General features: G+C 57.2%; 49 protein-coding genes and 2 pseudogenes (2 of these 51 only partly in view). 29 read left to right on the forward strand and 22 right to left on the reverse strand.

What is annotated here, in order from left to right; translation table 11 throughout:
- Positions 1-1,196, reverse strand: partial view of a glucose-6-phosphate isomerase gene (locus H6F46_RS05925; protein WP_190353914.1) — the 5' portion only. 409 nt of this gene lie to the left of the window's left edge; 1,196 of the gene's 1,605 nt are visible here — the first part of the coding sequence; its start codon is at positions 1,194-1,196; the stop codon falls past the left edge of the window.
- Between the two features lie 202 nt (positions 1,197-1,398).
- Between H6F46_RS05925 and H6F46_RS05930 the strand changes: the two genes are divergently transcribed.
- The 6 genes from H6F46_RS05930 to fldA all read left to right on the forward strand — a co-directional run bounded on the left by H6F46_RS05930 (position 1,399) and on the right by fldA (position 8,927).
- Positions 1,399-2,571, forward strand: a complete 1,173-nt coding sequence (locus H6F46_RS05930; protein ID WP_190353915.1) for a GUN4 domain-containing protein — start codon at positions 1,399-1,401, stop codon at positions 2,569-2,571.
- Positions 2,572-2,700: 129 nt separating this feature from the next.
- The gene (locus tag H6F46_RS05935; RefSeq protein WP_190353979.1) at positions 2,701-3,831 is read left to right on the forward strand and encodes a branched-chain amino acid ABC transporter permease; all 1,131 of its coding nucleotides are present in this window, start codon (positions 2,701-2,703) and stop codon (positions 3,829-3,831) included.
- 107 nt (positions 3,832-3,938) lie between these two features.
- Positions 3,939-5,117: a DUF58 domain-containing protein gene (locus H6F46_RS05940; RefSeq protein ID WP_190353916.1), complete on the forward strand. Its 1,179-nt coding sequence runs from the start codon at positions 3,939-3,941 to the stop codon at positions 5,115-5,117.
- Between the two features lie 337 nt (positions 5,118-5,454).
- The gene (locus H6F46_RS05945) at positions 5,455-6,525 is read left to right on the forward strand and encodes a chlorophyll a/b binding light-harvesting protein (RefSeq protein ID WP_190353917.1); all 1,071 of its coding nucleotides are present in this window, start codon (positions 5,455-5,457) and stop codon (positions 6,523-6,525) included.
- The gene (locus tag H6F46_RS05950) at positions 6,522-8,027 is read left to right on the forward strand and encodes a chlorophyll a/b binding light-harvesting protein (protein ID WP_190353918.1); all 1,506 of its coding nucleotides are present in this window, start codon (positions 6,522-6,524) and stop codon (positions 8,025-8,027) included. The genes H6F46_RS05945 and H6F46_RS05950 overlap by 4 nt, the downstream gene beginning before the upstream one ends.
- A gap of 387 nt (positions 8,028-8,414) precedes the next feature.
- Positions 8,415-8,927: a flavodoxin FldA gene (gene fldA, locus H6F46_RS05955; RefSeq protein ID WP_190353919.1), complete on the forward strand. Its 513-nt coding sequence runs from the start codon at positions 8,415-8,417 to the stop codon at positions 8,925-8,927.
- A gap of 51 nt (positions 8,928-8,978) precedes the next feature.
- On the opposite strand, the gene H6F46_RS05960 is transcribed toward fldA, so the two are convergent.
- The 3 genes from H6F46_RS05960 to mrdA (H6F46_RS05970) all read right to left on the reverse strand — a co-directional run bounded on the left by H6F46_RS05960 (position 8,979) and on the right by mrdA (H6F46_RS05970) (position 12,795).
- The gene (locus H6F46_RS05960) at positions 8,979-9,728 is read right to left on the reverse strand and encodes a glycerophosphodiester phosphodiesterase family protein (protein WP_190353920.1); all 750 of its coding nucleotides are present in this window, start codon (positions 9,726-9,728) and stop codon (positions 8,979-8,981) included.
- 73 nt (positions 9,729-9,801) lie between these two features.
- A complete protein-coding gene (lipA, locus tag H6F46_RS05965; protein ID WP_190353921.1) occupies positions 9,802-10,728 on the reverse strand; it encodes a lipoyl synthase in 927 nt (308 codons plus the stop codon).
- Positions 10,729-10,938: 210 nt separating this feature from the next.
- A complete protein-coding gene (gene mrdA / locus H6F46_RS05970; protein ID WP_190353922.1) occupies positions 10,939-12,795 on the reverse strand; it encodes a penicillin-binding protein 2 in 1,857 nt (618 codons plus the stop codon).
- A 339-nt stretch (positions 12,796-13,134) separates the two neighbouring features.
- On the opposite strand from mrdA (H6F46_RS05970), the gene H6F46_RS05975 reads away from it, so the two are divergent.
- The gene (locus H6F46_RS05975) at positions 13,135-13,272 is read left to right on the forward strand and encodes a hypothetical protein (protein ID WP_158234438.1); all 138 of its coding nucleotides are present in this window, start codon (positions 13,135-13,137) and stop codon (positions 13,270-13,272) included.
- Between the two features lie 342 nt (positions 13,273-13,614).
- Here H6F46_RS05975 and mrdA (H6F46_RS05980) read toward each other — a convergent pair whose 3' ends face one another.
- Entirely contained in the window at positions 13,615-15,414 is a 1,800-nt protein-coding gene (mrdA, locus tag H6F46_RS05980; protein ID WP_099533359.1) for a penicillin-binding protein 2, read from the reverse strand.
- A gap of 802 nt (positions 15,415-16,216) precedes the next feature.
- On the opposite strand from mrdA (H6F46_RS05980), the gene H6F46_RS05985 reads away from it, so the two are divergent.
- The gene (locus H6F46_RS05985) at positions 16,217-16,555 is read left to right on the forward strand and encodes a P-II family nitrogen regulator (protein ID WP_099533361.1); all 339 of its coding nucleotides are present in this window, start codon (positions 16,217-16,219) and stop codon (positions 16,553-16,555) included.
- A 220-nt stretch (positions 16,556-16,775) separates the two neighbouring features.
- Here the strand turns inward: H6F46_RS05985 and H6F46_RS19065 are convergent, their stop codons facing one another.
- Together H6F46_RS19065 and ispD are read right to left on the reverse strand one after the other, a co-directional pair.
- Positions 16,776-17,063 carry a peptidoglycan-binding protein gene (locus H6F46_RS19065; RefSeq protein WP_199291406.1) on the reverse strand — a complete coding sequence of 96 codons (288 nt, stop codon included), beginning with the start codon at positions 17,061-17,063 and terminating at the stop codon, positions 16,776-16,778.
- Between the two features lie 124 nt (positions 17,064-17,187).
- Entirely contained in the window at positions 17,188-17,871 is a 684-nt protein-coding gene (gene ispD / locus H6F46_RS05995) for a 2-C-methyl-D-erythritol 4-phosphate cytidylyltransferase (RefSeq protein WP_190353923.1), read from the reverse strand.
- A gap of 304 nt (positions 17,872-18,175) precedes the next feature.
- Here ispD and H6F46_RS06000 point away from each other — a divergent pair, with 304 nt between their 5' ends.
- On the forward strand, positions 18,176-19,135 hold the full coding sequence (locus H6F46_RS06000; RefSeq protein ID WP_190353980.1) for a glycosyltransferase family 9 protein: 960 nt from the start codon (positions 18,176-18,178) through the stop codon (positions 19,133-19,135).
- Positions 19,128-19,712 (forward strand): HAD-IIIA family hydrolase, encoded by a 585-nt coding sequence (locus tag H6F46_RS06005; protein WP_190353924.1) that lies wholly within the window; start codon positions 19,128-19,130, stop codon positions 19,710-19,712. The genes H6F46_RS06000 and H6F46_RS06005 overlap by 8 nt, the downstream gene beginning before the upstream one ends.
- 82 nt (positions 19,713-19,794) lie before the next feature.
- Here H6F46_RS06005 and H6F46_RS06010 read toward each other — a convergent pair whose 3' ends face one another.
- The gene (locus tag H6F46_RS06010; protein ID WP_190353925.1) at positions 19,795-21,285 is read right to left on the reverse strand and encodes a folate/biopterin family MFS transporter; all 1,491 of its coding nucleotides are present in this window, start codon (positions 21,283-21,285) and stop codon (positions 19,795-19,797) included.
- A gap of 227 nt (positions 21,286-21,512) precedes the next feature.
- On the opposite strand from H6F46_RS06010, the gene H6F46_RS06015 reads away from it, so the two are divergent.
- The 3 genes from H6F46_RS06015 (at position 21,513) to H6F46_RS06025 (ending at position 26,490) form a co-directional block, all read left to right on the forward strand.
- Positions 21,513-24,104, forward strand: a complete 2,592-nt coding sequence (locus tag H6F46_RS06015) for a sensor histidine kinase (protein WP_190353926.1) — start codon at positions 21,513-21,515, stop codon at positions 24,102-24,104.
- Positions 24,105-24,214: 110 nt separating this feature from the next.
- Positions 24,215-25,852 carry a PQQ-binding-like beta-propeller repeat protein gene (locus H6F46_RS06020; RefSeq protein WP_190353927.1) on the forward strand — a complete coding sequence of 546 codons (1,638 nt, stop codon included), beginning with the start codon at positions 24,215-24,217 and terminating at the stop codon, positions 25,850-25,852.
- 290 nt (positions 25,853-26,142) lie between these two features.
- Positions 26,143-26,490: a hypothetical protein gene (locus tag H6F46_RS06025; protein ID WP_190353928.1), complete on the forward strand. Its 348-nt coding sequence runs from the start codon at positions 26,143-26,145 to the stop codon at positions 26,488-26,490.
- Positions 26,491-26,676: 186 nt separating this feature from the next.
- Here the strand turns inward: H6F46_RS06025 and H6F46_RS06030 are convergent, their stop codons facing one another.
- Both H6F46_RS06030 and H6F46_RS06035 read right to left on the reverse strand, forming a co-directional pair.
- Positions 26,677-27,759, reverse strand: coding sequence for an ATP-dependent 6-phosphofructokinase (locus H6F46_RS06030; RefSeq protein WP_190353929.1), 1,083 nt, complete (start codon positions 27,757-27,759; stop codon positions 26,677-26,679).
- A 159-nt stretch (positions 27,760-27,918) separates the two neighbouring features.
- Positions 27,919-30,006 (reverse strand): flavin-dependent dehydrogenase, encoded by a 2,088-nt coding sequence (locus tag H6F46_RS06035; RefSeq protein WP_190353930.1) that lies wholly within the window; start codon positions 30,004-30,006, stop codon positions 27,919-27,921.
- An 854-nt stretch (positions 30,007-30,860) separates the two neighbouring features.
- Between H6F46_RS06035 and H6F46_RS06040 the strand changes: the two genes are divergently transcribed.
- Positions 30,861-31,106 (forward strand): hypothetical protein, encoded by a 246-nt coding sequence (locus H6F46_RS06040; protein ID WP_190353982.1) that lies wholly within the window; start codon positions 30,861-30,863, stop codon positions 31,104-31,106.
- Between the two features lie 134 nt (positions 31,107-31,240).
- Here the strand turns inward: H6F46_RS06040 and H6F46_RS06045 are convergent, their stop codons facing one another.
- Complete coding sequence (locus H6F46_RS06045; protein ID WP_190353931.1) at positions 31,241-32,488, reverse strand: pentapeptide repeat-containing protein; 1,248 nt, start codon at positions 32,486-32,488, stop codon at positions 31,241-31,243.
- A 110-nt stretch (positions 32,489-32,598) separates the two neighbouring features.
- Between H6F46_RS06045 and H6F46_RS06050 the strand changes: the two genes are divergently transcribed.
- From H6F46_RS06050 to hypB, 10 genes and pseudogenes are all read left to right on the forward strand, one after another.
- Positions 32,599-33,120: a photosystem I assembly protein Ycf3 gene (locus H6F46_RS06050; RefSeq protein WP_099533372.1), complete on the forward strand. Its 522-nt coding sequence runs from the start codon at positions 32,599-32,601 to the stop codon at positions 33,118-33,120.
- Between the two features lie 458 nt (positions 33,121-33,578).
- Positions 33,579-33,869 carry an Asp-tRNA(Asn)/Glu-tRNA(Gln) amidotransferase subunit GatC gene (gatC, locus tag H6F46_RS06055; protein ID WP_099533373.1) on the forward strand — a complete coding sequence of 97 codons (291 nt, stop codon included), beginning with the start codon at positions 33,579-33,581 and terminating at the stop codon, positions 33,867-33,869.
- Positions 33,870-33,965: 96 nt separating this feature from the next.
- The gene (locus tag H6F46_RS06060) at positions 33,966-35,093 is read left to right on the forward strand and encodes an aldo/keto reductase (protein ID WP_190353932.1); all 1,128 of its coding nucleotides are present in this window, start codon (positions 33,966-33,968) and stop codon (positions 35,091-35,093) included.
- Between the two features lie 931 nt (positions 35,094-36,024).
- A pseudogene (locus H6F46_RS19780) lies at positions 36,025-36,252 on the forward strand (acylphosphatase); the annotation flags it as partial.
- A gap of 540 nt (positions 36,253-36,792) precedes the next feature.
- The gene (gene hypF / locus H6F46_RS06065; RefSeq protein ID WP_370567092.1) at positions 36,793-39,675 is read left to right on the forward strand and encodes a carbamoyltransferase HypF; all 2,883 of its coding nucleotides are present in this window, start codon (positions 36,793-36,795) and stop codon (positions 39,673-39,675) included.
- A 126-nt stretch (positions 39,676-39,801) separates the two neighbouring features.
- Positions 39,802-40,047 (forward strand): HypC/HybG/HupF family hydrogenase formation chaperone, encoded by a 246-nt coding sequence (locus H6F46_RS06070; protein ID WP_190353934.1) that lies wholly within the window; start codon positions 39,802-39,804, stop codon positions 40,045-40,047.
- Between the two features lie 183 nt (positions 40,048-40,230).
- Positions 40,231-41,409 (forward strand): hydrogenase formation protein HypD, encoded by a 1,179-nt coding sequence (gene hypD / locus H6F46_RS06075; RefSeq protein ID WP_099533377.1) that lies wholly within the window; start codon positions 40,231-40,233, stop codon positions 41,407-41,409.
- Between the two features lie 47 nt (positions 41,410-41,456).
- Positions 41,457-42,572, forward strand: a complete 1,116-nt coding sequence (hypE, locus tag H6F46_RS06080; RefSeq protein ID WP_190353935.1) for a hydrogenase expression/formation protein HypE — start codon at positions 41,457-41,459, stop codon at positions 42,570-42,572.
- Between the two features lie 135 nt (positions 42,573-42,707).
- Positions 42,708-43,049, forward strand: coding sequence for a hydrogenase maturation nickel metallochaperone HypA (locus H6F46_RS06085; protein WP_099533379.1), 342 nt, complete (start codon positions 42,708-42,710; stop codon positions 43,047-43,049).
- The gene (gene hypB / locus H6F46_RS06090) at positions 43,040-44,053 is read left to right on the forward strand and encodes a hydrogenase nickel incorporation protein HypB (protein ID WP_190353936.1); all 1,014 of its coding nucleotides are present in this window, start codon (positions 43,040-43,042) and stop codon (positions 44,051-44,053) included. The genes H6F46_RS06085 and hypB overlap by 10 nt, the downstream gene beginning before the upstream one ends.
- Here hypB and lipB read toward each other — a convergent pair.
- The gene (lipB, locus tag H6F46_RS06095; protein ID WP_190353937.1) at positions 44,050-44,778 is read right to left on the reverse strand and encodes a lipoyl(octanoyl) transferase LipB; all 729 of its coding nucleotides are present in this window, start codon (positions 44,776-44,778) and stop codon (positions 44,050-44,052) included. The two genes, hypB and lipB, sit on opposite strands and share 4 nt — an antisense overlap.
- Positions 44,779-44,983: 205 nt before the next feature.
- Here lipB and hpf point away from each other — a divergent pair, with 205 nt between their 5' ends.
- Positions 44,984-45,583 carry a ribosome hibernation-promoting factor, HPF/YfiA family gene (hpf, locus tag H6F46_RS06100; RefSeq protein ID WP_099533382.1) on the forward strand — a complete coding sequence of 200 codons (600 nt, stop codon included), beginning with the start codon at positions 44,984-44,986 and terminating at the stop codon, positions 45,581-45,583.
- A 272-nt stretch (positions 45,584-45,855) separates the two neighbouring features.
- Here hpf and H6F46_RS06105 read toward each other — a convergent pair whose 3' ends face one another.
- Positions 45,856-46,470, reverse strand: coding sequence for a DUF3122 domain-containing protein (locus H6F46_RS06105; RefSeq protein ID WP_190353938.1), 615 nt, complete (start codon positions 46,468-46,470; stop codon positions 45,856-45,858).
- A 361-nt stretch (positions 46,471-46,831) separates the two neighbouring features.
- On the opposite strand from H6F46_RS06105, the gene H6F46_RS06110 reads away from it, so the two are divergent.
- Complete coding sequence (locus tag H6F46_RS06110; RefSeq protein ID WP_099533384.1) at positions 46,832-47,431, forward strand: LexA family transcriptional regulator; 600 nt, start codon at positions 46,832-46,834, stop codon at positions 47,429-47,431.
- 28 nt (positions 47,432-47,459) lie between these two features.
- Here H6F46_RS06110 and H6F46_RS06115 read toward each other — a convergent pair whose 3' ends face one another.
- The 3 genes from H6F46_RS06115 to chlG form a co-directional block, all read right to left on the reverse strand.
- Positions 47,460-48,101 (reverse strand): molybdenum cofactor guanylyltransferase, encoded by a 642-nt coding sequence (locus H6F46_RS06115; protein ID WP_190353939.1) that lies wholly within the window; start codon positions 48,099-48,101, stop codon positions 47,460-47,462.
- A gap of 75 nt (positions 48,102-48,176) precedes the next feature.
- On the reverse strand, positions 48,177-48,437 hold the full coding sequence (locus H6F46_RS06120) for a chlororespiratory reduction protein 7 (protein ID WP_099533386.1): 261 nt from the start codon (positions 48,435-48,437) through the stop codon (positions 48,177-48,179).
- 148 nt (positions 48,438-48,585) lie between these two features.
- Positions 48,586-49,587, reverse strand: coding sequence for a chlorophyll synthase ChlG (gene chlG, locus H6F46_RS06125; protein ID WP_190353940.1), 1,002 nt, complete (start codon positions 49,585-49,587; stop codon positions 48,586-48,588).
- A 236-nt stretch (positions 49,588-49,823) separates the two neighbouring features.
- Here chlG and H6F46_RS06130 point away from each other — a divergent pair, with 236 nt between their 5' ends.
- Positions 49,824-50,252 carry a hypothetical protein gene (locus tag H6F46_RS06130; protein WP_190353941.1) on the forward strand — a complete coding sequence of 143 codons (429 nt, stop codon included), beginning with the start codon at positions 49,824-49,826 and terminating at the stop codon, positions 50,250-50,252.
- 567 nt (positions 50,253-50,819) lie between these two features.
- On the opposite strand, the gene H6F46_RS06135 is transcribed toward H6F46_RS06130, so the two are convergent.
- The 5 genes from H6F46_RS06135 to H6F46_RS06155 all read right to left on the reverse strand — a co-directional run bounded on the left by H6F46_RS06135 (position 50,820) and on the right by H6F46_RS06155 (position 54,290).
- Positions 50,820-51,401 (reverse strand): Uma2 family endonuclease, encoded by a 582-nt coding sequence (locus tag H6F46_RS06135; protein ID WP_190353942.1) that lies wholly within the window; start codon positions 51,399-51,401, stop codon positions 50,820-50,822.
- A gap of 67 nt (positions 51,402-51,468) precedes the next feature.
- Positions 51,469-52,575 carry an ArsA family ATPase gene (locus H6F46_RS06140; RefSeq protein ID WP_190353943.1) on the reverse strand — a complete coding sequence of 369 codons (1,107 nt, stop codon included), beginning with the start codon at positions 52,573-52,575 and terminating at the stop codon, positions 51,469-51,471.
- A gap of 61 nt (positions 52,576-52,636) precedes the next feature.
- Positions 52,637-53,110 carry a hypothetical protein gene (locus H6F46_RS06145; protein ID WP_190353944.1) on the reverse strand — a complete coding sequence of 158 codons (474 nt, stop codon included), beginning with the start codon at positions 53,108-53,110 and terminating at the stop codon, positions 52,637-52,639.
- 329 nt (positions 53,111-53,439) lie between these two features.
- Positions 53,440-53,643 (reverse strand): DUF2862 domain-containing protein, encoded by a 204-nt coding sequence (locus tag H6F46_RS06150; RefSeq protein WP_099533394.1) that lies wholly within the window; start codon positions 53,641-53,643, stop codon positions 53,440-53,442.
- A gap of 107 nt (positions 53,644-53,750) precedes the next feature.
- Complete coding sequence (locus H6F46_RS06155) at positions 53,751-54,290, reverse strand: phosphate-starvation-inducible PsiE family protein (protein ID WP_190353945.1); 540 nt, start codon at positions 54,288-54,290, stop codon at positions 53,751-53,753.
- Between the two features lie 186 nt (positions 54,291-54,476).
- On the opposite strand from H6F46_RS06155, the gene hisF reads away from it, so the two are divergent.
- The gene (gene hisF, locus H6F46_RS06160; RefSeq protein WP_099533396.1) at positions 54,477-55,277 is read left to right on the forward strand and encodes an imidazole glycerol phosphate synthase subunit HisF; all 801 of its coding nucleotides are present in this window, start codon (positions 54,477-54,479) and stop codon (positions 55,275-55,277) included.
- A gap of 95 nt (positions 55,278-55,372) precedes the next feature.
- Positions 55,373-55,555 (forward strand): annotated as a pseudogene (locus tag H6F46_RS19785) (hypothetical protein); the annotation flags it as partial.
- A gap of 388 nt (positions 55,556-55,943) precedes the next feature.
- On the opposite strand, the gene H6F46_RS06170 reads toward H6F46_RS19785, so the two are convergent.
- Positions 55,944-57,671: the 3' portion of a glycoside hydrolase gene (locus H6F46_RS06170; protein ID WP_190353946.1), read on the reverse strand. The gene runs 534 nt beyond the window's last position; only the last 1,728 of its 2,262 coding nucleotides appear in the window; its start codon lies beyond the right edge, outside the window — the gene reads right to left on this strand; the stop codon is at positions 55,944-55,946.

Here is a 57,671-nt window from a genome sequence, read left to right on the forward strand (position 1 = left end):
CTGAGGTAATCGCCGGACTCGATCGCCCCGTCTTCCACCACCACGCCCGAGCCGCCATCTTCCAGCACTTCAATCAGGGTGGCGAAAAAGTTGGGAACCCCTTCGCGCAACTGCTGCACGTAGGCATGTTGGTCGGTGCTGCCCTTGTTGCCATACACGGCAATGCCCTGATAGACCAAGTTGCCATCCAGGTCGCGTTCCTTGCCCAAGGATTCCATCACCAACTGCTGGAGATAGCGCGAAAACAGCAGTAGCCGGTCTTTGTAAGGCAAAACCACCATGTCTTTTTCGCCCTTGCCTCGGCCCACGGAATACCAACAGAGGGCCAACAGGGCGGCGGGGTTGGTTTTTAGGTTGCGGTCTCGGGTGGCCTGATCCATCATTTGCGCGCCCAAGAGCATTTCCCGAATTTGGATCCCTTGGAGCGCCGCTGGCAACAGCCCCACCGCCGACAGTTCCGAGGTGCGGCCACCGACCCAATCAAACATCGGGAATCGATCGAGCCAGCCTTCCGCGATCGCCCGTTGATCCAAGGCGCTGCCCTCACAGGTAATGGCCACAAAGTTGCGGTGATAGGGCAAACCGGCTTGGCCAAATTCCGCTTGAATTTCCACCATGCCGTTGCGGGTTTCGGGTGTGCCGCCGGACTTGGAGATGATCAGCACCAGGGTTGTGGCCAGGCGATCGCGCAGGGGGGAGCCGCCCGTGCTCTTGGACAGAATCCGATCGATGCCGTCGGGGTCGGTGTTGTCCACAAAGTGAATGGCCAAGGGCGGCTGATTGGGAGCCAAGGCCTCCGCCACGAACTGCGGCCCCAGGGCCGAACCGCCAATCCCGATCGATAACACATCCGTAAAAGGCTGACCGTTGGCCGTGAGCTGGCCGTTGTGGATGGCCGCCGTGAAGGTTTCGAGGCGGTCAAGGGTGTTGATGATGTCGTCTCGCAATTCCGGTGTTGGGGCCAAGTCCGGTTGCCGCAGCCAATAGTGACCCACCATCCGTTGTTCGTCGGGATTGGCGATCGCCCCCGATTCCAGAGCGGTCATGTCCCCAAACGCTTTCGCCAACTTGGGTTGCATCTGAGCCACAAATGCATCATCGAACCGCATCCGGCTCACGTCCAGATACAGCCCCAAGCCCTCGTGATAGTAGAGCCAGTCTTGGTAACGCTGCCACAATGACGCAGTGCCGGTCATAAACACTCCTTCTTATCGTCTTTTTATCGTCCCGATCGCGCCTTGAGTGTAGCCCAGCTCCCACCCCCGATCACGGTAACGATTGCATCAGACACCGGCCCCCCTGCGTCTGGGCCGAGAGCGCAGTTCCCGACAGTGCCAACCGGCTGAGTAGAATAGGGGCGGCAGTAGCATCCCCCTGCCCTCACCCCCCTTTTGACCCATGGCTGCTGTGCGTTGTCCTATCTGTTCCACCGAGTTGTCAGACACCGAAGTGCTGTGCCCAACCTGTGGTTGGGATAATTCCCCGTTACCGGAGGCGCTGGTGGGCACGGGGAGCGATCGGGCGACCATTGCCCTGTTGCGGGCCCGCGACCAGGTGCGCACCACTTGGGCCCGGGAGTTTTGGCAGCGATTAAATTTGGATGCCAAGTTAAACCACATTGAAGGCCAACTGAAACGGGCCCGCCAGGAGCGATCGCACCTGTATTTGGAACTAACACAACTACAAGAATCGCAAAAACTGCTGCTCCAAACCCTTTCGCCGGAATGGCTGGAAACGCTGCAACAGCTTCAGGGTCAGCTCCAGCAACAAATCCAAGCCCTGAAACAGAGTGCGGGGCCCCAAAGGTCACCACAGACGGGATCGCCACAGAAGGGATCACCACAGACAGGATCGCCCCAGGCAGGATCCCCAACACAATCCCATCCGATCGAGTCGGGATCCGATCCCTTGCCGTTTGATTTGGGTCCCTTGGACACGGCCGCCCTGCAAGACACGGGCAATCCGAGTTCGGCGGTCAATCCCAACCCGCCCTTGGCCAATCCCGATCGCAACGAAAATCCTTTCCACCTGCCGGAACATCGCCCTTCTGCCCCCATGCCGCCGGCCCACGGGCTGCCCACGGAGGAAGAGGTGACCATTTTGCAGTTTGTGATGCCCTCGCCGGGGCCAACTCCGGCCCCGGTCGATCGCTACGGGCGGCTGTCCCAGTTGTTGGAAGCGCAAAAGTGGCTGGAGGCCGATCGGGAAACCACTCGAATCATGCTGAAGGTGGTGGGCCGCGAGGGGGCCAGTTGGTTGCGGGTGGAAGACATTGAGCAATTTCCCAAGGGCGATTTAACCGAGATCGATCGCCTCTGGACCATCCACAGCAACAATCACTTTGGCTTCCGCATTCAGTACGACATTTGGCTAGAGGTCACCAGCCAAACGGCCAGCCCCGTGGAGGCTTGGTGTCGGTTTGGCGATCGCCTGGGTTGGACCAGCCAAAAGAGCCGTAACTTCAGCCTCAGCGCCCCGGCAGGCCATTTGCCTTACTGTTCTGCCGTGGGGGTTTGGTGGTGTTCGGGTCTGTTTCCTCAGGTGGTGAATGCGGCCTTGGGCAGCGCCTAAAGCAACCCTGGCCCGCCAGGCTAAATCAGCGCCTAAACCAATGCCTAAACCATCGATCCATCAGCTCCCTGCCCTACAATGGGGCGTGAAATTTGGGCTATTCCTACGCTGAGGCTCGATCGCGCCCCCATGATTGCTTACCTCACCTCACTGATTATCTTTTCAGGCATCTTTGCCCTCTTTGGTCTGGGTCTGAATTTGCAATGGGGTCTCACGGGCTTAATTAATTTTGGCCATGTGGCCTTCATGACCATTGGGGCCTACACCACCATTCTGCTGTCGCTTCAGGGTTGGCCGATTTTGCTGGCGGTGGCGATCGGGGCAGGGTTGGCGGCTCTGCTGGGCCTGTTGGTGGGCATTTCCACCCTGCGCCTGCGGGAAGATTACTTGGCGATCGTCACGATCGGGGTGTCGGAGGTGGTGCGGCTGGTGGCTTTGAATGAAGAGTGGCTGACCCGAGGCGCAAGGGGCGTTTATGGCTACCCGCTGCCCTTGGCCCAAGTGCCGGACGCGCCTTGGGTGACTCCGGTGGCAATCGCCCTTTGGACAGGTATTTTCGGGGCGGCGGGTTGGTCCCTGTGGCATTGGTTCCGGCAGGCCTTGCGATCGCGCCAACAGGCCGCCCAAGGACAAGTCACCGGCACAACCCAACAGCCCCCCTCCAAGGGTCGCCTGGTGTTGGGTTGCATCTCGGCCCTACTGGGGCTGCTGCTCTATGGCTGTGGGGCGATCGCCCTCTGGGATTTCAACTACAAAGGCGGCTTGATGTTGCTGGTGGTGGCCGTTTTGGGTCTGGTCTATTGGCAACTGGAACAACTGGGCCGATCGCCCTGGGGCCGGGTGCTCAAGGCAATTCGCGAAGACGAAGAAATCGCGCGGGCCTTGGGCAAAAACGTGTTTTGGTACAAACTGCAATCCCTGATGTTGGGCGGCGCGATCGCGGGGGTCGCTGGTTCCTTCTATGCCTGGAATCTCACTTTCATTAACCCCGATGGCTTCATTCCGCTGATGACCTTCCAAGCTTGGACGATCGTGGTTTTGGGCGGCGCAGGCAACAATGCGGGTACGCTGTTGGGTTCTGTGCTGTTTTGGGGATACACCACCCTCACCCGGTTTGTGTTGCCGGCCCTGTTGCCCTTGGATGATGCCCGCTTGGGCGCTTTCCGGCTAATGGTCATTGGGCTGATTTTGGTGGTGCTGATGATGTGGCGGCCCCAGGGCATTTTGGGCAAGAAGGAAGAGCTGACCCTCGGCCAATAGGCGGCTCTGGCGATTCAGGGCGATCGCCCTATGATGGGTTAATCAACAGTGCAAGTGATCTCCAGAGTCCAAGCTGCGATCGCAAGGCCCTGATCCCCCTTTCAATCATGTTCAAACTGCTGGCAACGGTGCGCCATCGCTGGGTTATGTGGCTGATGGGCTGGGAGACCCGTTTGGTGAGTCCTTCGTTTCAAGGGGCTTTGCTGGGCGCGATCGCCCTGTTTCTGTTTGGGGCGGCCACCAACGCCATGGCCGGCTGGCTCTACGTGATGAGTGGGGTGCTGTTGGCGCTGATGTTGGTGGCGGCGGTGCTGACGGCGCGATCTCTCGGGGGCCTGAGCGCCAACCGATCGCCCATTCAACCGATCAGTGTTGATGATTTAGCCGTGGTGGAATGCCGGATCACCAACCATGCCCGATCGGCCCGCTCCCTGTTGCAATGGGTCGATCGGCCACCGGCCCCCCTGCCCGTTGCCAGCGGCTCGATCGCCCTGATTCCCGCCCAAGGCAGCATCACCATCCAGGCCCAATTTCGGGCCCAGCGGCGCGGCATCTACCGTTGGCCGAGTCTCACCTTGCGATCGGGTGCGCCCTTCGGCCTGTTTTGGCGACAACAGCCGATCACTGCACCGGCCAAGTTGGTGGTTTATCCTCGAGTTTGGCCCCTGGCCCAATGCCCGATCGTGGATTGGATGGGCGAAGGGGATGCCCAAAACGCAGCGGGCGATCGCGCCTTACGTTTGGGAACCGAAGGCCTCACCCGCTCCCTGCGGCCCTACCGTTGGGGCGACTCCACCCGGCTCATTCATTGGCGCAGCAGTGCCCGGTTTGGGGAGCTTCAGGTGCGGGAATTGGAAACCGCCGCCACGGGGCCCGACCTGATTGTGGCCCTCGATAGTGCGATCGCCTGGGATCCCGAAGACTTTGAGCAGGCCGTGGAAGCGGCCGCCTCCATGTATGTCTATGCCAGCCGCTGTTACCTCGATCCCTTCCTTTGGACGGCGGCCACGGGGCTGGTACGAGGGCGACAGGTGGTGTTGGAAACCCTGGCCGGAACCCAAGCCGGGGAGCTAGCTGAACATGAACCGCCTTCCCGGGCCGTGCTGTGGCTCACTTCAGCGGTCGATCGGGTCAGTCAATTGCCCGATCGCAGCCGTTGGTTGTTGTGGTTACCCCCCAGCAATGAGTTGGCGGGCAGCCTGCTCGGTCGCCAGGCCCAAGGCCGCGTCATCTCGCGCGATCGCCCAATTTCTGAGCAATTGCAGGCCGGCAACCATCCGCTTTAACTCAACGGTTTTCGCTCAACGGTTTTCGCTCAACCGTTCGCATCATTGACTCTTGATTGGGCGTGCGGCTGTACGCCCCTACTTCAACTTCAGGCTGCCCGGAGCATCGGTTGAAACCGGCGCGACGAAACGGGGCGATCGTCAGCCGTTGGATCTCTAGCCGTTGGACTTGCTTGTTCAAATCTTATTGAAAATTATTCTTGACATTTTCCAAATCTTGATTCAGGCTTTATTGCTATAAAGTTTCAATAAAGGTTCGAGAGTTACTCGAATCTGCACCGAATGGCGCATACCTGCAAAAACTGCAAACGCTGCAAGCTGTTGTTGGGAACTTCCTATGACTGTCACCACCACGCCGCCACAGACGGCGATCGCGATTCCTTGGTGGGCGGGGAATGCCCGCCTGACGGAACTGTCGGGACGATTGTTGGGGGCCCATGTGGCCCATGCGGGACTGATCGTGCTTTGGGCGGGGGCAATGACCCTGTTTGAGGTCTCCCGCTGCGATCTGAGTCGGCCGCTGTATGAGCAAGGCTTGATTTTGTTGCCGAACCTGGCCCGGTTGGGTTGGGGCTTGGGCAACAACGGGGCGATCGCCCAAACCGATGATTGGTTTGCGATCGGGGCGATTCATCTGATCAGCGCTGCCTTCCTGGGGGCGGGCGGTTTGTTCCATGCCCTCAAGGGGCCCGAACGGCTCGATCGCACCGGCTTTTTCAATTACCGCTGGGATGATGCCAACAAAATGACCCAAATTCTGGGCATTCACCTGGTGTTGCTCGGGTTGGGCGCTTGGCTGCTGGTGCTGAAGGCCACCACCTTTGGCGGTCTTTACGATCCGGCGGTGGGCCGTGTTCAGTTGGTCAGCGACCTGAACTGGGATTTGGGGCAAATCTTCGGCTACTTCTTCGGGGCCGGCGGTCGCTACTGGCTCGCTAGCGTCAATGACCTGCCCACGATCGTCGGGGCCCATGCTTGGTTGGGCGCAATCCTGATCGGTGGCGGCCTCTGGCACATCGTTTCGGAGCCGTCCGCGGCCGTGAAGCGCCTGTTCATTTGGTCAGGCGAGGCCTATTTGTCCTACAGCTTGGGGGCGCTGGCTCTGATGGCCTTTGTGGCCACCCTGTTTGTGTCCGTGAATGCCGTCGCCTTCCCTGAGGTGTTCTTTGGCCCCAAGTTGCAAATCGGGTTCGATCGCGTGCCCTATTTCTTCAGCCCCGATGGCGCTTTGACCTCCCGCGTTTGGTTGGCCAACGCCCATTTCTGGCTCGGCTTCTTTTTCCTGCAAGGGCACATTTTCCACGCCCTGCAAGCGGCTGGTGTGCGGTTTGGCTTTGGGCAAACCACTCCGGCCACCGCTGACACTGCTGATTCTGCTACCCAATCGACCCAGGAGGCTGCTGCATGAGCGCTGTAATCTCTCGGACGGCGGCCCCCACCGTGCCGCAGTTGGGCTGGTGGGCCGGAAACGGTCGGTTTGTGAACCTGTCGGGCAAGCTACTGGGGGCCCATGTGGCCCATGCGGGGCTGATTGTGCTCTGGGCGGGGGCCATGACCCTGTTTGAGCTGTCTCGCTACGATGCGAGCCAACCGATGGGGACTCAGGGGCTGATTCTGTTGCCCCACTTGGCCACCCTGGGGTTTGGCTTGGGGCCCAATGGGGCGATCGCCGACACCTATCCCTATCTGGTGGTGGGCATGTTGCACCTGGTCAGTGCGGCGGTGTTGGGGGCTGGCGGCATCTATCACGCCGTGCTGGGCCCCGAGGTGCTGCCGACCGATCGCGCCAACTTCAGTGGCTTCTTTGGCTACGACTGGCGCGACAAGGACAAAATGACCACGATTATTGGCATTCACCTGTTGCTGTTGGGATCTGGAGCCTTCCTATTGGTGGCTAAGGCCATGACCTGGGGCGGTCTCTATGACCCGGCAATCGGCTCCGTGCGCTTGGTTGAGCATCCCACCCTGGAGTTCGGCACGATTTGGGGCTATCTGGTCGGATCCCATGGCAGCCAAGGGATGGCGGCGATCGACAACCTCGAAGACCTGGTGGGCGGCCATGTGTGGGTCGGCGGTCTCTGCATCGCGGGCGGCCTCTGGCACATCCTCAGCCGTCCTTGGCTCTGGGTGGAGCGGGTGTTCTATTGGACGGGAGAAGCCTACCTGTCCTACAGCCTGGGAGCCTTGGCTTACATGGGCTTCTTTGCCGCCTACTTCGTGTCGGTGAATGATTTTGCCTATCCCGAAGTGTTCTACGGGCCCCTGGGCATCGTCACCCAGGACGGCACCGTGACCACTCGGGGCTGGCTCGCAACTTTCCACTTTGTGTTTGCGATCCTGTTTTTGGCGGGGCATTTGTGGCACGCCCTGCGGGTGCGGGCGGAGGCCGTGGGCTTCAAGTTCGGCAGCGATAGCTTTATCCGGCCCGGTGGCGGCTCCCCGGAAGCGGGCACGTTGGACACACCCGTCAGCGCCTCCGATGTGACCCTGGCCCTGGTGCAATACCTGCCGATCTATCGCCCAAACCTGTCGCCCTTGTCGCGGGGTCTGGAAATTGGCATGGCCCACGGCTACTTCCTGGTGGGGCCGTTCATCAAGCTGGGGCCGATGCGATCGAGCCAATCGGCGGAACTGGTGGGGCTGATTGCCACCATGGGGCTGCTGTTGATCTTGTCTCTGTGCCTGTCGCTCTATGGAGCCGTGACCTTCCCGAATCGGGGCGATCGCTCCCTGGATCAGTTCCGGGGCATGGCCAAGGCCGTGAGCGCGAATGCGGCTGTGCTGCCCGAAAACCTGCGGACGGCGGACGGCTGGAGCCAGTTCAGTGCCATGTTCTTGGTAGGTGGCATGGGCGGCGCAATCTTTGCCTTCCTGCTGTTGACCCAGGGGGCAGGCCTATTGGCACTCTAGGCAATCCGCGACCAGCCTGATTGGCCAGCATCGTTCAAACCGTTTTTTGAGTTTTTGATCCATAAGTCAGTCATTTACAGAAATCGAAATCGGTCATGGAGGGCTGATTACGAGGACTGGGGGGATTCGGGGCCGCTCCGTCGCTGGGGGTGGCGATCGATCCCCTTTTTTCTGGTTGGGTGGGCATTTTCAGTTTATTAAAACTCTTTCTCAATTAAGAAAAGCTTGCTATGCTGCTATTGCTTATTTATTGAGAGTTAATTTCATTAGATAAGCTTTTGAGGGTCAATCGCCAGTAACCAGCAGTGCATGGCGATCGCCCCTGAAGCGAGATCGGTACTCGGCCGGCCGACCTCAACAACCTCAACCTTTCAACGAATCGAACCTATGGCAACGATCGGACTGTTCTACGGCACGCAAACGGGCAACACGGAATCCTTGGCTGAAAAAATTCAAGCGGCCCTGGGCGGCGATTCCGTGGTGGATTTGCACGATGTGGCGGATGCCAGCGTCGAAGACTTTGCGCCCTACAACTACCTGATTGTGGGCTGCCCTACCTGGAACATTGGCGAACTCCAAAGCGACTGGGACGGCCTCTACGGAGAGCTAGACGACATCAGCTTTGCGGGCAAAAAGGTGGCCTATTTTGGCCCCGGCGACCAGGTGGGCTACGCGGACAATTTCCAAGACGCGATGGGATTGCTTGAGGAAAAGATCGCCAGCCTGGGCGGCCAAACCGTGGGCATGTGGCCGATCGCGGGCTATGACTTCAGCGAATCCAAGGCCCAACGGGGCGATCAGTTCGTGGGGTTGGCGCTGGATGAAGATAACCAACCGGACTTGACCGATGAGCGAATTGCCACTTGGGTGGCCCAGATTAAGCGCGAATTTGGCCTGTAATTGGGCCAGTTGGGCCCTGAAATTCTGGGGTTCCCGTTGGGCGCTGGTGAGCTATTGACCGTCCGAGCCGATCGGGCTAGGAGCCGCCGCAGCCAGCCGATCGAACCGGGCCCGATCGGGAGCATTGGTGATCACGCCATCCACCCCCAAGCTCAGGGCCCGCTCCATTTCGATGGGATCGTCCACTGTCCAAACCCAGAGGGCCGCCTGCCGCGATCGCGCCAGAGCCACCACTTCGGGGGTGAGCTGGCCATGGTGCAACGACACCACCGCCACCGCCCCCAATTCCCGATCGAGCGCGGCCCAATCCAGCGGGTCAGCCGCAATCGGGCCCAAGGACAACTCAGGCGCGATCGCCCGCACCCGTTGCAGCATTGCCCAATTAAAAGACGTGAGCGTGACCTGTGCTTGGGAAAACGCCCTCAACAAAGCCACCACGGCTTCCGGTAGTTGGCGTTCCTGGCCATGACACTTCAGCTCCAAATTCAGGGCCACCCGATCGCCCACTTGGGCCAACACCGCCGCCAGGGTCGGAATCCGGGTTCCCGCAAACCGGGGACTAAGCCAGGATCCCACCTCCAATTGGGCTAAGTCCGCAGCGGTCAGTTGATGGCTGGGGCGATCGACCCCGGCTAACCGCCGCAGGTTTGTGTCATGGAGCACCGCCAACGTGCCGTCCGCCAGCTCCTGCACATCCAGCTCGATCGCATCAACCCGGTCAGCGATCGCCTGTTCGATCGCCACCAAGGTATTTTCGGGAGCAATCGCGGAACTGCCCCGATGGGCAATGAGCTGCGCCATGGTTCTGGAGCGAAAGGATTCAAGTTAAGGATTCAATTTGAGGATTCAATTTGAGGAATCCGTTAACCGTTGCCTAGCCGACGGAAAGCGCCTCAGCAGACTGCGGGCGAGATCGGGGATAACGTTCCATCAGCGATCGCACCTGTTCCGCATGGTAGGAACTGCGGGTCAGCGGCGAAGAAACCACCTGCAAAAAGCCCATGGCTTCCCCGGCCACCCGCCAAGCTTCAAACTGCTCCGGAGTCACAAAAGACTGCACCGGCAAATGCTTAGGCGAAGGCTGGAGATATTGGCCGAGGGTCAAAATATCGCAATCCACCGATCGCAGGTCGGCCATGGCTTGTTCCACTTCCGCCGCCGTTTCCCCCAGACCAACCATGATTCCAGATTTGGTATACAGCCAAGGGGCAAGGGTTTTGGCACGTTGCAATAGTTCCAAGGTGCGTTGATAGTCCCCTTGGGGGCGCACCCGGCGATAAAGACGGGCGATCGTTTCCGTGTTGTGGTTCAGCACCTCCGGCCCCGCCGACAGGATAATATCCAGCGCCGCCCAGTTACCGCAGAGATCCGGAATCAACACCTCGATCGTGGTTCCCGGCGAGGCCGATCGCACGGCCGCAATGCATTGGCGAAACTGATCCGCCCCGCCGTCGGGCAAATCATCCCGATTCACCGATGTAATCACCACATGGTTCAGCCGCATCCGGCGCACCGCTTCCGCCAGCCGCGTTGGTTCCGTGGGATCCAGGGCCTTAGGCTTCTTCTCAAAGTCAATGTCGCAGTAGGGACAAGCGCGGGTGCAGGCGGGCCCCATGATTAGAAACGTGGCCGTTCCGGCATTGAAGCACTCGCCAATGTTGGGGCAGGAGGCTTCTTCGCAGACCGTGTTCAGGGCCAAGTCCCGCAAAATATCTTTGACATTGCCCACGCGCTCCCACTGAGGAGCCTTGACGCGGAGCCATTCAGGTTTTTGGGCGATCGGGTTGGAGTTTGGGTTCACGAGTAGTCGGGTTGGGTTTCACCCAGTTTTGGGGCACTGATTCATTATTGATTAATTAACACTAATCAATTAGAGCTAATCAATTAGGGCTAATCAATTAGGGCTAATTCACAAATTCACATCGCTTCCGCGCCTAAGGGAACGGCACAACCTCATGGGCGGGACTGCCTCAACCGGTTTCTTAGCCGATCGGCCTTGGATTCCCAACGGCTAATCCTGAGATTGGCGATTGTTGCCGGTGGGCTGGTTGGCCGTTGAGGCTTGGGCGGTGTTGGATTTGCCCTTTTGGGGTTGGCGAGCCTTAGCAAAATAGGCATCAATGACCGATCGGGCAACGGGGCCGGCCACCTTGCTGCCACCGCCACCATTTTCCAAAAACGCCACCACCACGATCTCCGGTTTTTCATAGGGCGCATAGGCCCCAAACCAAGCATGGGTTTCCCGGGGCGGATCTTCCGCCGTGCCGCTCTTGCCTGCCACCGACACCGTGCCATTCAGGGCTTTGCCCGTACCCGCCGTCACCACACTGCGCAGGGATTTCCGCAACAGTTCCAAGGTGCTGGGTTTCAAACCCAAAGACTCCCGCTGCATCGGCGTGGACTGCACCAACCGGGGCTGCACCCGATAGCCCCCATTGGCCACGGCTGAAAACATGACCGCCACTTGCAGGGGGGAAGCTTGCACGTAGCCTTGCCCGATCGAGGCATTGACCGTATCTACCCGATGCCAACGTCCCAAGTCATTTTTCCGCTTCCATTCATCACTGGGAATCAGTCCCCTGGCTTCCTCAAATCGCAGTTCAATGCCCGTTGGTGAGCTAAAACCCAACTTCCGGGCCCAAGTGACCAGGTTTTTTTCGCCCGCCCGCAGGCCCGCTTGCCCAAAGAAGGTGTTGCTGCTCATGGCCATGGCACTGATGAAGCTCATGGGGCCAAAGCCGGATTTGTTCCAATCCCAAACCCGAGTACCATCCACGGGCAAATAGGCATAGGTGGGCAGAACGGCATCGGGCGGGAGCTTGCCCGACTCCACCGCCGCCACGGTGGTCACCACCTTGAAGGTACTGGCGGGGGGATAGGCCTGCAAAGCTCGGTTCACGAAGGGATGGCGGCGCTTTTGCAGGGCTTGCCAAGTGCGTTGGTCAATCTTGCGGGTGAAGATATTGGGGTCAAATCGGGGTTCGCTGGCCAGGGCCAACACTTCGCCGGTTTTGGGGTTCATGACCACCACGGCCCCGTTGCGTCCCCCCAAGGCCGATTCCGAAGCCCGCTGCAAGTCCACATCTAAGCTGAGGTGGATATCTTCACCGGGTCGAGCGGGGCGATCGTCCAGAATGTTGATCAGGTTGCCCTTGCCGTCAATTTCTACCCGACCGCTACCGGGCTGGCCCCGCAGGGTAAATTCCAGGGATTTTTCAAGGCCCATTTTGCCCACAATGTCGCCATAGCGATAGCCTTTGGCGGATTTTTGGGCCCGAAATCGGTTGCCTTCCAGTTCTTCCTTGCTGATTTCGCCGATGTAGCCCAAGACGTGGGCGGCCGTTTCACCGTAGGGATAGGAGCGGCTGGTTTCCCGTTCAATTTGCACCCCTTGCAGATCCACGCCATATTCCCGCAACCGCACGACCTCTTCGGGTTTCACGTTGTGCTGAACGGGAATCAGAAAGCGAGACTCAAAATCTAGATGATCGGCCCGGGCCTGGAGATCGTCTTCTGAAATATTGAGGGTGGTGGCCAGAACATTCCGCAGTCGGGGCCAGTTGGGCCGGTTAACCGCTGTGCGCCAAACGGAAACGGAGTGGGTGAGCTGGTTACCCGCGAGCAGGTTGCCGTTTCGATCGAGCAGGTTGCCCCGGCTAGGAATTTTGGGGATGGTTTGAATGCGGTTGCGCTCGGCCCGGGCCCGCAGGGCCTCACCTTCCATGAGCTGGAGATGCACTAGGCGCTGAGCCAGTCCCCCAAAGATCAACAGGGAAACCACACCCATCAAAATCCAACTTTGGTTTGATCGCCCGATGGTGCGGCCATCGGTGTTGAGGCGATCGTACAGCGGTTGTAGCAGCGTCATAGGATGATCGGCCGATGGAAAGAGGGAGCAAGGGGAAAAATCCCAAGCGGACAACAATCAGCAAGCGCAAGAGCAGTTAGCGATCGAACCAACAGGTGCAGGTCATGGGGCAACTGGTCTAGCTCTGAGCATCAACGCATAGGCTCGGGGTCAATGGCTCGGGGTCAATGGCTCGGGGCGATCGCACAGGGAAGAAGCAACGGGACGGGAAAAACAAAACCAGGAACAAGGCAACCCTTGAAATCCCAAAAATTAGGCTTTTGGGGATTCGATCGGGGGTTTGCTGATGGGCGGCGGGCGCTTAAGTGACCCATTGATGAGGGTTTCTGTTTGTCACCCATGCCCAATCGGCCGTCGCCCAATACTTTACCGGAAATTCTGAGGGTGACCAAACCAGTTTTGGGCATTTGGCGCGATCGGGTTCCGCAAAGACCTGATGGCACGCTGTTTTGTGGGTTGGGGCGCAGGGCTGATTAGGGATTCTGATGATTTGATGACATTAGGCTCGAAATTTTGAACCTGGGATTCTGATGATTTGATGACATCAGGCTCAAAATCTTGAGCAATTGCCTGAATTGAGCCTCATGAGCCTCATGAATGGATGCGAATCAATGAATTTAGGGGCGATCGGCTAGTGCGATCGCCCCTAAATGGTTGCTGAGTTGCTGAGACTGACCTGCCCTTAACTGTTCCGAGATCCAGGGACTACAGAAGGTTGGCCTTGAAGGATCCGCTCGCTGGAGTGGTCTTGATGGGTCTTGGGCAGGCTTTTGGCAGGAGTTTCGTGGATTTTTGCGAATCTGCTCCTTGGTGAATCTGCTACGGATTCGCGGGCGGATTAGAGGCGGGCGGTTTTGGGCCAAAGTAAGCCTTGAACACTTCCTTCGCGATCGGGGCCGCCACAGCTCCCCCATAGCCAGCATTTTCCACAGCCACCGCCAGGGCAATTTGCGGTTGATCCACCGGGGCATAGCCCACATACATTGCGTTATTGGGGCCGCTGGGCACTTCGGCGGTTCCCGTTTTGCCAGCGCTGGGGGGCAGACTGGGATCGTTGAGCACTTTGGCGGTTCCCTGGCGCACCACCGCATTGAGTCCTTGGCGCACCACGTTCAGGGTTTCGGGTTTCAGGCCGATCAACTGGGGTTGAAAGTCCGATTGGCTGGTTTGGTTAGCCAACAGGTGGGGAACCACACGCTTTCCTCCATTGGCGATCGCGGAAACGACCGTGGCCAGTTCCAAAGGCGTGGTTAGAACCAATCCTTGCCCGATCGACATACTGACCGTATCGCCCAAATACCAGGGTTGACGGTACAGAGTTTGTTTGGTGGCCGGCGTGGGCAACATGCCCCGACTGCCCAACAGCCCCAACTTCAGCGGCTGACCAATGCCCAGGGCCTGGCCCCATTGGGCGATCGCCTCGGGGCCGGTCTTCATTCCCACCTGGTAATAGAAGGTATTGCTGCTGACTTCGAGGGCCCTGGCAAAGCCGATCGTGCCGTAGCCACCGCCCCCATGTTCCCGAAACACCGTCCCCCCCAGGGACAAGGCCCCGGCAGTGCCCACCGTGGCATTCGGGCTATAGGCTCCCGACTCGATCGCCGCCACCGAAGTCACAATCTTGAACGTGCTGGCCGGGGGATAGCCCTGAAGGGCCCGATTCAACAGGGGGCGGCTGGGGTCTTGGAGTTGGGCCCACTGGTTTTTGGTAATGCGCTGGGTAAACCAATTGGAATCGAATGTGGGGCTGCTGGCCATGGCCAAAATGGCCCCCGTGCGGGGATCCATGGCCACCACTGCGCCGCGTCGTCCCTGAAGTCCCCGTTCCGCCGCCTGTTGCACGGCCAAATCCAGCGTTAACTGAAGGGGCTGGCCCGGCTTCGGGGGCCGTTGGCCCGCCGGCCGCAGGAGACGGCCCTTGGCATCGGCCTCAATCCAGTCGTAGCCCCAAGTGCCCCGCAGGGTCGATTCTGCCAAGCGTTCGATGCCTGCCTTGCCCACGGTGGCTCCCATGGGCAAATCGGGGTTGTTTTTAATATCTTCGGGGTTGGCTTCCCCCAAATAGCCAATCACGTGGGCGGCGGTGGAACCGTGGGGATAGTCCCGCTCGGCTTCCACGCGCACGGCGAGGATGCCTGCTCCCGGATCCAGTTCTGCCAGCCGGACAAATCCTTCAGGGGTCAGATCCCGGGCCACCCGAATGGGCATATCACCCCGGCCCTGCTGACGCTGAGTGGCAATCTGTTGAGCAATGGCCGCAACGGGGCGATCGAAAATACTTTCCATCGGCTTCAGAATCCGCTGCCACTCGGCCGGGCTGTGGCGCTGGGGCGACAGATACACACTGCGGATTAAGCGACTCCGAGCGAGCACCTGGCCCTTGCGATCGAACAGGGCCCCCCGATCGGGAACCAAGGGCAACCCCCGCAATCGATTCCGCTCTGCGGCCTGGCGCTGCACAGCCCCCTCCACCAGTTGCAAGCGACTGAGGCGAAACGCCAAGGATCCGATCAGCGCCGTTACCAAAGTCATCAAGACCAGGGCACGGAAGGTTTGGGTGCGATCGGGCGCGACCGATGACGGAGCAAAGCCGCCCCTACGAATAGATACCAATCCCATAGCAAGTGCAAGCCAGCAGGGCTACCGACGACAAAGGGCCATTGCTTGTCTGATCCGCACCCAACCCTCCCCCCTCGGGATAGGTCTTGCTCAACAACCGGTAACGAGCATTACAAAACCCTGATGAGATCCAGTGCTAACTGTTAACCCAACGCAACCAGGGATATACAGCCCACTAGCCTGAGTGCCCCCGGCTTTTGATAGGCTAGCCTTAAAAATGCCAACCACTGTTCTCTGGCTCTTGCAGGTGGGCAGTTCCAGGCTTTAGCGTGGCCTGTACAGGCACTTGCGCCAACGTGCAACCTCGTCCGGTGGCCGAACTCAGGGGTCAAGCTCAGCACTTTCCAGCCTGCAAGGGTCAGCCTGTGGATAACGCCCCACGGCGTTGTTCATCTCTGATCTAGCTCAGCCGCCTGGCGGTTGCCCCGTTAGCCGGGTTGATAACCAGGTTGATAACCGGGTTAATAAAATGCCGATTTCGTCAGAGATATCGGTTTGTTGTGCAGGCCACGGCCAACCCTTCTATGCTTGGGTGTTGGTTGACCCCAACTTGGTTGCCAAACTGGGTTGCCAAGCTTGGTTACCAAACTGGGTTGCCAACTCCCAAGGAGCCAGATCCCTGGGGTGGTGATGGGGCTGCAACACCCAGGCTAGAACCGGGCGATCGCTGAGATTCTGTGTGCAACAACTCCGATGCAAACCCGATCCCAACCTGAGGATTTTGAGGTGTGCCAAGGGGAAAGCCACAATGGCCCAGTGATCACCAAGACCTATAACGAATGCTCAAAGGGAGAGACTAGCCTTGAAAAAGATTGAAGCGATCGTGCGTCCTTTTAAATTGGACGATGTAAAAATTGCCCTCGTCAACGCCGGCATTGTCGGGATGACCGTTTCCGAAGTGCGCGGTTTTGGCCGCCAAAAGGGACAAACGGAGCGCTACCGGGGATCGGAGTACACCGTTGAGTTCCTGCAAAAACTGAAGATCGAAGTGGTGGTGGACGACAAGGACGTGGATATGGTCGTTGAGTGCATCATCACCGCGGCCCGCACCGGCGAAATTGGCGACGGTAAGATCTTCATCTCGCCCGTGGAACAAATCATCCGGATTCGGACCGGTGAGAAGAACCTAGAGGCGGTCTAGGGCAACGTCACCGCACCAGAGAGGGGCACTCTAGCTCCTCCCTGGTGATCAATTACAGGTGATGAATTTTGGATGATCAATTGCGGGTAATGATCAGATTTTGCGTCTGAAGTACCAACAGCGGACTGTAGTGCCGCTTTGAGTTGACCGATGGGGGGCTGCTGGGCCCCGCGTCGGTTTTTGATTGATGGGTTTTGGGGTGGAACGTGCTCGCGGCAATCTAGCGGAACGTGAAGCCCAAACGCTCCCAGGTGTCTGCCCCAACGATGCCATCGGGCGTGAGACCATAGGCGGATTGGGCCTGTTTGACGGCGATTTCGGTTTGGGGGCCAAACATACCGTCCGGTTGTCCCGCATCAAAACCGCGCATGTTTAATTCATGCTGGACGACCTGCACGAGGTTACCCCGATCGCCCAGTCGCAAAATATCACTGACCACTTGGTCGCTGGCCGGCACGCCGGAGCGTTCGGATTTAGCCGGTGGGTTATTGCTAGACAAGATATTCACCACTCCGAATCAACTGAAAGCCACTCCAACAACGGTCTTGAAGACGATCGTAGGGGCTGCGATCGCTATGGTAGCGCTCGCTTTGGCGATTGCGGTGTTGGGTTGTTAGGTTGTTGGGGAACGGCTAGGGTTGGCGCTGGCGGAGGATGAACTCGGCGATCGCCAAGTCTTGGGGCGTGGTGACTTTCAGGTTGGTTTCTTCGCCCATCACAATTTTTACGGGTAGGCCGCAACGCTCAAACAGGGCCGCATCATCGGTGACTTCCCAGTTTTCAGCCAAGCCCCGATCGTGGCAGGCCTTGAGGGTGGCCACTTCAAAGCCTTGGGGCGTTTGGGCGGCCCAGAGGGTGGCGCGATCGGGCGTGTTGCTAACAATTTGATTCGCATCCACTTGCTTAATCGTGTCCTTGACGGGAATCGCGGCGATCAATCCCGGACAGGTGGCCAGCTCTGCCGTGCAGCGATCGAACAGGTCTGGGGTGGCCAAGCAGCGGGCCCCGTCGTGGATCAAGACGCGATCGGCTTCGGGGGGCAAGGCTTGCAGACCGTTGTAGACCGAGGCTTGGCGGGTGTCGCCGCCCTGGATAAACACAACGGGCTTGGTCAGGTGCAGGTTTTGGGCGATCGCCTCGAAATCGGGCCGGTCGATCGGCTGACACATGATCCCAATCCAGGCGATCGACGAGCTGGCCTGGGCGGCCTTGAGCGTCCAAGCAAAGATCGTCTCGCCCGCTAGGTCGATCAGGAGTTTGTTGCGATCCGCGCCCATGCGCTTGCCGGAGCCGGCCGCCGGAATGAGTAAATACAAAATCGGTTTCCTAAAAATATTGTGATTGGGCAAATTGCCCGATCAAGATTCAATCGACTTTCTCCGGAATTCGCAAGGCTGTGGACGGGCTGCCCTAAACCCTGGAGTTGATTTGGGCGATCGAGTTGACCCTAGGGCAGATCCTTCTAAAATTGAGAGCGATTCCTGACCGTAGCGATTTGGATTCGCCTGTGAAGTCCTCGCGGGTCGAAACACCATTGCTGGCTATCGGTTTTTCAGGCTTCATTTCACAGATTTCGATATTGTTTTACCGCCGCTACTTGGCAACCCCGCGAGTTTTATGATGCAGATCCTCGCCCTCGTACCTGGTGGCATTGGCGACCAGATCTTATTTTTCCCCGCCCTGACCCAACTGAAGCAGACCTACCCGAAGGCGCAGATTGACGTGGTGGTGGAGCCGCGATCGGTTGCAGCCTACCAAGTCTGTGCTTCGGTGCGCGACACGATCGCCTTTGACTTTAAGGATCGCAACAGCCCCGCCGACTGGGGCAACCTGCTGGGCACAATCCGCGATCGGGAATATGACGCGGTGCTGTCGCTGGGGCGGCGGTGGGCCGTGGGGCTGCTGCTGTGGCTGACGGGGATTCCCAAGCGCGTGGGCTACGCGGCCGGCGGCAAAATGTTTTTGACCGATCCCGTGCCCCTGAATTTGGAGCAATACGCGGGCGATCTGTACCACGACCTGGTGCGCGGCTTTGGAATCACGGCCCCCCGGCCGGCCCTGTCGCTGCAAGTGCCCCAAAAGGAACTGGCCTGGGCCGAAGCAGAGCAAGCCCGCTTGGGGATCAAGGGCCAGGGTTATTTGCTGGTGCATGGTGGCTCCAGTGCCATGGCCAAACTGAAGGGCTTTGATAAGGTCTATCCGGTGGACTCCTGGAAGGCGGTGTTGACCAAGGTGCAACAGGCCAAGCCGGAACTGCCGATCGTGCTGGTGAAGGGGCCTGACGATACGGATTTTGTGGCTACGTTGCAGGCCGCTTGTCCGAGCCTGAAGCTGGTGACTCCCAACAACATTGGTCAACTCGCGGCGATGACGGCGGGGGCGAATGTGATGCTCTGTGGCGACAGCGGCCCGATGCATATTTCTGTGGCCCTGGGCACTTACACGATCGCCCTGTTTGGCCCCACCGATCCCGCCAAGCTGCTGCCGCCCGGTGACGATCGCTTCGTGGCCATCAAGTCCCCGACCGATCGAATGAGTGACATTCCCCCCAGCGCCATTCTGGAGAAGTTGGGTGTCTAGACCGGCGGTATTTCTCGATCGCGACGGCGTATTAAACCAAGAGGCGGGCTACATTCACCGCCTCGAAGACCTGCACCTAATCCCCGGCACAGCCCAAGCGGTGCGGCAACTGAACGAGGCGGGCTGGTTTTGCTGTTTGGCTTCCAACCAAGCCGGCCCGGCCCGGGGCTACTATCCCCAATCCCACGTGGACGCGCTGCACGATCGGCTCTGTCACCTGCTCGATCAAGAAGCGGGGGCAAAGCTGGATGCGCTCTATTACTGCCCGTACCTGAGCGGCCCCGAGGGCGGCAAGGATCCTGAATTCACCCGCTACAGCACTTGGCGCAAACCCAACACCGGAATGCTGGTGGCGGCCGCCTGGGATTGGGATTTAGACCTATCGCGCAGTGTGATGGTGGGTGACAAGGCGACGGATATTGACCTAGCCAAGAATGCCGGTTGTACGGGCATTTTGGTGACGACGGGTTTTGGGGAGCAGGTGTTGGCGGGCAACTATCAACACGCGACGCAGCCGGACTTTGTGGCGGCTAATTTGCTGGAAGCGGTGCGGTGGATTTTGCGATCGCCCCGATAGTCCCAATTGCTCAACGGCTTTGAACGGCTTTGCTAATTCAATCTCAGGTGGGCGATCGGCTCCCCGATCGCCCGCCTGAACCCTAAGTTTTGGAGCGATCGCGCCGATCGGGCTGCGGAGACATCTCCGGCATAAAGGTTGGCACCAGGTTTGGCTCCCGATGTTTCACGGCTGTCACCTCCGGCGGCAACTCCGATAGCTGGGCATTGCCATCGGTTGCATCATCCTGCGGCAACCAACCCACCAACGGCAGCGGCAACAGGGTTGACAAGTTGGCGATCGTCACCAACAACCACAGGCGATCGAAGTGGGTTTCATCCACCCCCAACCAATGGGTCAGCAGGGCCCCAAACTCACTGGACACCGCCCCCGCCAGGTTATAAACCGACATCAACAGCGCAAACAGCGTTGCCTCCACCCCCGGCGGACAAAGCCGCGCCGACAGCACCAACACCGGCATGAAGGTAATTTGTCCCGCCACGGTCAAAATCAGGCTATCGCCCAAGCTAAACCAGCGGTCATCAATGCCCAAAGCCCGGTTGGCATGGGTCACCAACAACAGCGTTGTCATCCCCAGCGCCGTGGAAACCAGCGTGCTCCAAAGGAAAATTTTGCGGAAAGGCACGGTTTTGAAGAACCGCTGAAATGCCCAAACCCCAATCAAGGCCGCCACACTGGTCACCAGCCGCACCCGCCCCAAAAACTCCGGCGGAAACTGCAACTCATTGGTGGTGAAGTAGAAAAACGCCGTATCCGATGAGGGCGTGGCCTGCCAAAGGAACAGAAACAGCGTGGGCAGCCAAATCGCCTTTTGGGAAACCGCCTGCCACAAATCTCGCGCCTGCTGTTGAACCACGCTCAGGTCTGGACGGGCGGTTAAGGGGGTTTCGTGGATCGCAAAGGCCCCAAAACAAACCAACAGCGGAAACATGGAGGTCATCCAAAACACCGTTTGGGCGCTGAACTGCTCCAACAACACGCCGCTGAGATAGGCCGTCAACAGGCCCCCCAGCGCCGAAACCCCCCAACAAAGGGATTGCAGGGATCCGGCCGTGCCCGTGGACTCGTTTCGGGCCCGTTCCACCACCAAGGAATCGGCAATCACATCACTGACGGCCACGGCCAGGGAAGAAAGGGCGATCGCCAGCATGGCCGCCCAGCCCGTATGCACCACCGTGGCCATCGCCACCCAAGCCAAGGCCCCACCAATGCCCGACAGAATGAGGTAGGGTCGCCGCCGGTAGCCAAAAATAGGCAACCCGTCAGACATAAACCCAAACAGCGGTTTCACCATCCAGGGAATGGCCACAACCCCCATCAGGGCCGCCACTTCCGCCGGACTCAGGTGCAACTCATCCTTCAGGAAAAAACTGACGGCCAAACGAGCCAGCCCCAAAATGCCCTGCACCAGATACACCAGCAAAATGGCAATCAGTTCCGGGGTTGGCTCGTTGCCAAAGAAAAGCTTTTCTACGATCACCGAGCGCAGACCAGACGATCGCCCCGTTGGCGGATCCTGGGGTGCGATCGCGTCGGAGCCGGAACTGATGTTTTGGTTCGGTGCAATGGCCATTGATAAGTTTCTAGCAAAAAAACTTCATAATTCTAAGCCTCTCCATCATAGCGGGCTTCCCCGACCCGATCGGCAACCCAGCGGGCGATCGGTCTCGTCCGTCGCGCCAAGAGACCCAAACTCAGATCCATGAAATTAAATTCATATTGGGTCTGTATCTGTGGAATCTGTGCCGGTTGAGTCTATATCTGTAGATCAATAAGATTTTTCCTCAAGCAATGGGCAAAATGACAGTTTCGAAAAAGGGGGTTCATCCCCAAGGACTCAAAATTGTTTGCTTTATTGGGCTAATTATTTTGGGCTTACTCGGTAACTACTACCGAGCAAAGTTATTTTTAGGCGTTGATTTTATCTTTGGGAGTGTGGCCGCTCTACTGGCAGCACGATTCTATGGGCCCCTTTGGGGTGGCATTGCCGGGGCAGCGATCGGGAGCTATACCTGGGTGCTTTGGAGCCACCCCTACGCCATGATTATTTTCACGGTGGAAGCGGCCCTGGTGGAGTGGGTTCGCCAGCGCCATCGCCAAAGTTTGCTGTTGCTGGATGGTCTGTATTGGCTAGTGGTGGGATCGTTGTTGGTGGCTCTGTTTTATGGGGCCCTGTTGCAGGTGGGCGTTTTACAGGTGCAGCTCATTTTGCTGAAACAAGCCCTGAATGGGGTCTGTAATGCTCTAATTGCCAGCGGCATCCTTGGGATTTTTTCTTTTTTAGGACAGCGATTTCCAAAAAGATTTCAATCGGTTCGCTGGCCATTGCGGGATGTTTTGAACGATATTTTGGTGGCTTTTGTATTGCTGCCGATTATGTTGCTCTTCACCCTGGATGCCAACCGAATGTTGGTGGATTTGGAGCGATCGGTCAGGACAGATTTACAACTGGCAAGTGCGCCAATCATTGAGCAAATTCGCAATTGGCAGCGCCAAATTTGGGAAACAGCCACAGACTTTTCACAACTCAAAGCGGAGTCCTTGACCGAAGCTCAATTAATCACAGCCCTGGAACAGAATGTGCTGATTGATGGTCTTTGGGTGCTGGATTCCAAACTACGTTTTCTGACCCAGGCAACCAATAATCCTGATGTGTCTCTCAGCCTTCAGTCCCTATCGCAGTTGGAGCTACGTGAAAGTCAACTCAATCAGCTTCAAGCCTGGCGAATTGTGGCAATTCCGAAGGACAAAACTGGCGATGAGCATCAGCTTTGGTTGGTGCGACCCCTAACCCAGGGGTTGGAGTCCACAGGATTTTTAATTGCCCATCTGCGGTTCGATCGATTCATTGATGCGCTCACGAGTCCGGTGAAAATTTACGATCAGGCGGTGGGCGCGGTGTTGGTGAATGAAAACCAGCAAGTGATGGGCAGTGTGAACCCCGCCTATGATCAGCAGGATGTTTTTAATCTCAAGCAACCGAAGGTTTGGGTGCGGCGACTGGGAACCGGCAGCACCGAGTTTTATCAGGTTTTGACTAACGATCCCGCTCGGCCGCCGATGGTGCGTGCTCGCCAGTCCACCTATTGGCTTGATAGTATCCTGCCGGGCGATTTGGGTTGGCATTTGTGGATTTCATTCCCCGCGCAACCCCACATGGATGATTTGCAGGTAGCCTATAACCAGCGATTTGGGATTGTGATGCTGGTGGTCTATGGCAGTATGCTGGCGGCCTATTGGGTGAGCAAGGCTTTGGTTAAACCCCTGCAAATTTTGGCAAAAATCACCACAGACCTGCCCGATCGCGTGAATGATCAACAAGATGTAGATTGGCCACAAAGCCCAGTTCAGGAGTTTGATCAACTATCAACCAATGGGCAGTTAATGGCCGAAAGTTTGCGAGAAAGATTTTTGGAAATTCACCAGGCAAATGAGCAATTGGAACAGCGGGTGGCAGAGCGCACGGAGGACTTGGAAGTAACCCTCAGCCAACTGAAACAGACCCAAACCCAGCTCGTTCAAACGGAAAAAATGTCAAGCCTGGGAGGATTGGTGGCAGGGGTAGCCCACGAAATCAACAATCCTATTAACTTCATTGCGGGCAACTTAACCCACGCGGAAGAATATGTTCAAAGCCTGCTGAAGGCGATGAGTTTGTTTGACACGTTCTATCCAGACCCAGAGCCAACCTTGCGTGAAGCTTTAGAGGAGTTGGAGCTGGATTTCTTGGTTGAGGATTTGCCAAAAACTTTTCAATCGATGCAGTTGGGTGCGCGGCGCGTGCAGGACATTGTGCAATCGTTGCGGACTTTCTCTCGGATCGATCGAGCCGAGTTGCAAACGTTTGACTTACATGAGGGCATTGATAGCACATTAATTATTTTGCAAAACCGGCTGAAGGGCCGCTCTGATCGCTTAGCTATTGAGGTAATTAAGCAATATGGCCCATTGCCGTTGGTGGAATGCTACGGGGGACATCTGAATCAGGTGTTTATGAATTTGTTGGTGAATGCGATCGATGCGATCGACCTGCGGGATGCGGGCCGAACCCTTGCGGACATGCGCCAAAATCCCAGCCGCATTGAAATCACCACGGCCACATTGAATCAGCAATTGGTGATTGTTCGGTTTCGAGACAATGGCCCAGGAATGCCGCCGGAGGTACGCGATCAAATTTTTGAGCCGTTTTTCACCACCAAACCCACGGGCAAAGGCACGGGCTTGGGCCTGTCCATTAGCTATCAAGTGATTGTGGAACAGCACGGCGGGGCGCTGACTTGCCAGTCCAGTCCCGATTGGGGCACGGAGTTTTACATTGAGCTGCCGATTCGCGGATCCAGCAAGCTTCAAAACACAATTCACCCGGGGCCCCGATCCACGGCGACGGTGTAGCCCGGTTCGATCGCCCTCCCCGATCGGCCATTTCTCCACAGCAGGCTGAAAAACCCTGGAAATCTTGCGATGATGGGGCTGATTTTTAGGCCTCGCTTCAGGAGTCGATCGTGCCCTCGCGTCGTACCGTCACCCGCTGGATTGCCCAAGGGGGATTGTTGGGATCCATGGGAGCCGCCATGGGCCAGCGGGCCAGCGAGCTGCGGCAACAGGCCGAGGCCGCGCCGTTAATTCCTGGACAGCCCGCCGCCTGGGCCGATCGCCTGCGGATGGCCGATCACTTGGCCCAAGAACAGTTGGCCGCCGCCCAAGATCCCCGCGCCGAAGTGGAACTGCTGATTCCCAGCTTTTTGGGTAACCAAGCCCGCCGGTTCTATGGCCGAGGCATTCCCCAGGGATTGAGGGTGCAGCGCAAGTTCTTTTTGGGATCCGGCCCAACAAGGATTGGGCGGCGATTGGAGGTTTGGAGCGGTGCGGGCTGGACGGGGCAATGCACCCTCGTGCGCGATCGGGGACGAGACTATCTGCTGATTGGCGCGTTTGACCACCACCTGCGCAAAATTGACCTGCAAACTTGGCAAGAGGTTTGGCGCTATCGATTTGACGACGTACTGAAGGGAACAGCCACGATCTACATCGATCGCACCGCACCACCACTCGATCAAGTGATTGTGCTTCAGGGCAGTCGCCAGGGGGTGAATGTGCCCTTTACGGCGCGGGTGGTTCCCAGTTTGCGGGCCATTTCCTTTCGCACGGGCCAAGAGTTGTGGCGGTGGAACGTGCGCCAAACCGCCAGCTACAGCCGCGACAACGACAGCAGCCCCCTCGATTTGCGTAATGGGCTGCTATTTAATGTGGGCGAAAACGGGATTGGTTCCTTTTTGGGGGCCGCGCTGAACACAGTCACCCAAAGGGACGGCATCACCCAACCGGCGATCGCGGGGGAATTGCTGTTCTATGCCCCGGGCGATGGGGCCCGCCATGGCGGCAACCTGGTGGCGGAATCTTCCCCGTCACGACTGGGCGATCGGCTGTTTGTGGCGGCTGGCTCCGGTCACATTTATGGCGTTGACCTGAACAGTCAGCAAATTGACTGGGATTTCTTCACCGGTACGGATATTGACGGAACGGCGGTGGTTTCGCGCGATGGCAAGCTCTTTTGTGCGATCGAGCGGCAATATACATCCGGGCCCGGCGGTCTTTTTAAATTGAATCCGGCCAGGCCGCCCGCCGAGGCCGTGGAATGGTTTTTGCCCACCGGCTCCCTGCGCTACCAAGATTGGCAGGGTGGAATTATCGGCTCAGCGGCCCTGAATGATGACTATCGCGATCGGGGACAGCCGCCCCTGTTTGCCACGGGGGCGATCGATGGAATCCTCTACATTGGCTCCCAGTTACGCACCACCGGACTGGCCCACTGGGGGCCACAGCGGGATGGGCCACACAACTCGCCCTACGTGGCCTTCCAAACCCGAATTGGCCCCACCATTTCCACCCCAATTTTCACCGAGGGCGATCGACTTGTGGCCGCCAGCTACGACGGGGTGCGGCTGTTTCAGTTGCGCTTTTTGCCCACCCAGTCCCAAGATCCGGCCGCTTTGCCCAATGGTCGGGGCCAGTGGTTTCGCTTGGAGGTCACTCTGTTGGCGCACTTTGCCCCGGGATCTTCCTTTGAGGCCACCCCGATCGTCTGGGATGGAACGGTCTATCTGAGTGGGCGCGATGGCTGGCTCTATGCCCTCGGCTAGTTGATCTTGGCGAGGCCCAAAACCCAACAGATGATCCCGATCGGGTCAGGTTTGCATAATTTTTTGAAGCTTTCTCGATAGATGACTAGTACAAATTTTTGAATGCAAAACAAGACGTAAAACGAGACGGATAATTATGCGCCGTCTTCGTCATTTCTCGCTCTCTATTTTGCACTGAATTGACTTGACCTTGAGGGTCAACCCAAAGCAGCTTTCTTCATCAAAAGCTGTGCGGATTTGTGCTGTCTAAAATTTCCATCCTTTCAGGATCATCGATCAGGGAATTGAGCATGTGTTACGTTGTCGAATTGCCCGATGGCTCCTATTATGTCCCCAACGGTTCAGTGCCCGACGCTTGCAAAGCAATCCACTTTACCGACAAAGACGAGGCCGCCGCGATCGCCAAGGCCAAAAGAGGGAAGGTCAAAGTCTGCACCTTAAAGGATGCCGCGCCACCACCGAAGGACAACAGCCAGCTTTGGGTGATGGGGCTAATTTTTATTGGAATTGCAACTTTTCGAGATCCCACCAACTTAGAAATTTTGCAGCGCATTACGCGCTTGGATCAGCCTAGCAATGGAGTCACAGCCGGGACAGTACAATTCACCTCTTCTTGGTCAGATTGTCTATGGTTTTGAGATCGGTTAAAGACTGGTTTTTAGACTGGTTCTGGAAGCATCCTGATCCAATTTTTTCAGTCTAAGTTTCGTGCCCATGGTGATGGGGGCAAGGGGCTGAAGCCCCTTGTCTTTTTGGTTTTTCCCCTGTCTTTTTGTTGGTCTTTCTGTTGGTCTTCGGTTGTGCCCCTTATTTTCCTAGTTTACTTACTGATCCCCGAGGCAAATGCCCAGACCCCGTGCGGTTTTCAGCAGAGTATCACCGGGGTCAACGATGCGGCAGTGGGAAATTGCCTCCAGTATGGGCACGCTCACCACCTGGCGCTGTTGCCAAGTCACCACCCGATCGAACTCGCCCCGAGCAATCAGATCCACCGCCTCCACACCAAAGGCCGAGGCAATCAATCGATCGAGCGGCGAGGGTACGCCACCGCGCTGCACATGGCCCAGCACCGTGACGCGGGTTTCAGCGCCAGTGCTTTGGGCCAGCTCTTGGGCTAAATATTGCCCGATGCCCCCCAGGCGACATTCCCCAAAGGCCTGGGTTTGCGTCACCACGTCACCGCCGCTGGTGCAGACCGCTTCGGACACAATCACCACGGAAAAGGCCTTGCCAGCGGCCTGGCGATCGCGAATGGCCTGGGACACCACTTCCAGCTTGTAAGGAATTTCGGGAATCAAAATCACATGGGCCCCGCCCGCAATGCCGGCGTGGAGGGCGATGTGGCCCGCGTCGCGCCCCATCACTTCCAGGATCATGACTCGATCGTGGCTGGCGGCGGTGAAGTGGAGCCGATCGAGGGCTTCCGTGGCAATGTTCACGGCTGTGTCAAACCCGATCGATTGTTCCGTGGCGGCCACATCGTTATCGATCGTTTTGGGAATCCCCACAAAGGGCACGCCCACTTTCGTCATCAGATCATGAAGAATTTTCAGGCTGCCATCACCGCCAATGCCAACAATGGCTGACAGTTCCAACTCCCGACAACCCTCGGCAAAGTCCAAGGTACGGTCATGCACCGTGCCATCGGGCAAGGTCACCTGAAAGGGTTGGCCCCGGTTAATGGTTCCGAGCAGGGTTCCCCCCAAGGTTAACCACCGCTCAACCTTGTCCGGTGTCAGCAGCAGGGCTTCGGTGGGCTGCCGGGTTAGCCCTTCCGTACCGTGGCGAATGCCCATCACTTCCCAGCCGTAGCTGGCAGCCCGCATCACCACACCCCGAATGGCAGCATTTAGCCCTGCGCAATCTCCGCCGCTGGTCAGCACTCCGATTCGTTTTATCTCACCCATAGGATTGCATCTCTTATGCAAACGCTGCTCATGGGCGATCGTACGCGATCCCAACGGTGGGGCAAGCCTGTGTTAATAACTGCAATGGGATTGGGCGATCGAGATGGGGCGATCGAGATGGGATGATCACCCTATTTCGATCGCCCTGCGACTCCTGGCCTAGACCGTGCTGCTGGAAACCGCTTCCGCGGGCGATCGGGGAACCGTGCGAGCCACGCGGGCCCGCTGCCCCCAAGTGAGGTCGATCGCATAGCACCGGGCCAGCACCCGCAACCACAGACCCGGCGCGCGCTGCTCCAGCCAGGGCTGAATTCGGCGGGCGATCGCCGGTAGCCACCCCAGCAGCCAAGCCACCAAGCTCGACAGGGTAAAGGTGAGATAGCTGCCCATCCAGCGCCACAGATCCCAAGGGCCCGCCGAATCCCAAATCCACCACAGCAGCATTGGATTTTGCACCGCCGCCTTCAGGGCCAGGCGATTGAACAACCACCAGTCAAACCGATCCTTAATGAAGCGATCGGCCACATCCTCCTCGGCATCGGCCAGCAGGCCAAAGAAGGTGTTCAGCATGGAATTCACCCGCTGGGGTGGCAGCGTGCGACCCGTGGGAACCATCATCCCCTTCGAGAACATCCAAGTAACCGCCACGTTGCTTTGGTAGGCCCGGATTGAACCCAAGTCCTGTTCCGTCAGCAAGTCATGTTTCAAGGCCGTATCCAGCAGGTCTGTGAGCCGGCCCAAGTTGCGAATCATGGAACCAAAACCGGTGAACACCAGGGGAGATTGCAATGAAGCGGCATCCCCCAGAGCCAAGAGGCGATCGAACGAGACGCGCCGCTCGCCCTCGCTTTGGCTGAAGTGACCGGGAATATAGCCAAAGGTGGCCTTGCCCCAGGTCAGCTTGTCCAAATCGCAGCGGCGATATTCCGGCAGGATGCTGAAAAAGTCCTCATACATTTCCAGCAAGGAACCGGGATTTTCGGGGTGAACTTGGTGGTAGTGGAACAGATAAACGGTCACGGCCTTGCCGCCAATGGGGAACAGCTCCCAAATCAGTTGCCGGCCACGGGAAATGTCCCCATGGCTGAACAGCACGTCGCCATAGTCCAAATCCCAGACCGGCCAATCAATTCCATTGGCAATCACGGCCCCCACCGTGGGACAAACGCTATCGAAAGCGCGGGTTCCGTTCAGTTGCCAGGCGATCGGGGAAGCCGTGCCCATGGCATCAATCAGCAACCGACCGGCCACTTGGCGAGTTTCCCCCGTGGGCAAGTGTTTGGCGGTCATGGCGATTCGATCGCCCATCACGTCCGCCCGCTCAAATTCCGTTTCGTCCCAAATGTCGCCGCCCGCTTCCCGCAGCTTTTGGCCACAGAGCTGAATGATGCGATCGGCCGCGATCGCCACATTCAGCACCGTCGGCGTGTGCAGCACATTGGCCCGCGCTTGCGGTGGATTGTTGGCATCAAAAAACTTGTGAAACCCATCGCGATATTCCGTGGCGATCAGTCCTTCCACCTCAGCGGGCGTGAAGAGGCCCAGGTCGATCGGCACTTGCAACTCTTCCCGGGAAATATTCCACTCCCGATTCATGCGACCAAAGGGCAACCGCTCCAGCAACAACACCCGATAGCCCAACCGCGCCATCATCGCCGCATGAATTACCCCCAAGGCCCCGCCCACATAGATCAAGTCATAGGTAATGGCCGGCAATGGGTCGGGGTTTTGCCCCTGAGAAGTCGCGCCCTGAGAAGTCTGGCCCTGAAAAATCACCTGCTTATGTTGCTGAGGATTCCGCACCGCTTCCCGCCAGCGCTTTTCCCACCAATAGGCCCGCAGCAAATCCCGTTCACCATTGGGCATCCGTTGGAAATACTTAGCGGTTTGCGGATATTTGGGCGCAAGGGCCTCGAAAATATTGCTCTTTGTTAAGTCAATCTCAGGAAGCTCCGGGTAGGTGGTGGGGAATTTTTCAGCCACCTGTTGCCGCAGGGCCCGCACCAAGGCCCCTTCCCCCGCGATCGGGCGATCGCTCCACCGAAACAGCTTCAGATAGGTGGTGCGCTGCAAAGACCAAACGCAACCCGCCACAGTTTCCCCATCCCGATCGCCCGCCGGTTGCCAGCGAAACCCCGTGGGAGCCGCTACCTTCACCCCGCTGGGAACCATAAACTCTTGCTGCAACCAGTTCAGCACCGTTGCGGCTTCCGGAGTCGGCACTTCCAGATAAAGCAGTTCTTTCATGGATTGGGTTCTGATTACTCAAATCGTAAACGGGCGTAAAAAGAAGCGTTTTGCAACAAACTTGCAACCAAAGCGGGAGTGTTTCCTTTTTTAGGGTGAAGTTTTTCAGCCCTTGGGGTGCTGTGGACGCTGCAAAGCTCGCCTGAAAAGCATCTCAGGCTTTGGCGATCGTTTCCATCATCGCGTGTTTCCGAGGCCCTAGCCAAGCGGCGGATCCCTGCTTAGTGGCCACGAACCCCGGAGGCGAGATGGTTTCACCTGTGATCTTAAGCAATCCTGGAAATATCCTTGACAGATGAAAGAAATGCGCTATCCTTCCGTTTACTCAAAATAATTAATAAACTTTACAGAAGTTTACAAATATCGAGAGTAATTGCCTAAGCTGACTTAACAGGGCTGACTTGGCAGGGCCGATCGCATCGGGATCGCTCCCTGAAGATTCGGAATTGCCCCGCCCGTATTGACCTGTTCTGTATTGACCTGTCTGTGAACACCTTGCGGGTTCCCTGGATCTGCAAGCGGTCTGGGGACAGGCGAGCTTGATCAAGCCGGATGGTTGATGGGTTGCCCCACTGCGCCACCGAATGGCCGACCTCGCCTGTCCCCAGGATGCCCAATTGAATTGGGTTTTGACTGGGGTTGGATGGGGGCTTCAGCGAGATTGCTACATGAGATGGCTACCCGAAATTGGGTTATCTCTTCCCGATCGCGCCTGCCCTTGCCAACCCAAAACCGGACAAATCTGTGGGCCCCAGTGCTCGTTGCCCGTTGCAGTTTCGCTTGCTGTCCTTGGGAAATAAACTTCCCGATCGCTCCCCGCTCAACACACACCTTTTCGATTCGGAGTTTCGGTTGTGAATGCGTTTAATCCAACTTATGGCCAGCCGCGCCCCCGACGGGCGGAGTTAATCCCCTCAGGTGAAGGGTTGATCGATTCGATCGCGGATGCCATCACCGTGGCGATCGCGGCGGCCCGGGCCAAGGGCCAATCCTTGGAAGATCTGACGGCGGAAGTGCTGGCGGATGATAACTTGCTGGATGGCGAGTCCCGGCGCTGGCTGAGTGATGTGGTGGCTCGCACCTGGGAACAACTGCACTAGGAGATCGTAACTAGGCGACTACACTGGGCGATCACGGATAGGCGATCGCAACTAGGCGACCGCACTGGGCGATCGAACAATCAAACTAGGCGATCAAGCGATCAAACTACGCAATCGCGGCTAGAGAATCGCCCCTAGGCAACCCAGCGCCCGATCGCCACGCCCAAGGTGGCCACCCCTGCCATCACCAACAGGCGTTGGGTTTGGGACAAATTTTGCTCAACCATGATTGTCCAAAGGGGCATGGCGGAAAAGGTGAAGGCCAAGGCTCCCACCATGCCCAGCCAGACAACCCCCAATGCCAAATTAATGACCGTGACAGCGGAAGCCAAGGCCAACAGCGCGTTGCGCAGGGCCCCGCTCCAGGAAACATGCATCAAAAATTTGGTGAGCAGGCCAACGGTTAACCCGGTGGCCCCACCCAGCAGAATGCTCAATACCTGCTGAGGCAGCGGAACCGCCAGAACGATCGCCATGGCCCCGCCGGTTAGGGCCAAAAAACCCCATTGCAACCCCGCCATCCCCGCCAAGGAACTACAGGCCAGCAGCAACCAACTGTGGGGCGGTGGATCCAAAACGGCGAGGCTGCTGCCCCAGAGCGCATAACCCAAAAGCCAGAGGGTTAACAATGGCAACGGTAGGCGCTGGCCGGCTTCCCAAAGGTTCGCGGGTTTGGGCGGCGGTGGCGGCGGGCCGGCGTTGGGAACGACAAAGTTGGGATTACTCAACAAATAGCGATGGGGCCGATCGGGTGGGGGTGCGTTTGTTGTTGCATCGGTGGGTTCGATCGCCTCGGTCACGGCGCGATCGACAGAATTCGATCGCCCTACATCGATCGCCCGATCGGTGGTTGGTGGCGCTGGGGGCAAGGGATCGACGGGGCCCGGTTGCCAATCGGCGCTGAAGGGTTGTCCATCGGGCATGGTGGCGGCGGTGAAATCCCCTTGGGCGATCGGTTCCGAGTCCCAGTCGAAGATCGCGTCGGTCAAGTCCGCGGCCGCAAAACAAGCCCCAGTCAAAGTTGCGCCGGTTAGGTTCGCCCCCCGCAAATTCGCCTGCCGAAAGTCAGCGGCCGACAAATCGGCCCCTTGCAGTTGGGCTGCCGACAGTTGGGCATTGACAAAGCTGGCTCCGCTAAAATTCGCCTTCTGGGCATTGACTCGATCGAGCCGGGCCGCACGCCATTGGCTTTCCGTGGCCGACACCTTCAGCAATGTGGCCCCGCTGCAATCCGTTTCGCTCAAATCAGCCCGATCGAGCTTGGCTTGGCGCAGGGACAGCCCCACCAACGACAGCTTTCGCAAACATTGCCCTTCCAGACTCACCCAAGGAAAGTCGCGCCGTCCCCGATCGAGCGCCAATTGAAACTCCGACAACTCCATGGCAACGAATCATCCCCCTACCGCGCAATGCGGCAACCCATGGCGTTAAGCTATGGAGCAGACTCCATCAGCAATCGTTCCCTATTTTGGCTTCAAAAGCAGCTTGACCCATGCCTCGAACTCAAAAAAACGACAATTTTATTGACAAAACCTTTACGGTGATGGCGGACTTGATTCTGAAAGTGCTGCCCACCAACAAAAAAGCGAAAGAAGCTTTTGTTTATTACCGAGATGGCATGTCTGCCCAAGGCGAAGGTGAATATGCCGAAGCCTTGCAAAACTACGAAGAAGCCCTGAACCTAGAAGAAGATCCCTACGATCGCAGCTTCATCCTGTATAACATGGCCTTGATTTTTGCCAGCAATGGCGAACGGGACAAAGCCGTTGATTACTATCACCAAGCCCTTGATCAGAATCCGCGAATGCCCCAGGCCTTGAATAACATCGCCGTGATTTATCACTACAACGGCGAGCAAGCCCAAGCCAGCGGCGAAGATGAAGCAGCCGAGCGTTGGTTCGACAAGGCGGCGGAATATTGGAAGCGGGCCATTCGCTTAGCACCCAACAACTACATCGAGGCCCAAAACTGGTTAAAAACCACCGGTCGATCGAACATGGATGTCTTCTTCTAGGTTGATTTTCCCATCGTTTTTCAATCGATTGGATGCTCATTTTCGAGTTGAGATCTAGATTGATTCCTGAGTCAATCCTTTTGAGATCTAGATTGATTCCTGAGTCAATCCTTAGACTAACTTTGGATTAATCCTTGGATGAATACTCGAGGGATGAATGTTGAAGTCCATCATTCACAGATCGTGGGAAACCAGGGGCTTAGGCCTTGTCGTCAAATCGCCCAAAGCCCTGATTCCCTCGCTAACCGATCGTGTGAGACAAGGGGCTTAAGCCCCTTGTTACGACGATTGAGCGACGATCGAGCATAGGAAAATCAGCCGTTCCAGCTTGATCTCAGGTAATGACGACAGGCCCGAGGGCGATCGCCTAGTATTGCCACTTAGGATTCAATTGCTTGATCTGTTGAGATCCTGGAAATTGACCTTTCAACAAACAAACCATCGCAATTAGAGCTGCTATGAGCCTCAGTTTGGACGAAGTTCGCAAGGTTGCCCATTTGGCGCGAATTCAACTGACTGCTGAAGAGGAGGAAAAATTCGCCGCCCAACTCAACAACATCCTGACCTATGTGGAACAGTTGAGCGAGTTGGACGTGACCGATGTGGAACCCACCACCCGGGCGATCGATGTGAATAACGTGATGCGCCCTGATCAACTCGATCGCTACACCGATCGGGAAGGTCTGTTAGGATGTGCGCCCGATCGCGATGAAGATTTCTTCAAAGTGCCCAAGATCTTGAACAGCTAAACGGGCGATCGGGTTAGGAACTCTGACCCATCCAAAAATTACACGGGGTGGGCGGATTCAATTCCGCCCATTTTTATGGCTCACGCAAGCTGGCTCATGCAATATCGACGATTTGGCAAAACCAATCTCCAACTATCCGTCTTTTCCTTGGGGACAATGCGGTGTTTGGATTCCGCTGAGCAGGCGGCCGAAGTATTTGCTCGGGCGATCGAGCTGGGAATTAACCATTTTGAAACCGCTCGGGGTTATGGAGCCAGCGAAGTTTTTGTCGGTCAGGCAATCGCCCAAGGAATTGTGCCGCGCGATCGAGTCATTCTCACTAGCAAACTATTACCCACCGGCAGCCCAGAAGAGATCGATCGGCAACTGACCGAATCCCTGGAACGCCTGCAAACGCCCTATTTGGATTGCCTAGCCATTCATGGGGTGAATCTGCCAGAACATTTGGATTGGATTCAAGACCAACAATCGGGAATGGCCGCGTTGCATCGGGCCCTGGCCGATGGTCGAATTCGCCACTTGGGATTTTCCACCCATGGGCCCTTGGCTTTGATTTTGCAGACCATTGCCACCGATCAATTTGAGTTTGTCAATTTACATTTCAACTACTTTTTTCAACGCAATGCCCCCGCTGTTCAAGCGGCCCTCGATCGGGATTTGGGCATTTTCATCATTTCCCCCGCCGACAAAGGGGGACAGCTCTACACCCCGCCGCCTACCTTGAGCCAACTCTGTGCGCCCCTGTCGCCCTTGGGAGCCGGTTACCGTTGGCTGCTGGCCCAACCGGGGATCACCACCCTGAGCGTTGGCCCCGCCAAGGTGGAAGAGTTGGGGGCGATCGAACCCTGGATTGAGCGCACCGAACCCCTCAGCGCGGAAGAGCAGGCAATTTTTAATCGGCTCGATCGACACCAAATTGCGGCCCTCGAAACCGATCGTTGTGCCCAATGCTATGCCTGCTTGCCCTGCCCCGAGGAAATTCAAATTCCAGAGGTGTTGCGGCTGCGTAATCTGGCGGTGGCTTTCAAAATGGTGGACTTTGGCCGCTACCGCTACGGCATGTTTGAAAATGCTGGACATTGGTTTCCAGGACAACGGGGCGATCGCTGCACAGAATGTGGGGATTGCTTGCCCCGTTGCCCCGAACAATTAAACATTCCCGACCTGTTGCAAGACACCCACGATCGACTCAGCGGCCGTTGGGGTCGTCGCCTTTGGGATTAGGCAACTGGATATCAGCATCATGAAGGGTTGCAGGAAATATTTGAAAGAGTATTTGAAAGGATGTTTGAAGGAATATCTGAAGAGTGGCTTTCGGCACAGCTCAAGCAATCATCATCGTCGGGGCAAGATGCTCAAGCCCCTTGTCTTCGTCAGTTGATGAGACCCGCAAGGTAGCCGTTTAGGCCTTTCAGATATCCCCTGAGAGCTGAAAGTAATTGCCGCCATCCAAATTTAGATAGCAGTACAAACTTGTTTGAATTTCGTTTCTAAGTCGCATTTCAGATTGGGGTATAAATTTTTTTGAGTTCCTCGTAAAACCTAGCAAACAGCAGGTCAGACTGTTTTCTGATTTTTTCACTTTATTCTTCAATACATTACGCTTCAAGTTGACTCAAAAAGTGAATTTTTTAGATCATTTCTAAATACTTTTCAAATTATCTCCAAAGCATCTTTAAGTTTCTTTTGAACCATTTATAAAACACTTCTTTGTTATTTTTGCGACCATTTTTGCAAAAATACTACGTAATCTTTACAACACATAGACAGGGGATCTGAAATACACTCAAAATCTACCCAGATCAGACCTAAGACCCTTCTAAAAAATAATTCAAACATTAAATCTTTCTTAAAGATCCAAGAAATTCGAGTATGGATTTGAACCTTTAATCGAATCCGGATTCAAGAACCATTGTTGATGATCTTTAAAAAACACAGAGGTTTCTAAAGATTGCTGATAGTAAAAGCTAAAAAAACAAAAAGATTCCTCTATTTTCATGGCAAACGCGCTACATCTGACATAGGGAATTTTGAGCCTTTGAACCTGGTTCCTAGTCCCTGCTAAGGAAACCAACCTAAGTAAACCTGTATGTTTGATGCCGCTCCTTTGGGAGAATATGCCATGGCCAGCACTCAAGACGAGCAATCGTTGACGATGAGAGCCGAAGAAATTCGGGTCGTTGGCGTTGTCCAAGGAGTCGGCTTTCGTCCCACGGTTTATCGACTAGCGATCGAATGTGGACTGATGGGATCGGTGGCGAATGATGGAGTTGGCGTGGTGATTCGGATTGCGGGATATCCGGATCAAATTGATGTTTTTTTACAACGGCTTTATCAGGAAAAACCGCCCCTTTCCCGCATTGATACGCTGATCCGAACCCCGATCGCCCTGTCGGAATTGATGGAGCCAGGACTGCCATCGTCGAGTGGCAACCTGCCTGCTGTTTCTCCGTCGGAATCTGGTGCATTGGGCAAGCTGGCGGCCCCTGAGCAATTACCTGAGCAATTACCCGCAGAATCAGCAACCGAATCCGCGACAGAGCGGCTAACAAGCTTGCCCACCGGGCCATCCAGGTTCACAGCGACCTTCGAGTCTGGATCCGACGATCTCACTTGGGATGAACATTCGATCGCCCTGGGGCAACAAACGGCGATGGAAATCCAGCGCAATCGCCAGGCCACCCGGGCCCACAGTCACCAAGGGCAATCAACCGAGAACCAACTTCAGGGCCCCCGCTGCCCTTTGCATTTGCGACCAGAACATCGCTCCAGCTATACCGATGATCCAGTGGCGGAGTCGCTGGCGGAGGGGTCGGTGATGACGGCGGAAACCGCGCAGCCGGCCCCATGGAGTGCCGTGGCGGTTGCCGATGACGGCACGATCGAGCGACAGGCTGGGAAAACCTATGGAGAAGTGATGGCGATGGATCCTCGGGAAGGATCAAGCGTGGGGCAAGGGGAAGCGGGCAACCATGGCCGATCGCGCTGGTTAGACAGGGGCCCCGAAGGTGATCGGCCGTCCCCGATCGACCCTGAGCATGGCGCGGAATCCGAGAGCGCTGGGCGGTTGGATCAGGTCGATCCGGTACGGACTGAGTTGAATGAGCATTCCGGCGCGGATCAGACGGATTTAGGCGATCGGGGCAATTGGGATGATCCCCGCTCGGCCGTTGATGGCAACGGAGCCGCAGCCCCCGCCAGTGATTCCCTGTCTCGATCGCGCTTGGATCAGTTGTTTGATAGCTCACCCACGGCTGCTCCCAGCGAACCATCGGGCGATTGGGGGCCGCGTTCTGGCATCCGTCCTGATGTCCGTCCTGGCATCTCAGATCGGCGATCGGGCGATCGGGTGGGGCCCAGCGATCAAGATTTGAACCATGGCCCGTCGGATCCCAAGTTAGATGCCAATCGGTTGGATCACGGTCTAGGCCAAGATTTAGCTCAAGACTTACATCAGCCCCTGGATCCAGAACTTTCCAACTCCTTGGCGGAGGAGCTGGCGGAACTCTTGGAGCCGGCCATCGATCGGTTGCGGCCCTTGGAACCGACGGAACCGCCCACGACTCCCCTCGGGCCGATCGTGCCGGTGGTGGTGGATGATGCGGATCCGGGGCCAGCGTTATATACGCCGCTGCAACCCCCAACCCCGATCGTGTCTCGATCGGCTCCCTTGCCGGTTTCCCATCGCAGCCAAGCCCTGGATTTGTCCTCGGCGGAACTCCTGGGGCGATCGCCCTTGTCTTTTCGGATTTTGGAGAGCCAGTCGGGCCCGGTGCGCACCCAAATTGCGCCAGACACGGCTACCTGTGCCGCCTGTCTGCGGGATTTGCACGATCCCGACAGTCGGTACTATCACTATCCCTTCGTCAACTGCACCCATTGCGGGCCGCGGCTGACGGTCATTCGCTCCCTGCCCTACGATCGGGTGCGCACCAGCATGGTCGGGTTTCAGCTCTGTCCCGACTGCCAACGCGATTACGATAATCCGGGCGATCGTCGCTTCCATGCCCAGCCCACGGCCTGCCCGGAATGCGGGCCGCGCATTTGGTTTGAGCGACCCAGCCAGCAACGGCCGATTGTGAAGGATGAGCAGGCGATCGCCCAGGCGGCAGAAGCCATTCGCCAGGGAGCGATCGTGGCCATCAAAGGCTTGGGCGGCATCCACTTAGCCTGCGATGCCACCCAGGAAGCCGTGGTGCAACGGCTGCGGGCCCGCAAACATCGCCCCCACAAGCCTTTGGCGGTGATGGCCCGCAATTTGGAGTCCGTGCGGCAGTTTTGCGTAGTCAGTGATCACGAGCGATCGCTCCTCTTAGGGGGGGCTGCCCCAATCGTGCTGCTCACGATCCGCGATCCCCATTATTTGGCCCCGTCGGTGGCTCCTGACATGACGGAGGCGGGGGTGATGTTGCCCTACTCCCCCCTGCACCATCTCCTGATGAGCGCGGTGGATCGGCCCATTGTGCTGACCAGCGGCAACCGGGCCGGCAATCCCCAATGCATTGACAACCACGAAGCCCATCTGCAGTTGCAGTCGATCGCCGATGCTTTTTTGCTCCACAACCGATCGATCCTGAATCGGGTGGATGATTCGGTGGTGCGAGTGTTGCCCACTTCGGTGCAGGTGATTCGCCGATCGCGCGGCTACGCTCCCAGTTCCATTAACCTGCCGCCGGGCCTCACCAACAGCCCGCCGATCTTGGCCCTGGGCAGCGATCTGAAAAACACCATTTGCCTCTCGCGGGACGGACAAGCGATCCTTTCGCCTCACCTTGGAGATTTGGACTCGCCCGCCTGCCTCCAGGCCTACAGCATCGCGATCGCGGACTTGCGCAACTTGTTTGACCACCGCCCCAGCGCGATCGCCGTGGACTTGCACCCGGATGGCCAAGCCGTGAAGGTGGGTGAATCCTTGGCCAAGGCCTTGGAAGTGCCGTTGTTGCGCATTCAGCACCACCATGCCCACATTGCCGCCTGCTTGGCCGATAACCAATGGGGATTCGATCGCCCGCCCGTGTTGGGCATTGCCCTGGATGGATTCGGTTGGGGCAGCGATGGCACGGTTTGGGGCGGCGAGCTGCTGTGGACAACCTACGAGCAATATCACCGAGTCGGGGCCCTGTGGCCGGCACGGTTACTGGGGGGCAACCGCGCTGCTCAGGAGCCTTGGCGCAATCTATACGCCCAGTTCCACGCCACGGGCCTGCTCGATCGGGTGGACTCCGAAAAGTGGTTTGCTCAAAAGCCGCTGAATCTGCTGACGGGCATGGCCCAAACGGGTTTCAACAGCCCTTGGTCTTCATCCTGCGGACGGCTGTTTGATGCGGTGGCGGCCTTTTTGGGCTGTGCGCCCGACTGCTTGAGCTATGAAGGGCAAGCGGCGATCGCCCTCGAAAACCTAGCCCGCCAAGCTTGGGATCAAGATCAGCAGGCCTACCTGATCGAGCTGCGATCGGAATCGCTGCTGTGGCTGCATCCCCAAGCCCTTTGGGAAGCCCTGATTTTGGATCGGGCCCTGGGGCTGCCCGAGGCGGTGATGGCCCTGCGGTTCCATCGCGGCTTGGCCCAGGCTTTGGTGCAAGCGGCCCAAACCTTGAAACAGCAGGGATTGCACTTTGGGGCGATCGCCTGTGGTGGTGGAGTCTTCCAAAATCGGCTGTTGTTGCAGTGTTTGGAAGCCGCCCTGATGGCCAGCAATCTGCACGATCCGTTGCTGTTGCCGCAACAGGTTCCCGTAAACGATGGGGGCTTGGCGTTGGGGCAAACGGCGATCGCCGCCGCTTGGCTCCAGTTGGGCCATGTTTAGGGACTCGGTGATCCTGTGCTGGTCGCCAATGGGAATCACCGGGAATCACGAGCTATTCAAATCACAAGCCATCAAAATCACAAGCCATTCAACGCCAGCCCTTAGGAGTTATTGAGAGGTTTCAGGATGTGTTTAGCGGTTCCGGGCCAAGTGGTGGCCATTGTCAGTGGAGATCAACAGCTAGCCACGGTTGATTTGAGCGGTGTTCGGCGATCGGTCAGCTTGGCCTGTTTGGTCACGCCCGATCGCCCGATCGAGCAGTGGGTGGGGCGCTGGGTGGTGGTTCACGCGGGTTTTGCCTTGGAAGAGTTAGATGTGGCCGCAGCCACGGAAACCCTGACTTGGATCGATCGCCTGACAACGCCCGCGTGATTCAGTTCCCGCGCGATCCAATTCCCGCGCGATCCAATTCCCGCGCGATCCAGTCTGCCTGTCTCAAACCCTGTTCCAGAAACTGTGCCTTAAGAAGTCATTTCGAGAAGTCATTTCAAGAAGTCATTTGCTGAAGCAGTCATTACCCAAAAGCCGTTTGAAGAGCCGTTTCAGGAGTTTGCGATGAAGTTTGTGACGGAATTTCGTGATCCCGCGTCGGTGGCGGGGTGGGTGCGGGAAATTGCCCATTTAGCGCAACGGCTCGATCGCCCCGTGGCCCTGATGGAAGTCTGCGGCGGCCAGACCCACACCATCTTCAAACATGGCCTCGAAGCCCTGCTGCCGGAAACCGTGGAGCTGATCCATGGGCCCGGCTGTCCCGTGTGCATCATGCCTCGGGGCCGAATTGACGACGCGATCGCCCTGGCAGAACAACCGGGCATGATCTTTGCCACCTTTGGCGATGCCCTGCGAGTGCCCGGGGCGCGGGGCAGCCTGATGCAGGCCAAGGCCCGGGGTGCCGATGTGCGCGTGGTCTATTCGCCCCTCGATGCGCTGACCTTGGCCCAAACCCATCCCGATCGGCCCGTGGTCTTTTTTGGCTTGGGCTTTGAAACCACCGCTCCCGCCGTGGCCATGACCATCCTGGCGGCGGCCCGCGCCCAGCAAGCCAACTTCAGCGTCTTTTGCAACCATGTGCTCGTTGTCCCGGCTCTGGAATTTCTACTCCAGGCCAGCGGCTTGCGTTTGGATGGGTTCATTGGCCCCGGCCATGTGAGCGCCGTGATTGGCACTGATCCCTATCAAGCGGTGGTCGATCGCTATCAGAAACCGGTGGTGGTGGGAGGCTTTGAACCGATCGACCTGCTCCAATCGATTTGGATGTTGCTGTTGCAGTTGGTTGAAGGGCGCTGTGCCGTGGAAAACCAATATCACCGGCTGGTGAAGCCCGAGGGCAACAGTCCAGCCCTGGCCGCCCTGGCCCAGGTGTTCACGGTGCGAGAGCAATTTGAGTGGCGCGGTTTGGGATCCTTGCCCCGATCGGGTTTGGCGATCGCTCCGGCCTTTGCGGCCTTTGATGCAGAACAGCGCTATTGCCTACCCAGCCAAGCCAGTGAGGATTCACCCGTTTGCCAATGCGGCCTCATTTTGCAGGGCAAGCTCAAACCCTGGGAATGCAGTGCCTTTGGGCGCGGTTGCACCCCTGACCATCCCCTAGGCGCTTGCATGGTTTCCTCCGAAGGGGCCTGCGCTGCCTATTACAAATACGGTCACGGGGGCCCCCGATCACCCATGGCTGCACCCCGCAGATTTGCCGAAGCGTCCGCCCGCCCCCCGCTGCAATCAGAATTGGCCCGATAGCTGCATTGGCCCGATCGCCGTGATTTCCGCCCTCACCTCCTGATGCTATGGCTTCTTCTAATCATCCGTCCGATTCCCTCGCCACCCCCCCATCTAACGTGCTCGAGTTTCAACAGCCCCAGCACCGCACCCGATCGAACGACGAAGGCTACATCACCCTGGCCCACGGCAGCGGCGGCCGGGCCACCCATAACCTGATCACTGATATTTTCCTAGAAACCTTTCACAGCGATGCCCTCAATGCGCTGGATGACAGTGCGCGGCTGGACTTAGCCCTGTTCATGGCCCGGGGCGATCGGTTGGCCTTCACCACCGATTCCTTCGTGGTGGATCCGCTGTTTTTTCCCGGCGGCGACATCGGCAGCCTGGCCATCAATGGCACGGTGAATGATTTGGCCGTGACCGGGGCCCAGCCGCTCTATCTCTCCTGTGGGTTCATCATTGAAGAGGGCACCCCGATCGCCCTGCTACGCCGCATTGCCCAGAGCATGAAACTGGCCGCCGACACGGCCCGTGTCAAGGTGGTGGCCGGCGACACAAAGGTTGTACCTCGGGGCAAAGGTGACCAGATTTATATCAACACCGCCGGGGTGGGCGTGGCGCGATCGAACCAAGTGCCCGGGCCGCGCTACCTGCAACCGGGTGATGCCATTCTGCTCAGTGGCCCCATGGGCGACCATGGCACGGCTATTTTGTTAGCCCGAGGAGACTTGGCCCTCGAAGCGGACATCACCAGCGATTGCCAGCCCCTACATGATCTGGCGGCGGCCCTCTGTGAAGCTTGTCCCACCGTGCGGGCCATGCGCGATGCCACTCGGGGCGGCGTGGCGGCCGTGCTAAATGAATTTGCCCAAACCAGCCGCGTCAGCATGGTGCTCGAAGAGGCGGCGTTGCCTGTGCGGCCGCCCGTGGCCGCCGCCTGTGAAGTGTTGGGTCTCGATCCTTTGCACATGGCCAACGAAGGTCTGTTGGTGGCGGTGGTTCCGGGGGAATTTGCGGCGCGGGCCCTGATGGCCATGCAAATGCTGCCGGAAGGGCGGGAGGCCTGTTTGGTGGGCCATGTGACCAAGGCGGATCCACCAGTGGTGATTTTGCAAACGCGCTTTGGTTCTGAACGAATTATTGAGTGGCCGATGGGCGATCCCTTGCCTCGGATTTGCTAGGGCCGATTTTGCGAGGGCCGATGGATTCGGGCTAATTGGTTTGAGCTAATTGGTTTGGGCTAATCGGGGCTAATTGGTTTGAGCTAATTAGTTTGAGCTAATCGGTTCGGGCCGATCGAACACAGGAGAAAGGCAATGCACGAACTAGGCATTACTCAGGAACTGGTGCGGTTGGCGCTGGCCCAGGCCCAGGGGGCCCCCATCCGCCGACTGGGTTTGGCCGTGGGGGCCCTGTCGGGCATTTCCACGGAGGCGATCGCCTTTTGTTTTGGCCCCTGCGCCATGGGCACGGCCCTGGAGGGGGCGGAGTTGGACATCACAATCGTGCCTGGCCGGGCCCGCTGCCACCATTGCGGCCGAGATTTCCCCCTGGATGATGTGGTGGGGATTTGCCCCCATTGCAACAGCTTGGATTGGGCGATCGAGGCGGGCCAAGATTTGATTTTAAAAACCTTGGAGATCATCCCATGTGCGTAACCTGCGGTTGTGATGAGGGGGCATCGGTCACGATCACCAACCTATCCCACAGTGAGCGGCCCCAAAGTAACCTGTCCCAAAATAAGCTGACCCAATCCGAGGCGATCGACCCCGCCTTGGGCCACTCCCCGATCGGCTCCGATTGGCACAGTCACCAACATCCCGATGGCTCAGTGGTGGTGCATCGCCACGGGCCCGAAGCAGCCAGCCCCAGCCATGACCATCACCACCATTCCCATCCTCACCATCACGACCATCCCCAGGCCGGTTTGGATCATCACCTAGCCGATCGCCCCTCTCTGACGGCAACGGATCCGGTCACCCAAACCCTGCACCTCGAAGCACGGCTGCTCGACAAAAACAACCAACTGGCCGCCGCCAACCGCCAATGGTTCCAAACCCAGGGCATTTGGGCCCTGAACCTGATGAGCGGGCCCGGGGCCGGCAAAACAACGCTGCTGGTGAAAACCCTGACGGATTTGGCCGATCGAGTCTCCTTCGCCGTCATTGAGGGGGATCAGGCCACCTTGAATGATGCGGAGCGGGTGCGGGCCACCGGTTGCCCCGTGGTTCAGGTCAACACGGGCACGGGTTGCCATCTAGACGCGGCCATGGTGCAAGGAGGCTGCCAGCAACTGCAACCGCCACCGGGCAGCATTTTGGCGATCGAGAATGTGGGCAACCTGGTTTGTCCTGCGCTGTTTGACTTGGGAGAAGCGTCCCGGGTCGGGATTTTTTCGGTCACAGAAGGTGAAGATAAACCCCTGAAGTACCCACACTTGTTTCGGGCCTGCGATTTGGTGCTGCTGAGCAAAATCGATTTGCTGCCCTACTTGCCCTTTGATCTAGACCGGGCGATCGCCGCCGTGAAGCAGGTGAACCCCAAGGCGCGAATTTTGCCCCTCTCGTCTCTGACCGGCGAAGGGTTGGCCGACTGGTACGACTGGCTTTTGGCTCAACGCGATCGAGCCTGTCCTGTGGCCACCGCCGATTTGGCTCCCTAGGGCAACATCAATGCGCCCGCCGGTCGGTGGTTTGGGGGGCAGGGTTCCAAGCGCAGGCCAAACACCGCCGCAAACTGTTCTGCCACCACCGATCGCACCTGGGCCACCGTCAATCCAGGCACAAAATCTGCCAATCGGCCCACGGGGCGATCGGCAATTCCACAGGGCACAATTTCCCGAAAGCCCGCTAGCTCACAATCCACATTCAGAGCAAAGCCGTGCAGGGTCACCCAACGGCTGACCTGAATCCCGATCGCCGCCACCTTGCACCCCTCTAGCCACACCCCCGTCAGGCCCGGCAGCCGTTCCGCACCCAAGCCCCAAGTCCCGATCGCCCGAATCAACACCTCTTCCAACTGGCGCAGATACCAATGGAGATCCGGTTGGTGGCGGCGCAAATTCAAAATCGGATAGCCGACCAACTGCCCAGGGCAATGGTGGGTCACCTCACCCCCGCGCTCAATGGGCACTAACGGCACGGGATGGGTTGCGGGGTCAAACCGCACAAAGGCGCGATCGGCCCCACGCCCCAGGGTATAAACCGGCGGATGTTCCAACAGCATTAACCCATCGGGCAGCGTCGGATCCGCGATTCGATCGGCCTGCCACTGGCGCTGCCAACCCCAAGCCACTTCGTAAGCTGTGGTTTGCAAATTCAGTTGCCAACAGGGGGCGATCGGCCCGGCACTTTCCCCATTGGTTTCAGTAGCAGCATCACAGACCATAAACTCTAGCCGAATGCCCTAACCATAAAGCCCTAACCATAAAGATTGAGAATTGCCAAGGGGAGTTTGGTGATGGTTTGTGGGGAATCACTGAAGAAAAGGTCAAGAATCATCAACAGATGCAAAAGATTTTAAAGGAAATTCTTCCCCCGATCCCAAAGTGCTACGTTGAAAGTATCACCCATCTCGAAGGGGAGGAAGCTCTATGAAGCTTGTCATCCAGGGTAAAAACATCGAGATTACCGATGCACTGCGTGACTATGTTCAGCAAAAAATTGAAAAGGCCGTCAGCCATTTTCAACACTTAACTCTTGAAGTGGATGTGCACCTGTCGGTAGCTCGCAACCCCCGGATTGATTCTAACCAAACGGCTGAGGTGACCATTTACGCGAACCGCACAGTTGTTCGAGCTGAAGAAAGCAGCGAGAACCTGTATGCCAGCATTGACATGGTTGCTGACAAAATTGCCCGTCAACTTCGCAAGTATAAGGAAAAACATCAAGAACGTCGCCGCGAGCCGGTGAAGACCGCAGAAGTGCTGGGCGAAATGCCGGTCGGAACCATTATTCCGCCCCGAGAACCCGAGTTGCCGGCGGATGTGGTGCGGACGAAATACTTTGAAATGGCCCCGATGACGATCGCGGAGGCCCTGGAGCAACTGGAGCTGGTTGATCACGATTTCTTCATGTTCTGCAACTCAGAAACGGGTGAAATCAACGTGATTTATGAACGGAACCATGGCGGTTACGGCGTGATTCAACCCCGCAAGGCCCAACGCTTTGCCGAGAACTCTTCCGCTGCTTAGAGGTTGCTTGAAAAGCATCGGGAAGCACTTGCTAAATATCTGCTAAATACCATAGCCCCTTGTCCCTAGGGGCTTAAGCTCCTTGTTGTAGATCGAGTAAGCTGCCTACCGGATCTAGCTTTTTAAACACCCGCTGAGGCTGAATTAGCCACCTGAAGATTACTCCTTCATGAGTAATTGATTCAGTAGCAATTTGTTGAACGATCCTTGGACAATTCAGACTTGCGATTAGGGTCTGTTGAGTATCCTATGCCACCACAATTTTGACTGCCTCAAGCCTTGGGACATCCTGATTTTTGAAGCATTTTCCACTCTTGTAAAACAAAAGGCGGTACGGGAATTTCTGCCTGATCAGCATCACCGACGGGAATGGTTAATCGCAAAATACCTAATTGATTTAACCGACCTGCTACGGAATCAAATTCATATTCTCCGGTGTTGAGGGCTAATGAATCGATCGGGAACTGATCCGCAAGCTGGGCAACGGCCCCTGTGGAATTGGTGACGATTAAAGATCGATCGCGATTGACCTGCAAACTGGGAAACCCAACCACCCGCAACCGAAATCCTGTTGTGGGTGGTTGTCCGTTGGCCGCTTCGCCAAACAACACCAATTGCCAACTGCGATCGCGCTGATCTCGCAGGGACTGCAACGATCGACACAAGACCCGATCGCCCGGAAGGGGATAGGGATGCAGGCTCGCCATCGCGGGTTCCGGCATTAGCCCCCAACCCCAAAGCACAACCGCCAACAACAACCCCAAGGCCTTGCCTAACGCAGGCCAACCCATCCACCACTCGGGCAATTGGGGCGATCGAACGTTTCCCTTGCTTGTTTGGATATTTTGACTCTTTTGGCGATTCATAATGCTTTCCCAAATTCTCATAATTCTTCTCAATTCTGTGGAGTAACTCTTTCGGGCGATCGTGCTAGTCTAAATTCGTGTACTGCAATCAATGCGTTGATAGCAATTCAGCAACCCCAGCAAAGAAATCCAGGTCAAGAAATCCAAGCCAGGAAATTCAAGCCAGAAAACCCAAGCCAAGATTTCAGCAACCTAAAATCAGCAGCGTCAAGTCAGCAAACGCCAAACCAACTGGCTATCTGGTAAATGTTCGGGCAAGTTTTGGCCCTGGCGCTGAACCCGATGGGGGCAGCAAAATCGCCAACAAACTCATGGCCCACCGCTGCTTTCTTAGCTTACCGATCATCTTCAAAATTCAGCATATTCAATCCAAGGAGTCACTATGACCGGTCGAGGCGGTCGCCGTCCGGGCGCGGGTCGTCCCAAAGGCACAGGTAAATATGGCGAACCCACCAAAGCGGTTCGACTGCCGATCAGTTTTGTCGATCGCCTGCCGGAACTCCTGGCCCAATGGCAGCTTGATCAATTGGAAACGGAAGCCATCGCCGATGGCCGGCTCCAACGCATTGAAGACCACCCCACGCCACCCCTGCGCCTCTATGAAATGCCGGCGGCCGCTGGGTTACATGCCTTTGCGCCCCAAGAGGACACGGAACCCGACGCGATCGACCTGAACACCTATCTCAGTCGGCATCCCAGCGAGTCTTTTTTGGTGCGGGTCACGGGGGACTCCATGATCGGCATTGGCATCTATCCCGATGACATGCTGGTGATTGATGCCTCCGAGGCGGATAACGCCCAGACGGGACAAATCGTACTGGCGTTGGTGGATGACAAGGTAACGGTCAAGCGGCTGCAAGTGCTGGATGGTCGCATTTTTCTGCATTCCGAAAATCCGATCTATGCCCCCTTGCAAATCACCGAAGGGATGGTGTTTAAGATTTTGGGGATTGTGGCCAGCGCCATTCACCAATTCCGCTAACTGTTGATTAACCCAGAGCAATCTGATCCTAGTCTTCTGAGACCGGGGCCCGGTGACGCAAAAAATCTTGCAGATCCTGAGGGCTGTTGCAGTTGCGCAAGGTAGCCGCCTCCAGCGTCGTCAGCGGTAGATAAATGGCTCGCTGTTCCGTCGCCAGTTGGTCTAACCAGGCCTGAAACGATCGCCCGCCTTGATCAATAAAAGTCCGCAGTTGGGGCGCGATCGCGGGTCGATATAGCCCACACAGGGGTTCCCAACCGCGATCGGTGCGTGGAACCAGCGCCACTTGCTTGGAACTGAGGGCGTGGCGGCGATCGAGCCAGGAACGACAAACGGGCCCATCCAAACAGGGCAAATCGCAAGCCAGCAGCCACACCCAGTTAATGTCGGTTAGGTCTCGGGCCGCGCGATCGAGCAACTCTGAAAAAGCCAACAGCGGCCCCCGATCGGCCACCGACTCCCGCCACCAATCCACCGGCAAGGCAGCCGTGGCGGGATGGGTTTGGTAGCGTTCCGGCCAGGGCGAAAAAATAATTGGTCGGCGTTCCGTCACCGAAATGGCCACCTCACAAACCCGATGGAGCATGGGCTGTCCGTTCCAAGGCAGCAACACCTTGTCGCGCCCCATTCGGCGACTTTGACCACCTGCCAAGATTGCTGCCTGAATCATGAGTGCTTATCCACCTGCGGGCCATGGTTCTCAGTGATGAGCACAATGCTCCCGGGCCATCCCTGAGTCTCCAATTTACTTTGCCAGGCGGACGGCATACCACTGCAAGAATCGATCGGGGCCCAAGTCCAGCTCGCAGGCTTCTTCAATGAGCGATCGCACCCGCGCTTCCGTGGTGGTCAACCGTTGCAAGTCACGCGGCAGGCGATCGCCCAAGGATTCCACCACGCCGGTCAGTTTTTCGCGCAACTCCTCCACGGACAAAATCACCTCGGGCTGATTGGTTTCGAGCACGACAAAATATTCATTTTCTTGATACAGCATTGCATCAGCCATTGATCGTTTCTCCTGCTCGAAAAAACCGTTTTTACCGTCCCAAAATGCAAAGGGCGCACGGCGGTGCGCCCCTACCAATCATCCCAAAACTCTTGGGGCAAGGGGCTTAAGTCCCTTGTCTGGTGCTGGCTTGGATTGGTGATCTGATCTAAATTCCAGCATGACCCATGGCTAGGCCAGCCACCAACATTCCTAACACCAAAAAGGGCTGAGCACTGGCTTGATATTTCACATCATTCTTCAGCGGATCGCGCAGGAAATACATATCCTGGAACACGATTTGCGGAATGATCAACAGACCCAAAATTGAGGCGTACAAATTCTCATGCAGGCTGACCAAATAGCCCGCAATACCGATTTGGAAGGTGTCGATCATGGCCACACAAATCCAAGCGGCCGTGCCAATGCCGAACATCACAGGCAGGGATTTCAGACCCAAGGTGCGATCGCCCTCCACGCTCTTGAAGTCATTGACGATCGCAATGCCCAAGCCCGCCAAACTATAGATCAGCGTCACCACCGCCACCGTCGGCGTGAGCGTGCCAAACAGCGCCTGGCCCGCCCACCAAGGCAGGGCGATATAGCTCGCGCCGAGGGCGTAGTTACCGAGCCAGCCGTTTTGCTTCAGCTTTAGGGGCGGTGCGGAATAGATATAGGAGACGATCGAACCGCCGATCGCTAAGGCCGTGATGATTGGGAATTCGTGACCCGACCAGCGATCGAGGATGTAGGCCACGCCGATGCCCCCGAACAGCAACACCAAAATTTGCGTCACCACCTGCGGAATCGAAATTGCGCCGGAGGGAATCGGGCGATAGGGTTCGTTGATCGCGTCAATTTCCCGATCGTAGTAGTCGTTGATCGTTTGGGTGTAGCCCGTCAGCAACGGCCCCGACATCAACATACAAAGCGCCGATTTCAGGAAATTCTCCAGCGTCCATTCATAATGCCCCGAGGAAGCCGCCCCGCAGACCACGCCCCAAATCAGGGGAATCCAGGTGATCGGCTTCATCAATTGCAGGCGAATTTTCCAAATATTGGTTTCCCCGCTGGCGGCTCCCTTCATCCCCAGCATTTGCCGGGTCTTGGAGCCGCTGTCTTCGGCGGGGGTGGGCGTTTCGATCGCCTCGGTGTTGGGTTCGGTGGTCATGGTTCGATCGATGGGTTGGATCTTGCTTGTCGTTGGGAGCCATGGTATCGCGTCTGCTCTCCCACTCAACCCGCCGTCAGCGTGGAATTAAAGAACAAGACTGCCGATTGTTGCCACACAAACTGCGCCCAATTCCTATTAATACTAATTGCGCTAGAACGGAGGAGCGCCTGATTTGGTGTTGTAATCGGACGTAATTCTTCACGCAATTTGGATTGGATGAGATCGATCGCCCTATGGCTGAGCCTCCCCCACCATCTTCTTCAGAGTCATCACCCAATGACTCCTCTAATCCCTTGTCAACTCACCGTGAACTGCCATCCCTTGCTGACAGCATGGCAGCACAGACCCAGCCTAAGCACCTGTCACCGACGCGATCGCCCCCGAAAGCGACAGCCTCTCCCGCTGGTATTGCGGCTCCCCCACCAGAGCAGAAACCAACCGCTCCATGGGTCATGTTTTTGGTGCGCTTTTTAGCAGGGGCGCTCTTTGGGCCGCTTTTAGCCATTACCTTGGGCGTTGTTGGCGGTGCAACAACCGGCAGCAGTTTGCTCACAATTATGCTCGTGTCCGGCAGCATCATCGGCTTAATGTCGGCAATTGGCGGAAAGAGCTTTTGGATGTTCCTGTCGCGCTGTTTGCGGGTCATCTTTTTCATGCGTTGATCACCCTTCGAGATCACCATGCTGTTTTCTTGCAAAAACAACAAACAAGTAGGGGCGTACGGCGGTACGCCCTCCGCCAGGGTCTCTCGTAGATCTCGCGTATCGGAGGGCGCATGGCGATTCGCCCCTACGGGAATCGATCGGGTTTGTCCGTTTCGCTGCTGTTTGTTGGCTGAGCGATCGGGGGCATTTCAGCCCAACAGAGCCGTAATTTGACCCAGCAAACCATTGATAGCACTCGATAGGCTGGGAAGAATTTGGGATATGGCTTTAAAAAAGCCAATCGATTTTTCGGCGGCTTCTTTATCGCAGAAAAATCGTAGGGTGCATGGGAGCAAGGCCCAATGGTCACGAAACGCTGCATTTGTTCTCCCATGCACCGAAAATCGATCGCCACCCAACCGATCGGGAATCGTCGTTGCAAGCGTGACGGGTGGCGGTGCATGGGAGATGAATGGGGATTGTTATGGCCTGCCAAGCTTTCTCCCATGCACCCTACGGGCGTTTCGTGAGGGAAAGGGGATGCCGCTAGTATAAGCACCCCACTCAATGCCCGTCTCTCTTGGGTTAGTCCCGCTCCGTTGACGCAGCACCCGCCAGCCAGCCAAAGAGCCGATCGCCCGTCAAATTGAGATCCAAATCCGGTAATACCGGCAACCGATCGCCCCCGGCCAGCTCCACTGGAGCGCGATCGGGCAAAAACACCACCACCACCCGATCGCGCGGCAACACCAACCATCCCAACCGGCTGCCATGAGCCAAACAATGGGTGAGATTCCGAATCACACGGGTTTCGCCCTGGGCTGGCGACAAAATCTCGATCGCCCAAGCCGGGGCAAACTCAATCCCTTCAGCAATCACCATTCCTTGGGAGTCGATCGGCAACTCAGCGGTTTTCAGCACCGACAAATTCGGCACGATCGACCGATCGCCAAAGGTACAACGCAACTCCGGCAACGCTTCCCAACCGGAAGCGATCGCGTTAATCGCCACCGCCAACCGAATTTGCAGCCGACTATGTTGAACTCCGGGCATGGGCTTTTGCTGGGCTAGGCGATCGTGAAATTCCCAAGCGGGCGATTCGTCAATCTCCGGCCGCCGCAAAAAGTCCGCCAGGGTCAACGCAGGGGTGATGGTTGGCAGCGTCATGGCCACATTGCCTCCAGAGGGTCAGCCGATCCCATTGTCTTGCACGATCGAGGGGTGGGGGCTGAGCTTAAAAGGAAATGATCAAGTAGCGATCGCTGAATTTTGCGCCCTTGACCGATCGCCCGGCCAGGGATGGCGGCAAGAAGATATTGCGGCGTTGTTCGCCCGCTTCGATCGTCACCTCTGGCCCCGATTGGGTCAGGTGGATTTGCTCCTTGGTGAACCCTGGCAGGAACAGCTTCACCTGTTGGGTGGCTAAGTCGATTTCGATCGGGCGGGGAGCCTGCTGGGCCAAGGTGGCAAAATCCGGCATCAACGGGATCAGCGCGTCCCAATTTGGGGTGGTGGTTTGCTCGGGAATTGCCGTCACGCTCAGGGGATTGAACTCTGAGCCGATCGCCCCTGGATCACGCGATCGATTCAAAAACAACCCGCCCACGGTTAAGCCCGCCTGTTGCGCGCTGCCCCACAGGTATTGAGCCAAGGACTGCGACACCGGATCGCCATTGGCCACCAACCAGCCCGCCACTCGACGCGGATCGGCCAGCAAGTTTCGTCCCCGATCGAGCAAGTCTTGAAACTCACCCAAGGGGCCTTCCCACGGCGTGCTAGACATGCCGCCACTGCTCAACACCGCCATGGAAATCGGCTGCACAAAGGGCGAAATCGCCTTGGCAAAATCCGACTCGGCCACCACCTTTTGGAAGCGGCGCACATACCAGGACAAAACCTCCGGTGCGCCGATGGTTAACAGGGTTGCCCGATCGCTGTTGCCGTCATAGACGATCGCGTCGTAATTTCCCGAGGCTTCGTATTGCCGCAGGGTGTTCAACGTCAGCGCCCGATCCATCCCCGGCAACACGGCCAGTTCTTCACCATAGACATTGCGGAAAAAGGGTTGGCGCAAATATTCCGACTCTAGGCGCTTAATTTCATCCCAGCCCCGTTCCAGCAGGGTGGTGGCGGCCGGTTGCACGGCCCAAAGATTGGAGCCGATCGCCTGGGGATCTGAGCCGATCGCCCCCGTTCCCAACATCATGCCCAGGGTGGGCCCGGCATCTTGCCCAAACAGCAGCACCCGCTTGCCTTGGTTGGCCAGGGCCATCGCCGCCGCGATCGCCAGGGTCGATCGCCCCGATCCCCCTTTTCCCAACAGCGTCAGCGTGAAAGCCACGATCGCACTCCTCTAGCGTTGTCGCCCCCCATTGTGCCAACGATTGCCGACCGGCGTGTATTTACTGCCGCATCTCGCCCAAAATTTCGATCACCCGTTGAATCTCTGTTTTCAGGCCTGTGACATCTGTTTTCAGGCCCGTGACATCTGTTTTTAGGGTGTTGATGTCGCCTTGCATCTGATCCATGCGGGCAAAGCTAGCGGCTTGGAGTTGATCGATGCGGGCAAAGGTTTGGTCAAATAAGCCCAGAAACGTATCGGTGCGATCGTCTACGATCTGCTCCAATTGGGTGATCCGGTTATTTAACCCTTCAATGGCCTGTTGCAGACCGTTGATCGCCAAGCGTAATTCCCCGATCGCCTGTGTGTTGGTGGTGATCGCCTGCGTATTCGCGGCCGTCAGTTCGGCGAGGTGGCTAAACCGCTGATTCCAATCAAAGGACTGTTGCGTGGTGACGCTGGCCAGGGTGGTGACGTTGATCGTCAGTTGCTGGAGCTGGGCTTCGAGGGTGTTGAGGCGAGTTTCGGTGGTCATGGGGCGATCGGGGTGAGGTCGCTACCCACAGCCTAGCAAGTTCCTGTGGGGTGGTGCGAGGTCGATCGCTCTCCAGCTAGTAGGTTGGGTTGAGCTTTGCGAAACCCAACTCAATCACTGCAAGCCTTACTGCTGTTGGGTTTCGTGCCTCAACCCAACCTACGAGATGATCGTTGATCAGCCCATCGTGATTCAGAGGGGTTTCATTTGTGCAAGAGATCTAAATGAATGAAACCTGTCACGCCACTACTAGCGCTGGCCAAATCATTTGTCCCAAATAAAAACGCCAGCGGAACAACTCCCACTGGCGTAATTTATTCACTCGTTGCTTAGACCGCTTCGAGTTCGTCTTCAAAAAACCAAGTTGCCAAACCACCCGTAAACTCAACGACAACGCCGATGCCGCTGCCGTCAACCATTTTGTATTCCTTAACCGTACCGACCGGATTTTGTTTAATTTTTTCAACCATCGCGGTGGACATGCGATCGCGAATCCGGCGCACTTTGACGCGCTGACCTAGCTCAATCACCACTGGAACCGTCTCTAGTAAACTGAATCCACAGCTAATAAGACTACTGCATTTTGACCCGATCGCCGCGATCGATGGGGTGGCGAGATCGCGAGTTGGGGGCTTTTGGCCTAATCCACCAGATCCCCATTGGCGACATGGCGATAGCGCTCCATGATCCGCTTTTCGGGGTCAATGCCCTCAAAGGTGGGCGGCAACCAAACCCGGGCCAACAGAATCAGGGTCAAAACCAACAGAAATGCACCCGTGGCCAAGAGTTGCTGCCAGGGCACTTCCAACACCCCCCGCACGATCGACTCTCGAAGCACGGAAACGATCGCCACTTCCACAGCCACCCCGATCGATACGCGCTGTTCTTGCAAGTAAATGATCAGCAACCGGAACATTTCCACCAAAATCAGCACCGATAGAATGTCCGCCGTAATCAGGTGAAAGTTGGGGGGTTCCAGCAGGGAGATGAAAATGACGCGCAGTTGCACCACCATCACGCCAAATAGGCCCAGGCAAAGGGACACGGCGATCGCGTCTTGCACCCGTTCCAACACCCAGACCAGACGCGATCGAAATCCGCCGGTTTCCGTGGGCCGATCGCTGGCGGTCAACAACTGGACGGGGGGCAATCGACGGGAGGGGGCTGAGGACAGGTTCATGGCGATTTCTCCAGCTTGCTGCGGGCTGTTCTTATTTTGATTATGGGAATCTTATAAATCAACCTCTGATTTATTTGTATTATTTATATTGACGCATCTGCTCAGACCACCGGGGCCAAGGTTCATCGCGATCGCGTAGTTTGATCTGTGGCTATTCACGGCTGTCCACCTTCCCTCCTCTGCCCTATGCTCGCCAAACGGATCGTTCCCTGCCTCGATGTCAAAGCCGGTCGCGTCGTCAAGGGCGTGAACTTTGTGAATCTGCAAGACGCGGGCGATCCGGTGGAGCTGGCCAGGGCCTACGATCGCGCCGGGGCTGATGAGCTGGTGTTTTTGGACATCACGGCCACCCACGAAGATCGCGGGATTATTTTTGATGTGGTCTATGAAACCGCCGAGCAGGTGTTCATTCCCCTGACTGTGGGCGGCGGCATCAGTGACTTAGAAACGATTAAAAAACTGTTACGAGCCGGAGCCGACAAAATTAGCATCAACTCTTCGGCGGTGCGGGATCCGGACTTGATCGATCGCGCCAGTGCCCGGTTTGGCAATCAATGCATTGTGGTGGCGATCGATGCCCGCCGCCGCCCCGGAACCGGCGAAAATGGTGTGCCCAGCGCCTGGGATGTATATGTGCGCGGCGGCCGGGAAAATACGGGCTTGGATGCGATCGCCTGGGCCGAAGAGGTGGTGCGGCGCGGCGCGGGAGAATTGCTAGTAACCAGCATGGACGCAGACGGAACCCAGGCGGGCTATGACCTGGAGCTGACCCGGACGATCGCCGATCGCGTGGCTGTGCCGGTAATTGCCTCCGGAGGCGCGGGCAACTGCCAACATATCCGCGAAGCCCTGACCGAAGGCAAGGCCGAAGCCGCCCTGCTCGCTTCCTTGTTACATTACGGTCAACTCAGCATTGACGAGATTAAGACCGATTTGCAGCAAGCGGGCTTGCCAGTGCGTCACACTGGGGCGATCGCAACTCTGTAGAAAACCTTAGGAAACGATAAATTGCTGGCAGATTGTCAAGATTTCCTTTACAATACGTAAAAACACACTCATAAATCTTGATCTGCACTCTGTCCATGGTTGTCGTTCTGCTGCTGGCGATCGCCCTAGTAGCTTGGTCATTGCACCTGATGCAACAGGCCCTCAGCAACAAGGAGTTTTCGCTGATGCTGGCCGGAACCCTCGTTGCTTCAGCAGCGGCAGCCCTGGTGGTGGTCTACTTCCTGGGCAACAGTTCGCTGCGCTACTTGCTCTCGGTCGATCGCAATGCCTATGCCACCTATAACGTGCCCGTCACCGCTAGCGATCCTTTAGCCGGGATGCGCCAATCCGCCATCCTCGCCGATTGGGATCGGTTGGTGGAGCCTCTGCAATAGCAGGATGGTTCTGCCGGTTCCCTGTTTTTTCGCACCCAAAGTGATTGATCATCCAAGACTGATCATCAAAACTGACCCGCAATTCAGTTGCAGTCAAACAAACGAAATCGGCTAGACCTGAGGTAATACAACCGGTCTAGCCGATTTTGTTTTGTTTTTTGAGTTTCGAGTTTTTTGGGTTTTGCACTTCCCGAGGTGGAGCTTCAGTCCCGTTGCTGGCGGATTTGGGGCGCTGACCAGGCGATCGCCCCAATCGCTCCAGGTGCTATTCCTAGGGCACGCCCATTTGAATTAAGTCCTCGCCGGGTAACACTTCGCTAAATTCCCCCCGATGGGCCACAAACAGGGCTAGGCGCAGCCCCCAATCAGGCTCCACGGGCAAATCATCCCAAGGAACCGCCAACTCCAAGCAGCTATCCACAGCGAAGCGGGCGCGGCTGGGTCGGGCCCGCCAGGTGTTAAATTCCGCCGCTTCCGAGAACCAGAGGGTTTTGGTGGGCAACTTCAGGCCAATGTGATGCCGGTAATGATAGTTGGCCGGGGCCAAATCGGGCAATTGCTCCAGGGGCACGGGACTGTTGTGGGCGGGGCGATCGGGATAGAACCAGCACAGGTGAATTTCATCGGGCTGTTTGCCGGTTTGGAAATCCAGCCGGACATAAAAGTGATGGTGATCCACCCCGTACCAAATGGTTTGGATCGGGCTGGATTGGTGCATCGTGCCCCGGGATCCACCCACCGCAATTCGGCCCGCTTGGTTCCAGTCCTGATCGTCGCCACAGCCGTCAATGATTGGGTGAATGAAGTTTTGGGGAGTGCGATCGCCCGTGGCTTCATGGACTTCCACCGGCTCCAACAATTCCGGGGGAATGGGTTCGTTCAGGGCTTGGTAAATGGCGCACAGGTGCTCCCGAAACAGGCGATCAAAAATGGCATCTTGATTCGACGAGTGGCCAAACCCAAACCACCAAAACCAATCGGAACCCTCCGCCGCATAAAGCGCTTCCCAAGCGGCCGGATTGGTGGTTTCGGTGGCTTCCGGGTGGCGAGCCAGGGTTTCGCGGGCCGCCGTCAGCAAATCCCAGGCGCGGTTTTTGGCCGGGTCGCCAATCCAGGTGGAAAAGGAGCCATCCACCCAAGAGCCACTGTGCAGGCGATCGACCGGCAGGGTTTCGCGGGGCGGGAATCGATCGAGATAATCGCCCACGGTTACCAGCTCAATTTCAGGATGCTGGCTGAGGCGGCTGTAGAGCGCGTCCAAGAACGGTAGCCCGTCGCGATCGTAATATTCCCAGCAGTTTTCCCCATCCAGGGCAATGGTCACCAACCAAGGCTGCTCTAGGCTGGTGCGATCGTCCCCTTGGCGTTGCTTCAGTTGCCGAGTAATCGCTTCCAAATGGCCAATCAAGTCTTGGGCAGCGTTTTGGGGTTCCATGCCCGCATAGCTAAAGCCAATCAGATCCGAAAGGCGGTGGTCACGGAAGACGATCGCCAAATCTCCTTGATCCGTGGCTAGGCGATAGGGCTGGTAAAGATACTGTGGCTCCAGAACGTTGCCAGATCCGTCGCGGTGGAAGAAATGCTCGATCGTCCAGCCCAACACCGCCTCATCGGAAATTAACCATTGGAAACCGGCCGCCGCCACATCGGGCAACATTGCCGGACTCACGGACTGCTCCGAAGGCCACAGCCCCCGAGGCAAGCAGCCAAACCGCTCTTGGTACATGGTTTTGGCCCGTTCCAGATGCCGGGGAATATCTTCCGCCCACTGGAACCGGCTCGCGGGCAGTTGCATTTGGGGAATGGCCACCCGGCCCGCGTCCGTGTCGGCCAGCAGGGGCAAAATGGGATGGGTGTAGGGCGTGGTGGTCACTTCCAACTGGCCCGACTCCTGCATCGATCGGTGTTTGGGAATAATTCGCGCCAAAATTTCCCGTTGCTTGGCCCAAATTTCCTGGCGATCGGTGAGAGAAAAATCCTTGCCCCGTTCTAACCAACG

Source organism: Limnothrix sp. FACHB-1083 (genome assembly GCF_014696485.1).
Taxonomy (GTDB): Bacteria; Cyanobacteriota; Cyanobacteriia; order CACIAM-69d; family CACIAM-69d; genus CACIAM-69d.

Bases quoted from the DNA above. Each gene is read 5' to 3' on its own strand.
- H6F46_RS06070 (WP_190353934.1), top strand. From the start codon at position 39,802: ATGTGTTTAGCGGTTCCGGGCCAAGTGGTGGCCATTGTCAGTGGAGAT.
- H6F46_RS06060 (WP_190353932.1), top strand. From the start codon at position 33,966: ATGCAATATCGACGATTTGGCAAAACCAATCTCCAACTATCCGTCTTT.
- H6F46_RS06030 (WP_190353929.1), bottom strand. From the start codon at position 27,759: ATGGGTGAGATAAAACGAATCGGAGTGCTGACCAGCGGCGGAGATTGC.
- hisF (WP_099533396.1), top strand. From the start codon at position 54,477: ATGCTCGCCAAACGGATCGTTCCCTGCCTCGATGTCAAAGCCGGTCGC.
- H6F46_RS06010 (WP_190353925.1), bottom strand. From the start codon at position 21,285: ATGGCCATTGCACCGAACCAAAACATCAGTTCCGGCTCCGACGCGATC.
- lipB (WP_190353937.1), bottom strand. From the start codon at position 44,778: ATGGTCTGTGATGCTGCTACTGAAACCAATGGGGAAAGTGCCGGGCCG.
- hypE (WP_190353935.1), top strand. From the start codon at position 41,457: ATGGCTTCTTCTAATCATCCGTCCGATTCCCTCGCCACCCCCCCATCT.
- H6F46_RS06145 (WP_190353944.1), bottom strand. From the start codon at position 53,110: ATGACCACCGAAACTCGCCTCAACACCCTCGAAGCCCAGCTCCAGCAA.
- hypD (WP_099533377.1), top strand. From the start codon at position 40,231: ATGAAGTTTGTGACGGAATTTCGTGATCCCGCGTCGGTGGCGGGGTGG.
- gatC (WP_099533373.1), top strand. From the start codon at position 33,579: ATGAGCCTCAGTTTGGACGAAGTTCGCAAGGTTGCCCATTTGGCGCGA.
- H6F46_RS05940 (WP_190353916.1), top strand. From the start codon at position 3,939: ATGTTCAAACTGCTGGCAACGGTGCGCCATCGCTGGGTTATGTGGCTG.
- fldA (WP_190353919.1), top strand. From the start codon at position 8,415: ATGGCAACGATCGGACTGTTCTACGGCACGCAAACGGGCAACACGGAA.
- chlG (WP_190353940.1), bottom strand. From the start codon at position 49,587: ATGACCACCGAACCCAACACCGAGGCGATCGAAACGCCCACCCCCGCC.
- H6F46_RS06035 (WP_190353930.1), bottom strand. From the start codon at position 30,006: ATGAAAGAACTGCTTTATCTGGAAGTGCCGACTCCGGAAGCCGCAACG.
- H6F46_RS06015 (WP_190353926.1), top strand. From the start codon at position 21,513: ATGACAGTTTCGAAAAAGGGGGTTCATCCCCAAGGACTCAAAATTGTT.
- H6F46_RS06050 (WP_099533372.1), top strand. From the start codon at position 32,599: ATGCCTCGAACTCAAAAAAACGACAATTTTATTGACAAAACCTTTACG.
- H6F46_RS05945 (WP_190353917.1), top strand. From the start codon at position 5,455: ATGACTGTCACCACCACGCCGCCACAGACGGCGATCGCGATTCCTTGG.
- hypB (WP_190353936.1), top strand. From the start codon at position 43,040: ATGTGCGTAACCTGCGGTTGTGATGAGGGGGCATCGGTCACGATCACC.
- mrdA (WP_099533359.1), bottom strand. From the start codon at position 15,414: ATGGGATTGGTATCTATTCGTAGGGGCGGCTTTGCTCCGTCATCGGTC.
- H6F46_RS05975 (WP_158234438.1), top strand. From the start codon at position 13,135: ATGCCCAATCGGCCGTCGCCCAATACTTTACCGGAAATTCTGAGGGTG.
- H6F46_RS05930 (WP_190353915.1), top strand. From the start codon at position 1,399: ATGGCTGCTGTGCGTTGTCCTATCTGTTCCACCGAGTTGTCAGACACC.
- H6F46_RS06085 (WP_099533379.1), top strand. From the start codon at position 42,708: ATGCACGAACTAGGCATTACTCAGGAACTGGTGCGGTTGGCGCTGGCC.
- H6F46_RS06115 (WP_190353939.1), bottom strand. From the start codon at position 48,101: ATGATTCAGGCAGCAATCTTGGCAGGTGGTCAAAGTCGCCGAATGGGG.
- H6F46_RS06130 (WP_190353941.1), top strand. From the start codon at position 49,824: ATGGCTGAGCCTCCCCCACCATCTTCTTCAGAGTCATCACCCAATGAC.
- hypF (WP_370567092.1), top strand. From the start codon at position 36,793: ATGGATCCTCGGGAAGGATCAAGCGTGGGGCAAGGGGAAGCGGGCAAC.
- H6F46_RS06000 (WP_190353980.1), top strand. From the start codon at position 18,176: ATGCAGATCCTCGCCCTCGTACCTGGTGGCATTGGCGACCAGATCTTA.
- mrdA (WP_190353922.1), bottom strand. From the start codon at position 12,795: ATGACGCTGCTACAACCGCTGTACGATCGCCTCAACACCGATGGCCGC.
- H6F46_RS06135 (WP_190353942.1), bottom strand. From the start codon at position 51,401: ATGACGCTGCCAACCATCACCCCTGCGTTGACCCTGGCGGACTTTTTG.
- H6F46_RS05935 (WP_190353979.1), top strand. From the start codon at position 2,701: ATGATTGCTTACCTCACCTCACTGATTATCTTTTCAGGCATCTTTGCC.
- hpf (WP_099533382.1), top strand. From the start codon at position 44,984: ATGAAGCTTGTCATCCAGGGTAAAAACATCGAGATTACCGATGCACTG.
- H6F46_RS06120 (WP_099533386.1), bottom strand. From the start codon at position 48,437: ATGGCTGATGCAATGCTGTATCAAGAAAATGAATATTTTGTCGTGCTC.
- H6F46_RS06155 (WP_190353945.1), bottom strand. From the start codon at position 54,290: ATGAACCTGTCCTCAGCCCCCTCCCGTCGATTGCCCCCCGTCCAGTTG.
- H6F46_RS06045 (WP_190353931.1), bottom strand. From the start codon at position 32,488: ATGGAGTTGTCGGAGTTTCAATTGGCGCTCGATCGGGGACGGCGCGAC.
- H6F46_RS06025 (WP_190353928.1), top strand. From the start codon at position 26,143: ATGTGTTACGTTGTCGAATTGCCCGATGGCTCCTATTATGTCCCCAAC.
- H6F46_RS05960 (WP_190353920.1), bottom strand. From the start codon at position 9,728: ATGGCGCAGCTCATTGCCCATCGGGGCAGTTCCGCGATTGCTCCCGAA.
- H6F46_RS05950 (WP_190353918.1), top strand. From the start codon at position 6,522: ATGAGCGCTGTAATCTCTCGGACGGCGGCCCCCACCGTGCCGCAGTTG.
- H6F46_RS06105 (WP_190353938.1), bottom strand. From the start codon at position 46,470: ATGAGAATTTGGGAAAGCATTATGAATCGCCAAAAGAGTCAAAATATC.
- H6F46_RS06110 (WP_099533384.1), top strand. From the start codon at position 46,832: ATGACCGGTCGAGGCGGTCGCCGTCCGGGCGCGGGTCGTCCCAAAGGC.